This is a genomic window from Peribacillus sp. TH14, from assembly GCF_016651145.1.
Taxonomy (GTDB): Bacteria; Bacillota; Bacilli; order Bacillales; family DSM-1321; genus Peribacillus; species Peribacillus butanolivorans.
The window spans coordinates 5495287-5552957 of the sequence record NZ_JAEKEK010000001.1 but is presented as its reverse complement, the minus strand read 5'-3'; the positions used below and the strand labels follow the sequence as shown (position 1 = coordinate 5552957).

Sequence of the window (57671 nt, the reverse complement as noted above, 5' to 3'; positions counted from 1 at the left end):
AATGTTAAAAAGAACTATATAATTAAGTGAAGAAAAAATGTCTAAAAGTCTGTTAGAAAGAGAGTTAATTTCTATGATAAGATATTTTTCTATAATTATGTCCTTGTTATTGATTGGAGGTTGTTCGCACCTAGAAAAAGAAACAAATGAATTGTACCTTATTCCTAGTGGTTTCGAGGGTTCTATTATAGTTTTTTATGATGTTCCGAAAAAACCAATGTTAGAAAAAGAAGATGAGTATTCAGTTATTCGAGTGAAATTAGAATATTTAAAGGCGTTGGAAGGTACCAAAATCCATCCATATGGTGTTTATTTTACTTCAACAAAAGATATGAACTACGGTACTGTGAACAATAAATATTATTACATAAACGAAAACGGGGATAGAACTTCTATTAACGAACAATGTACACATGTTGTAGGAAATGGCAGTTTTACAGGAGAAAGTGGTACAGAAATTAAATACAGCACTATTCAAATAACAAAAAAACAGTGCGGCGAGGCATTCTACCTTGATGGCAAGGATGATTATTATACACAAAAAAAAGAAGTGATAAGCTACTGGATGAATTATTTTGATTAATGAGCCTAAACAATGATAAATTGGACAAACAAAAGGGACCTTCATAAACTGAGGTCCCTTTTTCATAATGTATTACGGTAATAAATTTTTATATTGTTCCATTAAATCACCTGCATATAAGCTTGTTATCATTAAGAAAATGGCAAGCCCAATATATAATGAGAACCAGATGACTTTTGTTTTGAGACTCGATGAGTAATAGGATTTCTCTTTATCCCTAATTTCAGTTTGTTCTTGCACTTCTTTAAAGAACGTTGCTACTATTCGTTCATACGTGCCTATATTTTCAAAATCGGTCGGTCCGTACTGGTATTCATTCGAATTAGCAGCATCAACTAATGAGTTATATATATTTTCTTTTAACTCGTTCAGTTGTCTTTCTTTTAGCTTATTATCTTCTAGGAGTGGGATATGCCAAGTCTTCGTTTTGTTTAGCTTCTGACTTAGTTGATTTAATTCCACATTCCAAATATTAAACAGGCGAATTTTTTCTTCTTCTGTCGCACCTGCATATTCCTCTAGCTGCTCTAAACCAAATTGATTGAATTCAATAACACTATCTCTTTGATTTCTAGTTATCTCACTTCGGAATTCTTTCCACCACTTAGAAATACCCAATAATAAGAAAAGAATTAAAAATGGATTTGGATGGAAAAACAAATATACAACCATCCCGATAATCCCTAATACCCAAAGCTTTGTGGAGATGACTCCCACTATACGTCCTCCATCAAGAGGATGTACAGGCATTAGATTAAATAGGTTAATCATGGCTCCAAGTGTAATAACTAAAAGCCAAAATGGATTTTCCGTCATCATAAATAGGGGGATGGCTGGTAGAAATGCTAATGTACCTAATAAAGGACCTCCGAAGGCAAGATAAGCTTCTTGGTTAGCATTCTTGGGTTCTTCTTTAAGGGCAATTAACGCTCCGACAAAAGGGATGAAAATGGCATTGGATGTTTTGATGCCTTTTCTCTTAGCAGCAAGTAAATGCCCCATTTCATGGATGTAAATTAGATAGACTAGGGCTACGGCAAATTTCCAACCGTAAACCAAGGCATAAGCTCCTAAAGAAACGAAAATAGAAATCAGAGAACCTACTTTTGCTATTTTCAATAGCGCAAACAACCATTTCATTTTTCCCAGGAAAAATAACCCGATTGCCCCCAAACTTAACCATCCTTTATTCGATTTAGATTCTTTCAAAATGTACCTCCTAGAGTAAATGGGAAAACAGATGACCCCAGTGACACTATGTCTATCTGAGCTCCTTCTTGATTTATCATCTTGCTAATATCCTTATTATATCGTATTCGATAATCCTTTTCTTTTCCTTTTAGGAATATTTTTCTAGAATATTAACTTTCAAGTAATACATTTTTTAATAATTAAGATAGAGTGCACCTATCACAGAAATACTAGATGGAGGTTATTATTTAGTGGAGTTATAGATTCTACTGCTGGAGAAGACTTTCCATCATACAAAGGCTATGCTGTGAAACCTGCTAGAATGTAAAAGACAGCATATACCAAGATTGGAAAGGATATTGAACTTATTTTTAATAACTCATATAAATTTAATTGGGATATGTACGAACCGCCAAAACGATTATATTTTCTTTCGGTAGTTATATAAGATACTTCTATGAAAAAGGATTTAATGAAAATACTTTAAAATGATAAACATGGATAAAACAATCCATCTTAACTATTTTAATCCCAATTATAGATGTGGCGAAGCGCTCCTCAGTATGTTTGAAAGGCAAATATGCTGTTGTAATATGATGAAAAAGCTTTTCGTTGGGTAACCCGTCTGCCCTGGCTACGATTTACTCTCGTAGTGTCTCCCGTTAAAAGGGAATACACTTCCCCAGAAGTTGACCGTCCTCATAGCGAAAGCTAGGCAGAATAAGGTGTACTCGTAGTAGAGTGCTTGGTAAAGTGAGACCTGGGCAAGTCAAGAGTATGAGAATCCTGCTCTTGGCACCTTAAATAATCCATAATCGATTGAAGCGCCAAAAGTTTGGTTGTTACAATTTTTTTCATATTACAATGGAATTCTTTCCATAATATTAAGGGCATTTCTTGTCCGCCTCTCCTTCACACCAAAGCCATCAATTCAGATACTTTATTAAAAGGTTATTTAAAAAATAGTTTTAATGCATAAATAAAAGACGTTTCATAGCTAATATTTAAGTAACACTTCTTTTCAATCAGCATTAATAAAAAAATTAATTTATATATCAATAGGTTCTTTCTGCTTTGAAAATCTAATTTGTGCATCGTTGTATTGATTAAGCATCCTTACTAGGTCATCCCTATCAAGTAAAGTAACCCCATTCCTTTTACCAGGTATCTTTGCAGCAACGGTATAATAACGATTGGTAATTACAATCTTTTTAGTTGCATTGTAGTATCCGGCAGCTCCTACCACTTCGTTTATCGCATCTATACCAACCTTCTTGTTTTCCCCATATCGCTTGGCTTGTACCACAGATTTCTCTTTTCTTTTTTTAAATATTAAATCTCCACCAAAATCACCAGAGGGGCTAGTTACTTCTACATAGTAGCCTTGACTTTTAAAAGGGGTCGTGGGTTCAAGTTCCTCACAGGTCATCTTCAAAACAGAGTTCAAATCCTTTTCAAGGGTTGGGGCTTTTTCTTTTTTTTTGACCTCTCCATTTTATCCCTAAATTTTAATACACCATACTTTACCTACTTTTCTGACTTAAAAACCTCCATGTAAGGGTGTGTTAAATAGTATGGGTCTGCAAAACTGTTTTCTTACTAGATGTATATTTAAATTAACTCAACAAATCTGTTTAGGAGTATGATAATATTTAAAAAAAAGAAAGAGGTTATCATATGAATTCAACATACTTACCGACAGAAATAACTAAAACAAGAGCCTTAGTCATCAATGCACTTTTCATCGCACTTACCCTTGTAGCCACAATGTTTATCAGCATAAAGCTACCAATAATGGGTAACGGAGGCCTAATCCATCTGGGTAACGTTCCTCTTTTTATAGCAGCATTCGTTTACGGCAAAAAAACAGGAGCCATAGCAGGCGCCATCGGAATGTGCTTCTCCGATCTTATCTCTCCTTGGGCAGCATGGGCACCGTTTACATTCATCATCGTAGGTGCAATGGGCTTTTTAGCCGGACTCATCTCCGAAAAGGTACCCGGCAAAAGAGAACTTGTATACACACTGGCAGTTGCCGTTGCACTGATTATAAAAATCGTGGGCTACTATTTTGCCGAAGTTATCCTTTACGGTAACTGGATACAGCCAATCGGCTCCATCCCCGGAAACGTTATGCAGGTCGTAATAGCCGGTATAATTGTAGTACCACTTGTAGGACGTTTAAAGAAAAGAGCTGGACAGATATAGGAGTGAAACATATTTTGGTTTCTTCTTTTGGTCTTTCAGCAGTGGATTAAACTGATTCATTTTTTCCTGATTATTATTTATTTTTCTCTATTTTCTATACCTGTTGTTCTGCTATATGATAGTACCCTTTAGATGATGAACTACGCCCTAAATTTCGGACAGTTTAATAAAAGACAACCTGCTAATTAAGCGACGATTAAATGACTTCAGTATTGTAAAAAGTACCCTATAGAGTATACACTTTGAAAAAAGGACTACTTTATAGGGTACTTTTTTGTATTAAGAGTTAAAAATCGAATTGGGGAATTTCAAATGAAAAACACTTTACTGAAAAAGAAATAAATATTTTATCGAATAATCCTTATGTTAAATCTGTTAGTTCAAAGTCAATTACATATACAGATGAGTTTATAAGAATATTTATCGCTGAAAGTGAAAAAGGAAAGCTACCACATCTTATTTTTGAGGAGTATGGATTTGATATTGAAATTATTGATGTTGACAGGGTTAAAAAAGCGACCTATAGAAGGCGTACTGCTTATAAAAAATCGGGTGTTTTGGGATTGAGTGATTCACGAATAAACCATTCAGAAAGGTCTCGTAAAAAAGAAGAAACATTGGAAGAGAAAAATGCTAGATTAGAAGCTGAAGTACAACTATTTTAGCGTTATATGTTTTTCAATTTCTTGTAGGCGTTCATCAAGTTCTCCTGCTTCTATAGCTTTTATGAATAACAAACAAAAAATAGTTTTTTAATGCACATTCTGTTGATAGACAAAGTGGGCCACTCACTTTGATTATTTATTCGGCTCGTGAGGCATCTTAAAATCTTTTGAATGTCTCGTTCGTTGCATGACGTCAGCCTCTTTGGTACACTATGCAGAAGTACTTTTCACTTTGAGTGCTAGGATTTATTATGGAATGGCATAGATTATATGTTCGATCTTCATAAATCATTTATTAAAGTCCTTGTAATGTGCTCCCAAAAGAAACCTGGAAATGTGGAGCATTTTATCCTGTTATTACATTCACTCTAGACTAGTGAAAGTAGTAACGAAGGTCAGTTCAACCCGATTTATAGGGAATTAAAGGGATACAGCTTTATAAAAAGAAACACTCCATGTATCACCACATACACTTCGCACATGTGGAGTGTGTGACAAAGTTAGTTTTAAAAGTATAACCCAATAATAACCGTTTCCGATTCTAACTCTAATTTCGTGAAAATAGACATTTCCGATTTTGGGATTTTTTTTATGTCAATCCCTTGCCATTCCTATCTTTTCTTTCTCTCCTCTCTCAAAAAAAGTCTTTTGAAATAAAAAAGGAGCAAAATAGGGGTTCGTCGGAAATCTTTATTTTAATTTGAACCGTGGGAATCGGGGAACTTCGGAGAAATATTTTTTGGTTGTACAAAAACACATTACAATATAATACAAAGACCAATAACATCTTAACAATTTGTTGTGTTTTTAAGAAAAACTGATATGTTCCCTCATACAGCAGGAGTTGTATGGGGGCTTGTATTTTATCAAGAATTTTCTGTTTAGAAGACTATAAAGTAATAAAATAAGGAGGAAGAAATGAACAATTATAAATTGACAATTCAATATGATGGCGGGCGCTATAAGGGCTGGCAACGACTCGGTAATAGCGATGATACGATTCAAGGGAAAATAGAAAATGTATTAACGGAAATGGTAGGGGAAAAAATTGAAATCATCGGATGCGACAGAACAGATGCCGGTGTACATGCTCTTGCTCAAATCGCCAATTTTAAGATTGGTGAAAATCTGACTGAATTTGAAATTATGAATTATTTGAATAGATATTTACCCCAAGATATCAGCATTGTAGAGGTTATGCTAGTACCTGAACGTTTTCATGCCCGTTATAATGCTAAGGATAAAACCTATTTATATAAGATCTGGAATGAGCAATATACAAATCCTTTCATGCGAAAGTACAGTATGCATGTTGAGAAAAAGCTAAATATCACAAGAATGAAAAGAGCATGTCAATATTTTATAGGTGAACATGATTTCACTGCTTTTTCAAATGCAAAGTCTAAGAAAAAATCCATGGTTCGTGAAATATATTCTATTGATATAGAAGAAAATGCCGGCTTCATCCAAATTACAGTGCTAGGGGATGGATTTCTTTATAATATGGTTAGAAAGATTGTCGGAACGTTGATAGAAGTTGGGTTGGGTGAAATAGATGCTGAAAATATACCAAGTATTTTAGAGTCAAAAGAAAGAATCCAAACGGGTCGTATGGCGGAGGCAGCTGGGTTGTACTTGGTAAAGGTTGATTTTTAGACCAAATATAAATGTACCGCCTATGCAAAATGCGCCTGGATTGATGTTGTAAACCATAACCGATATTCCGTGTGTTGTAACATACCCTCTGGATATGTGGAGTGTTTCGCAAAAAAAACATACCCTCATCTCAATTATTATTCAATGATAAAAAATTGCACAGAATTTCTAGAAACAATGGAATTAAGAGAATCTATTTGCATAAAAAACATTGTGTACTTGAATTATTGGAATTAATGTATTCTATTCTTGCAAAAATACTGTTTAAAAGATAGTTCGGAAAATTGATAGGGGTGAGGTTTGGGGTTTAAATCCCTCACAGGTCATTAACTATCAAAGGCTTAAATCCTTACAAGGATTTGAGTCTTTTTTCATGTTGCATGCTTCGGGCGATTGCAGTTGATTAATGATCTGCTCACATTGTTATTATTAATTGAAAAGCTATTCGCGAATAAAATTTTTATATTAACTTATTGAAAGCTGAGCAGAGTCTATGAGAATATGTGGGGTTTTTTAGTAGATATGTTCGCAGTAGGCAGATTAGCATCACGTCTAGATTCCGGGCGTTTTTTCGTTAATTGGCCTATGGACCAGTTGACAGACTAATGTGTATTTTTTTCATGTTCTTCCTTTTTGCAAAACCTTAAGTATAATGAATTTAGTTCAATTAATTAAACGAAAAATATATTTTGAAAATATTGAAAATTATGAATATAAATGATTTAATTTAAATATGTTCTTTTTGCTGGTTCGGACGACGTGATGTTGATGGACGGTAAAGATGCTAGTAAGAATGAATGCGCATGTATGGTAGTCTAAAACTTCTCAATTCATTTAAGAAAGGATGTGTTTTATCATTTCCCGCCAGAAGACTCCCTCTTCAAGCGTGTGAAGGGCGAGAACCCAACGGTAAGGGGGAGATGAATGGCGGTTGGGATAAGCCAAAGTAATCTTTTGACAAACATACGTTCTGTGGTTGATAATAACTATAAGGGGGTGAAACCAATGGTCGTAAACAAAGCTTATAAATTTCGAATCTATCCAACTAAAGAACAACTAGTTCTAATCAATAAAACGATCGGCTGCTCCCGTTTTGTCTATAACTTCTTTTTAGGCAAACAAAAGGAGAAAGGTGCCTACTGGTATATTTGTGAAGAAATGAAGCAGAACGGCCAATTACCCTCTAATGAATGGAAAGGTTCTTTTCTGAATAAATACGCAACAATCAAAGAACTTCCAGCTTTAAAGAAAAAGTATTCTTTCCTGAAAGAAGTAGACAGTATTGCCTTACAGAAATCGGTGGAAAATTTAGCAGATTCCTATAGTCGATATTATAAAAAGCAAAACAAGTCACCACGCTTCAAATCGAAAAAGAATCCTATCCAGTCCTATACGACTAAACATACGAATGGGAATATTGGAATTGTTGGAAACAAAATCAAATTGCCAAAACTCGGTCTAGTTCGTTTTGCTAAAAGCCGCGAAGTCGAAGGGCGAATCATCAATGCCACAATCAGGCGGAACCCTACGGGTAAATATTTCATTTCCGTTTTAGCCGAAACCAATGTACAAGTACTTCCTAAAACGAATCGTTCGTGCGGTGTAGATGTTGGTTTGAAGAACTTTGCTATTCTTTCAGATGGTACGGTCTATCAAAATCCAAAATTCTTCCGGACGGTCGAAAAGAAATTGACCAAAGCACAACGGATTCTTTCAAGGCGACAAGAAATAGCCTTGAATCAAAATAAACCATTGGCTGAAGCTAAAAACTATCAAAAACAAAAACGAAAAGTGGCTATCCTACACGAAAAAATTTCAAATGCCCGAATGGATTACTTACATAAAGTTTCTACCAAAATCATCAAAAACCACGATGTTATTGGAATGGAAGACTTGCAAGTGTCGAATATGATGAAAAATCACAAACTAGCTAAAGCTATTAGTGAAGTATCTTGGTACCAATTCAAAAAAATGTTGGAATACAAAGCAAAATGGTATGGTAAACAAATCGTGACCGTATCTAAAACGTTCGCTTCTAGCCAATTGTGTTCTAGCTGCGGTTACCAAAATAAAGACGTTAAACATCTGAATCTTCGTGAATGGGATTGTCCTTTTTGTACTACTCACCACGATCGAGATATTAACGCAGGACTCAATCTATTGAATGAAGCCATAAGGCTTCTAACCGTAGGAACTACGGGAGTAGCCTAATTAAAAATTGGCCGATAGGCTGATGTTCTTAGGAATCCCCCACTTCAATCAGACCGTATGGTCGATAAGTGGTGGGTAGTTCAAGGCCACTATTTTCCCTTGAAAAAAAATTCTCCCCGCCAGAGTAACTGATTATGTTACTGCAGACCATAGTGTCATTGCAATAGAATCTTAACGGAATGATGAAATATTTAAAGAATAGAGGGATTTTTTATGATTAAAATCGATCTTTTATTTAAAAATGCCAATGTACTGACTTTAGATAATAGGAATCGTCGTGCTGGGTCTGTGGCTGTAGTAAATGGCAAAATTGTTGGTATTTGGAGGGAGTGCGAGCCTCCTAAAAGTGCCGTCGAAGTGACAGCAAGTACAAATGTTGTTGATTTAAAGGGATCTACTTTAATTCCAGGATTTATTGATACACATAATCACATTTTGGCGTATGGCCAAATAATGAGACAGGTGAATTGCGGCACACCGCCTAATCAATCCATAAAAGATATATTGGAGGTAATTGGAGCAAAAGCAAAAGAAACTCCCAATAGGGAATGGGTCAAGGGATATGGATATGATGATACCCTTCTGTATGAAAAGCGCCATATAACACGGGAAGACTTAGATAAGGTTTCGCCAAATAAACCTGTTATCATCACACACACCTCAGGACACATATCCGCAGTTAATTCACTTGCTTTACAATTATCTGGTTTAACAGATGATGTTTCTGACCCTCAAGGCGGCCATTATGGGCGGGATGAGAAAGGGAGACTGAATGGCGTAATCTATGAACCAGCAGCTATGATACCGATTAATAAACAGATTCCTCAAATGACAGTAAAACAACAGATTGACATGCTAGGGAAGGCTTCAAAAGATTATTTAGCTCAAGGGATTACAACGAATACAGATGCAGCTGTAGGCTTCACTAGTGATTTGCAAGATTTAGAGATTCATCTTAAAGCGGCTGAGCAAGGGATTAATCCGATGCGTACGCAATTAATGATTATGCACCAGCAGCTTCGTGAAGGAGAAGCTTTCGGAGGATATTCTCCTGCTCAACTGGACAAAGAGTTCCAAGAAAGATCTGGAGGCCGGGCTAAATTAGATAGCGCCAAAATGTTCCAGGATGGCTCCATTCAAGGCTTAACAGGAGCATTGCGGGAACCGTATTATCAAAATCCAGATGTTTATGGAGAACTCATCCATCCGCAAGAAGCATTTAACGAAGAAGTTTTAGACCTGCACAGTCGAGGATTTAGAATCACAACCCATGGAAACGGGGATCGTGCCATCGGATCGATATTAGAAGCATACCAATATGCTTTATCCAAGAGCCCACGTGCAGATCACCGCCATCGAATCGAACATGTCCAAAGCGCCACCGCTGAAGATGTGGTGAAGATGAAAGAACTTGATGTAGCAGGATCCTTTTTCATCAATCATGTATATTTTTGGGGAGACAGGCATAAACAAATTTTCTTGGGGCCAGAGCGGGGAAGGCGTATTAGCCCTTTAGCTGAGGCTGTAGCTCATAATTTACTGTTTACCCTGCATTCTGATTGTCCAATTACTCCAATCTCACCGCTGTTTTCTGTGTGGGCAGCAGTAAACCGAATAACGAGAGAGGGCCATGTTTTAGGCCTAGAGCAGCGTATTGATGTCGAAACTGCATTAAAGTCCATGACTATTTATGGAGCAAAACTAAATTTTGATGAAGCGTGTTCAGGAAGCATCGAAATTGGAAAACATGCAGACTTTGCCATTCTCGAGGCTGATCCTACAGCCATTCATCCGGAAGAAATTAAGGACATTTCAGTTCTGGCTACTTTTATTGATGGAAAACCAGTATATGGTCAAGAAACGGTAAGGACTTCTTAACTTTTTATTGCATCTTTAAAAGGCGTTAACAATTGAGCTTAATGTTATAAATACCAACATCTATAATTATTTGAAGAGTGCATCAATCTAATTTTCCTTCCATTATCAATCCATTATACCTATATTTTCAGCGGCATTATCTACTATTATTTTTAGCTTGCCACTAAAACGCTTACCAGAAGCAATAGGGGGTTCTGCGGTAGGGGGGTCAATCGGTCAATCTAGGGATGCAGGTAGCTGGCTTTATTGCTCCTTTAGCTCTAGGTTTTGTTATAGACGCTTTTGGCGGATCATTTAAAGGAGCTGTTTGGTTTTTTGGTTTCATTCGGGGTTGTTTGCTTTATCGCTTTTATGACATTAATTCGGGTAAGGAAATTATACTACTGAAAATCCTCAAATAGTTCCTGCTTGCAAAATAGAATGATATGAATGCTTGATTTTAAAGTGGAGAATTCACATAAAATGTAAATTCTTCATATTTTTTTTGTTTTTTTAAAAGGCAAGATTATTCAGGAGGCATTTTTCACTACAGGCAATCTGAAGCGCCCTTATTCAAGTTCTTCCACTTTTCGGCACTGTTGCAGGCATCCAGACCTAACAATAGTAAGGCGGTAATACATTCTTCAAATTCTTCCTCCTAAAAAAACAGGTAAAATAACTTCTTTCAAACATTTACAAGACAAACAGTTTTTTATCGGGTTTTATAAACAACTTTGATATCATTTAGGTGTCTCGGTTAATCATTCACAGTTCATGTCTGAGTGAATTAAATTTCTGATTAAACAACTTCAAGGGATGACGATATGCGGAATCGTTGCAATTAAACCAATCTGAATATTCGTTATAAGCTTCTTTTTACTTCTTTAGTTCGGCAATTAATTAATTCTCTTTGCATCCCCTGAATGGCCTTTCAAATAGAAGAATGTAATAAACCCTAAACAATGGCCGGGAATCTTCCAACTACGAGCAATAATACCATCTGGCCGTACCTATCCAGTTAATACGATTCAAAAAGTCCTTAGTGCAAATAGATGCAGATATCGTTTTTCGTCTTTCAGTTATTTTTGCTACACATATCCGATTATGATTTAACATTGTAGAACCAGACCTCTTTTTATAAAAGAGCATAAGAGATTACTTTGTCCTAACGTATTCCTGAAGCAAAAATGTGAAACGGTTTATTATGAACACTATAATTTTTTATTGGCAATAGCAGAAGAACGAGAATTGGCCATTTCACACCCATTTATATAAGAGTTCGAAAGCACAATATAGTACCTTCTTTTGATAAACTCATTTTATAAAAAGAAGGTATTCCTTTTAACAAGAAGAATTATATATAACGAAAAATATTAAGGATCTATGCCTTACTATATAGGGGGAGGAAGATGGGGAAATCGATCCTTTTTGAAGTGCAAGAAGAAGTGAATTTGGTAGCAGAAGCAATTAAGTCTGTATTGGATTTGGAAGTTATTGTTTATGATCAGAATAAAGTGGTGGTTGCTGCTACAGGAGGTGGTCATCATGCTGTTGTGGGTGAGCCGGTTCGAGGACATATTATAAAAGAAGTGATAAAAACAGGAAAGCATGTTTATAACTTTGAACCAGGTTTTCATGATGTTTGTCAAAGTTGCATTCTCCATGGAAACTGCCCTGAAAAAGCAGATGTGTCCTTTCCTCTGAAACATGAAGGGAAAAACGTAGGGGTGATTAGCTTAACCGCATTTTCTGAAGAACAGAAGGCAGAATTTAAAGAAAGGCACCTTGTTTTATCGAATTACCTTGGGAAAATGGCTGACTTAATAAGCAGTAAAATAAATGCAAAATCGTTGTTGGGAAAATATTTACACATGTTTCAAATGCTTCAAGTGGCTATACAATCGATGTATGAAGGAATTATCGCAGTAGATCAAAACGGGTATATCTTAGAGCTAAATCGTTCTGCAGAAAAGACACTGCAGATGAAAAGAAATGAAATCCTAACTCTTAATGTATCCGATATCATTCCTGATTTACCTATTTCGAAAGTTTTATCAACAGCGAAAGGATATTCAGACATTGAATTTTCACTTCAAATACATAATAAAAAGATTCAGGTGATCGGTAGTATTATTCCACTTGTTCATGATGATCGTATTATAGGAGTTGCTATTTCATTTAAGGACTTAAAGGATGTACAAAAATTAGCATATTCGATTACGTCAGAGGTAGATGATTCAACCTTTGACATTATCGTAGGGAAAAGTAAAGCCATTCTACAAGTGAAAGATATAGCTAAACAAATAGCAACCTCTGACTCCACCATGATATTTTTGGGGGAAAGTGGGACGGGTAAAGAACTTTTCGCAAGGGCCGTGCATCAAGAAAGTCAAAGGGTAAACAAACCCTTTAGGGCGATTAATTGTGCTGCAATTCCAGAACATCTACTAGAGAGTGAATTATTTGGATATAACGAAGGAGCATTTACTGGGGCGAGGAAAAAAGGGAAGCCTGGAAAGTTTGAGATGGCCAATGGCGGAACTATTTTTCTGGATGAAATCGGTGATATGCCTCTTCACCTACAAGTTAAAATTTTACGGGTTTTAGAAGAAAGAAGGATTGAAAGGATAGGTTCTAATTCTTCTCTAGATATTGATGTGAGGGTGCTGGCAGCAACCAATAAAAACTTAGAGCAAATGGTAAAGGATAGAGAGTTTAGAGAGGATTTATTTTATCGATTAAATGTTATTCCTCTTCACATTCCTCCATTAAGAGAACGAGTGGGAGATGTAGCCGTCCTTCTTCACCATTTTGTTAATCACTATGTGAATATTACAGGAAAGCAAGTAAGGGGCTTTACTCCAGAAGCTGAAGCATGTCTATGTTCTTATAATTGGCCAGGAAATATTAGAGAGCTACAAAATACAGTGGAATACGCTATCAATATGGCAAAATCTTTTTGGATTACATTAGAAAATTTACCCACTAGAGTTAGGGTCAAAACTAATCAAAGTGTTTTAGACCAAGGGTTAACCTTAGCAGATATGGAAGAAAAAATGATTATCGAATCTTTAAAAAAACATGGTGATACATTGAATGGAAAGAAGAAGGCTGCGAAGGATTTAGGAATAAACGTTGCGACTCTATATCGGAAAATCAATAAGTTTGAAATTAATCGCAAAATGCAAATGTAGTTTGCATTTTGCGATTAATGAAGAAATCGGTAGTAGGTTAGTCCTTTTTAAGATTTATTAGGGCTAACCTCCTTTTTTAATTTGCATTTTGCGAAAAGAAAAGGGTCCTGCTACTGACTATTCTCTGAAAAGTAAAGCTAAATTCGTCTAGAATAAGGGTTTGTTTAATTTTTTTGATATTCCTAACAACTTGGTACAGTAATTGCATTAGTAATAGTTGAAAGAGAAAATGAAAGGTGAGGGTGATTTATGAAAAAACTAATGTATTTTCGATTTCCATAACAGAAATAATCTTTCGGAAATTGTAAGCGTTTTCTACGAAAATTCCATTTGGGAGTGATGTTATGAGGATCAAGCAGAGGATTGAAAAAGTACCGGGGGGGCTTATGGTGATTCCACTCATGTTGGGGGCACTCTTTAATACGATTGATCAGCTTCATATTCCACTTGTTATGGAGTTTCTTAAATCATTAGGAGTAACACCTGTCGAAGAAGGCATTTATGAGTTTATGAGAATTGGAGGGTTTTCGGAAGCTCTCTTTAAAAACGGGACATTGACACTTATCGGCTTATTCTTGTTCTGTGCAGGTAGTCAGATGAATTTACGAGTGGGTGGAAAAGCCTTAAAAAAAGGAATTCTTTTAACTTCTAGTAAGTGTTTGACTGGAATAACAATTGGACTTCTATTCGGTTACTTTTTTGATCCTATGAACGGGTTGCTTGGCTTATCCACTCTTGCCATTATTGCTGCAATGACAAATGGAAATGAAGGAATGTATGCCGTTCTCACCGGACAATATGGTAACCGTTCAGATGTAGGAGCAATTTCTGTTTTGACCTTAAATGATGGTCCATTCTTTACCATGATGGCATTGGGAATAGTAGGAATTAACTTCCCTGCTATCGCATTCATCGCGGTATTGTTGCCAATTGCTTTAGGGATGTTATTAGGAAACTTGGATGAGGACATTAGGGAATTTCTAAAGCCAGGTGAAACGTTACTTGTTCCCTTTTTTGCTTTTTGTCTAGGAGCAGGAATGAATTTCATGAGTTTCTTTAATGCTGAAGCTGTTTGGGGCGGTCTTGTCTTGGGTTTTGTAACCGTCATTTTTACTGCTCTAACAGGAGTCCTCGTTTATCGTATATTTGGTGAGAAAAGTACAATTGGTCCCGTTGCCGAGGCATCAACCGCAGGGAATGCAGTGGGAACACCAGCAGCCATAGCAGCTGCTGCTTCTGTTGCTGCAGGAGCAGGACTTATGTCATTAGACGAGGCACAAAGATTTCAACAAATAGCTAATCTAGCTACAATTCAAATTTCTATTTCTACTATTACTACTTCCATTCTTTGTCCAATTGCTGTGATTTTTTGGGATAAATTCCAGAGAAGCAAAGGGATTGACGGTCGATTAGAAGATTCCTCTAACCGAAGTGAGGTGCCGGTAGAAGTGGATCAGCAAATTTAGAAAGGTGAGGGGACGAATGAAGTGGATAAAGCCCAATATTGAAAACCAGATTTGCACCATAACGATAAATAACCCACCAATGAATATTTTGACGAAGGAATTTCGTGAAGAATTTGTGCCGTATATGGAAAATCTAAAGTCCCGTACTGATGTTCGAGTCATTATTTTGACAGGAGACGGTGACCGGGCATTCTGTGCAGGAGCTGATTTAAATGAAGAAGGTGAATTGACCCCTGAGACTGTACGCTACTTTCTCGAAGAAGATTGCCGCATTTATGATGTTGTTAATGAAATGCCACAACCAGTGATTGCTGCTGTTAATGGATATGCTTTTGGTGGGGGATTTGAACTGATCCTAGCATGTGATATTCGAATTATGTCCGATCGAGCAAAGCTGTGTGCAGCAGGAGTTAAAGTAGGATTAGTTGTCGGACCTACCCGACTTGTAAGGTTGATGGGAGAAGCTTATGCAAAGGAAGTCATATTAACTGGGAGAACCGTATTAGCTAATGAAGCATTTCAACGTGGTTTGGCTAGCAAAGTTGTTCCTCATAATACATTAATGAATGAAGCTTTAGATTGGGCAAAAATGATTGCCTCACGTGCACCAATTGCAGTCAGGAATGCTAAAGAAACAATTCAAAAAACAATGGATGTAAATTGGCAAGAAGCCATGGCATTTGAGTTAGATGCTTTTATTACTTGCCAGGATACGCAAGATCATAAACATGCCATTGAATCTTTTTTTAATAAACAAATACCAATTTTCCAAGGAAGATGATAAAGAGATTTATAGACCAAGAGGAGGATTCACAAGTTATGAATGAAGTTATGATGTATCCAGGAGCCTATGCGTTGATAAAAGTTTTGGCAGGAGTTGTAGAAGGCGAGAAAGTGTTGATCTTAACTGATTTTCAAACAGAAAGTATTGCTAAAACATTGGCAGATGTAACCTGCTCTTTAGGTGCTGAACCGATTACGATGTCCATGCCACCAAGAAAGGGGCATGGTGATGCTCTACCCGATCCAGTTGCCGCAGCTATGAAAGAAGTAGATGTTGTGATTGCTCCAACTACTTATAACATCGCACACACGAATGCTCGTCATGAGGCACAAGCGGCTGGTGCTAGAGTTTTAGTCTTGCCAGAATCCCATGAAAACATTTTGTTGAGTAAAGGCTTACAAGCTGATTTTATTTCACTTAGACCCCAAGTGGAACAAGTAGCAAATTTATTAACCAAGGGTGATGTAGTTAGGGTAACGACTACTCAAGGAACGGATTTACGACTATCCATTAAAGGAAGGGAAGGGCGAGCATTAACAGGTTTTGCAAATACCAAGGATATATCTGCTGTGCACTGCATTGAATCCAGTATAGCACCTGTTGAAGGATCTGCAGAAGGGGTCCTAGTAGTAGATGGAAGTATACCAGGAGTTGGTCTTATAGATACTCCTGTGGTTGTTGAGTTTAAGGCTGGGAAGGCTGTTTCCATTACAGGGGGAAAGGAGGCAGATTTGTTTAGAAAAATATTAATTGAACGAAATGATGAAGATGGGAACATCTATTATGCAGGTGAATTTGGAATTGGTATGAACCCGGAATGTGAGTTAGAAAATAGTATGTTAAGTGACGAAGGGGTGTTTGGCACCATTCACGTTGCTTTAGGTACAAATGCTTATATTGGTGGGGTAATTAAGGCAAAAGGTCATTACGATATGGTTGTTAAAGACGCTATGGTGGAAATAGACGGTGTAACTATTCTTCGTAACAATGAACTTTATTTATGAGTTTGATGGAGGATACTGTGTTGATAGATTAATAAATATTTAGTAAATGATAGAAGGGATTGATTTGATGAGTGCTTTGAATGGTATCCGTATCGTAGATCTCAGTCAGGTAATGGCAGGTCCTTATTGCAGTATGTTACTAGCCGATATGGGAGCTGATGTAATAAAAATTGAACCACCCACTGGTGAGAATACTAGAAGGTGGCCACCTCACATCGATGGAGAAAGTGCTGCTTTTATGGCAATTAATCGAAATAAGCGCAGCATGACGCTGAATTTGAAAGATGATGAAGACAAGAAAATATTTTATAAATTGATTGAAACAGCAGATGTACTAGTTGAGAATTATCGTCCCGGTGTAGTTAAGCGATTGGGTGTTGACTATGACACCCTAAACAAGATTAATCCTCGTTTAGTTTATTGCTCTATTTCCGGTTTTGGTCAATATGGACCTTATTCATCTCGCGGGGGCTATGACTTAATTGCGCAGGGAATGACGGGAATCATGAGTGTGACCGGAGAAAGAGGCGGAAACCCAGTAAAGTGTGGGTTGCCTATCACAGATTTGGGTGTTGCACTGTTCGCTGCCTATGGAATATTATCTGCTTTGTATGCACGTGTTCAATCAAATGAAGGTCAATTTATAGATGCTTCTTTATTTGATACCGGCCTTGCTTTATCTGTTTGGGAAAGCACGCAATATTGGGTTAATGGTGAAACACCAGAGCCTACTGGGAGCGGACACCGATTGTCGGCACCTTATCAAGCCTTTCAAGCGAGTGATGGCTATTTCACTGTAGGAGCAGATACGCCACATCATTGGCCTGTATTTTGTCATATCATAGGAAGACCCGAATTTCTAAATGACGAAAGATTTGTCGATGATCCTTCACGGATCAAGCATTTAAAGGTTTTCATACAATTAATTGAAGAAAAAACAAGTAAACGCCCAAGAAGTTATTGGCTGGAGAAGTTTGAAGAGGTAGGGATACCTGCCGGCCCAATTAATTCTTATCCAGAATCATTAACTGATTCACATACCATTTCCAGGCGAATGGTTGAAGAGTTAGAACACCCTATTGCTGGAAAAATTAAGGCGTTAGGTATTCCTATCAAATTATCAAAAAATCCTGGTCAAATAAGAAATGCAGCTCCTTTGCTAGGGCAGCATACAGAGGAAATTTTAAAAGAATTAGGATTAGAAAAATCTGATCAATCTTATAAAGAGTTAAATATATAACACCTAATATTAATTACGAGAGTGATAGGGGGATGGTGTTGGTGATTCATCGTTTAAGAGGAAGAGTTCCATCCATTAATTCTGAAACCTTTATACATGAGTCAGCGCAAATTATTGGAGATGTTAGGATTGCAAAAGATGTGAGCGTCTGGCCACAAGCCGTGTTAAGGGGAGATGATAAAAATTTCATTGAAATAGGGGAAGGAAGCAATATACAAGATGGTTGTATCTGTCATGTTACACCCGATTTCCCTTTACATATAGGGAAAATGGTAACTGTTGGACACGGAGCTATCCTACATGCCTGTAAAATTGAGGATGGGGCTTTGATCGGCATTGGAGCGAAAGTTCTAGATGGGGCTACCGTTAGAAAGGGAGCACAAGTAGGAGCTGGAGCAGTTGTACCCCCAGGCAGGATTATTCCAGAAGGAGCACTAGCTATAGGAATTCCTGTTAAAGTGGTTAGGGAGCTAACGGAAGAAGATAAGAATGAAAATGTTCATAATGCGATGGAATATATTGAACTTTGGAAACGTGATTATTACAAGGAAAGGGATGAAATTTGAGTTACGAAAGCTTAAGACTCAATAGTAGAGGACAAAAATGGGAAGAATTATTTGGATTTTGCAAGTGAGTAGGCGTCAATAATGTTTTACAAACCTGCGTCTGTAGGAATCTATTCTATGTTCATCATGAAGTTGCCGCCGAATTACCAACAAATTTGTAGAAATAGTAAAACGATTAAAAGTTAGGAAAAAAGAATATTTAGAAGAGAAAATTGTATCTACAAATATTGGTTAATCGATGGAGTCAGTTAAAATGGACTTAAAATTGAATGAAGTAAAGGAAATCATTCCTTCTAACCAAATTTTTACGAGTATATCTGATAGACATAGTTATAGTTACAATGCTTCTTTTGGTAAGTTCCTCCCTGATATGGTGATTCAGGTGAAGAATAAAATAGATCAGCAGGAATTTACAATTTAGTTAATTACGAAGTATCCATGGATATTTTAGATTTGAAGATGGAAAAAGCAAAGGATACTAAAGCCTCTATTATCGTAACGACAAATCCCGGTTGCTTGTTACAAATGAAATTGGGTATAAAAAGGGAAGGTCTAGAGGAAAGTATAAGGGCTCTACATCTTGTAGAATTACTAGTTGAAGCAGGAGCAGTAACAAAATAGGAAATTTAATCTGCACTTTAATTGGTCGATTATTCACTGTTATGGAAGAATTTAATCAAGTATATGATCAATGGAAGTCAGCAGAGAATGAATTCCATTGCATCCTATCCAGTTTGAAAACTCTTTGTTCAAACTGGATTTTTTTATGCGATATTCCTATTAAAATTTTTACATTCTATTATTAATAGAAAATTAACAAATCGCCTCAAGTACATTTTTTAATTGTAAAATATTGTTCTGCTTACTTTCGTTCTTCTTATAAATGAAAACGGTATTAAGGACATTGTCAAAATTTAAAGTGTAATAGTGAATGTTTGTATAGTTGTATAAGTCAATAAGCTTAGTATTTAATACAGCAATGGTATTACTGATTTGTAAAAAATCTTGAATACTACTAATAGATTTTATTTCCTTTAATTTATATTGTAGTTGATTATCCATAAGCCAATCAACTACAGCTCTTGTATACATACAACCTTTACTCAAAACGAGCAATGTAATTGGTGTTTTCTGATCGAAATTGATTATATGATCATTACTTGAAATAATCTCAAATGTTTCAGTGGCAACAATATCGTATGCTAAATCGGGGTATTTTTTAATAGGTTCGCTAATTAGTGCACAATCCAATTCGGAATTGTGTACTTTTTGATTTATGGCATTACTAGAATCTACTGCGAAGTCTACATCCAATTGAATGTCTTTCGTATTCAACATATTGGCGAGGGGGGCTCCGTAGATTTTTAAGGTTGTATGTGATGTGCCAAAGTTCACTTTAGAGTTAAGCTGATAGGCACCAATGGATTGTAAAAATTCTTCATATTCTTGAGTAATAAGTTGAAGATAGTTTTGATACTGAGTACCTACGCTAGTAATCTTCAATCCTTGGGGTGTTCGTTTAAAAACGGGTTTTCCAATTTCTGACTCCATTTTTTTCACTTTAGCAGTAAGTGCGGATTGAGTATAGTTTGTGATTTCTGCGGATTTACTTAAATTTTGTCGATTTAATATTTCAATTTTTAATGTAATTTCTTCGATGTTCATTTTGTTTGTCACACACCCTATAAAAAAAATTTATGGATCCTATCATTTTCCTCCATTTTACGCTTCTCAGTAAGGAGAGTAAACTCTAGTTAGCTTAATAAATAAGGAGTCGAGATGATGCTACAAGCTAATAATAGATTACGAGACTATTCACTCTATAATAAATATCCATAGCCGAATTTTACTGATTGAATACATATGTAATAGCAAGATATTGGAGGGGCATTAATGAATACATATTATAAATGGTTAATCGTATTAGTGGCTACACTATCACAAACTGCGAAGCAACATTTGTGACATATGGCATGGGACCTATCGCTACATTCTATCAAATTGAATGGAACTTAACACCATTGCAAACAGGCTTTATTGTTTCAGCTGTAAATATTGGTCCGATGTTTTCAATGTTAGTGTTTGGTTACTTAATGGATAAAAAAGGGGAAAAACAAATTATTGGATGGGGGACAATTTTATTAGGGCTCTCAGCATTAACACTCGTTTTTGTTAATAATTATATTGTATTGCTGCTTTTATTATTATTGGTTGGGATATGGTACGGCAGTGCTCAAACTGGTGGTAGTACTGCTATCGTAAAATGGTTTCCCAACAAACATAGAGGTCTAGCTTTAGGAATAAGACAGACCGGTATACCAATAGGAGGGGCTTTAGCCTCTGTAATGTTAACCTATACATTTTATCATTTCAATTTGTCAGTCGCGCATGTTGTACAAGGAGTTGTAGCAATTATAGGAGGTCTACTCTTTTTATTATTTTATCATGAGCCAGAAAATACTAGTCCTCCAGAATCGAAATCGGTGTCCTTTAAGGAGAAAATGAATCTTATCAAAAATAATAAAGAATTATATCCGATGTACATTGTAGGTGTTGTAATGATGTCATTACAAATGATTATCATTGCACATTTTATGAGTTATGTTCATCAAGAAGGTAGCTATTCCCTAACAGAGGCAGGGAAATATTTAAGCCTTGTTTTAATAGGTGGAATGATTGGGCGGGTAGTCATCGCATGGATGAGTGATCAATTCTTTGAGCATAATAGAGAAAGATTATTGCTTATTGTGATGGTTTTTACAGTAATTCTTACATTGATGTTGCCACTAATCATTCATGTAGAAATAAAAATATTGATGCTGCTATTCTGTTTACTATTAGGGTTTTTAGCAATTGGTTGGTATTCAATTTTTATTGCTTGTGTCACAGAGCAATCGGATCCCCGTTATATAGGCTTAACGGTGAGTTCAGCTTTGACATTAAATCAATTATTTATTGTTATAGCACCTTCGTTATTCGGTTTAGTCGTAAATATATTGAATAGTTATCAGCTAGCATTATATCTTGTTGGAATCGCTGTAGCTTTAGGAGCGATTAATTTATACAGAGCAAAAATAAAAATAGAATGGTCAAAGGGTCATCGCAAAAGTGCGATTTTTGAGCGACACAGGTAGAAAATATTTAAACTTTTTATAAAAGAATCATTTAATTGAACATGCTCTTTCTATTTGCCCAAAAATCAAGCGGTTTATTTCTAATAATGTGACTTGTTCTTCTTCAATCTGTTGCTCTTTTTTCTTTAAAGTTAACGCCAGGAAAAGAGAATTTCAAGCAAATACTAGTGCTACATAGTACACAGTTTGTACACCTTTAAAATAAATTTGAATTTTGGAAATGTCTCGTAATGTGGTGTATATAAAGAGTTGAGAGGAGTAATTGGGGTTAAATAATATTAAATTCTGAAAAAAGGGCTTGACCATCGGATGTTATCATACTATAATTTCGTTTATTATTCAAAATATTTAATGAGCGAAGAAAAGAACATTATTAAGCCGGTCTCCCTGTTAATAGAGAATCAGTGGTTGGTGCAAACTGATACAAAGACTTAGGTGAATTTCATTCTTGGAGCTTTTTTATACTACAACATTGAGAAAGTAGTATAAAACGGATTAAACCGTTATTTTAACAAGTGGGAAACATGTATTGTTTCCAATTAGGGTGGTACCGCGTGAACAGCCACGTCCCTATCGTTAACGATAGAGACGTGGCTTTTTTTGTTCTTTACTTTGTTTTGTAGAGGACGTAATAAAAATAGATTGGATTGATTAGCATTCAAACATCAGAGCAATGGTCATCGAAGATTGGTTTTATTTTATCAGCAGCAGGATCAGCTATAGGAGTAGGCGCAATATGGAAGCTTCCTTATGTAACTGGAATAAGCGGAGGAGGCGCATTCTTCCTTCTGTTTATTTTATTTTCTTTGTTTATAGGTTTTCCATTGTTATTAGCAGAGTTTGTTATTGGTAGAAGTACACAAAAGGAAGCAGTTAGTGCTTATCGCAGTTTAGCTCCTAATAGTAATTGGCATTGGATTGGTAGGTTAGGGGTATTTACCTGTTTTCTTTTATTGTCTTTTTATAGTGTAATTGGTGGTTGGATTGTTATTTATTTTGCAAAAGGTTTATTTGGTGGAATAATTAGTGAGGGCGCAGATTATGGATCTGTCTTTAACGAGACGATTGGAAATCCTATCTTGGTGATTGTAGCTCAATTTGCATTTTTGGCGATTACCGTTTTAGTTGTAGCAAAGGGGATTCAAAATGGCATTGAAAAAGTAAATAAAATTTTGATGCCCGCTTTATTTTTACTATTTTTTGTTCTAATCATTCGCTCACTAACACTCGATAACGCTATGGAAGGTGTGAAGTTCTTTCTAGCACCTGATTTCTCGAGTATTACATCTCAAAGTATTCTGTATGCGATGGGTCAAGCGTTTTTCTCCTTAAGTGTCGGCGTATCAGTAATGGTTACTTATAGTTCATATCTTTCAAAAAAAGAAAGCTTAATTCAACCAGCCATTTCAATCGTTACAATGAATTTATTCATTGCTTTATTAGCAGGATTAGCAATCTTCCCAGCTGTATTTTCACTAGGTTTAGAACCAGCTGAAGGACCTGGTTTGTTGTTTGTTGTACTGCCTGCTGTGTTTAATCAAATTGTTTTTGGAGAAGTTTTCTTATTAGGTTTTTTAGCATTATTTTTATTTGCCACATTAACTTCGGCTTTTTCTATGTTAGAAATAATTGTCGCATCACTAATTAAAGGAAAAGTGGAGAAGCGAACAAAATATGCATTTATTATTGGTGTTTTAATTTTTGCAGTAGGAATTCCCTCTGCATTATCCTATAGCGTTTTTGCTGATATGTTAATCTTCTCGAAAAATTTATTTGATTCAGCTGATTATTTAGTTAGTAATATATTAATGCCACTAGGAGTGTTTTTAATCTCTATTTTCGTACCACTTAAGATTAAGAAAAGCACTTTGAGAGAGGAACTATTACAGCATTCTCGTTTAGGGGCTTCTGCATTTAATATATGGTTTTTTATAATGAGGTTCATTATTCCTTTAGTAATTATCATAGTATTTCTTGATAGTACTGGAATACTTGATAAAATAGTTGCGATTTTTTAGTATGAAATCACTCACTTTTTGAGAGCTTATTAAGAGTGAATCAAAAGCGCTGAAAGCTAGCAGAGATTCTGCCTAACTTCATCACTTTTTTCATAAAAAAACGGATAATTATGTGGTATGGCGAAGCCAAAGTGATATGGGCAGAATGTCGTTGGAGACCCAAGTGGTAATAAAAGAGGATACTAAGTAGTAAAACAATCTCTTTATTTAGGTTCGAAAATGGTTTTCTTTTTTTGACTTTATACTGATAAGTTTACGCATTAAAATAAGTTAGAGAATAGATACAACATTAAATAGTAGTTATTAAAGCCAAGGTCAGCGATTTGTATAGTCGCTGACCTTGGCTTTTTTCATGTAAGTCTGACATGGTGGTTAGCTTTTATCAAAGTGTGCCATGGTGACGGAAAACTGAAGGCAAACGGACAGGCTGAGTATCGTAATTAGCTTGGTTAACAAAGTAAAGATCTTATTTACAATGGCAAGTTAGGAGAACTTTTCACTTTATAGAGAAAGTAAACAATATCAATGAAATTACTCGGGGACTTTATACCTTTACCTCTATGGAATAGGATACAAACCGACGTTATTAGCAAAAAGTATACTTTTAATACCCGTTATCTCTCCATTCCTCCGGATGGTACTTTGGTTAAGCCTTTCTTCTTTATTCCATTAAGTTACTTTTTGTTTTTAGTGGTATTATCGAATTATTGTTTGTGGCTTTAGATTTAGATCAATAAGTCTTTAAGCCCCTCCATCAAAAAAGCCAATCTCCTGTACGTTAATAAAATTGGCTTTTTTATTTTATTTATTAATTAGTTTGTTTTATGAACACGGAAATGGTCGGTTCTTTTTCGTAACTAAACAACCTTTTTTATCGTTTGGTAAAAACACCACACTTCTCCATATAAACTCCTCTATATCTCCATATAGACTCTAGATTAGTCCTGTACATTAGAGATATCAAGGAGGTAATAAAAATGAATTTTATCAAACGCGCACTTTTAAGTGTACGAGCAAGAAAGGGAAAATCCCTTATCTTATTTGCTGTTTTTTTAGTTGTTACTAATTTAGTATTAGCAGGATTCGCCATGCAAAATGTCACAGACACAGCGAGTGATCTCGCTAGAAAAAAATTGGGAGTTGACGTAACGCTAGGATTAAATCAAGAAAAGCTTCCAAAATATATTGAAAAACAGAGAGAAGAAAATCCTAATGAGCCAGTACAATTTCCAGAAATTTCTTCAGAGGAAGCAGATAAGTTAGCTAAATCACCCTATGTGAAAAATTTCAACTATCTAAAAGAAACTCAGGGTTTAGCAGATGGTTATATTCCCATTAATATTGAAGGAAATGAAGACGTGATGAGTGGTTCCATAGCTGGTGGAGGCAACCCTGATAGAGAAATGCCAAATCTATCAATTACCGGCGTGAGAAGCTCTGATTTATTGAAAGAATTTACAGAAGGAACGGAGGAAATCATTAAGGGTCGTGAAATAACAGCAGAAGACAAAGATAAGAAAGTAGCCTTGGTTGAAAAACAGTTAGCTGAACATAACAAACTTAAAGTTGGTGATAAGGTAAAAATCAAAAAAGACGATGGGAAATCGACAATAAAGTTAGAAATAATAGGGATTTATGAGACATCCAACATAACTAGCCAAATGGAAACAGCACCACCGTTGTTTCATCCATCTAACAAAATATATGTTTCGTACGAATCGTTAAAAGAATTTTCAGGAAACAAGGATATGAATGGCACGCCAATTGATAAAGCAATTTATTACTTAACTGACCCGAATCATATCGATGCTTTTAAAGCAAAGGGAAAGAAAACAGACATTGATTTTGACCTTTTTAAACTAGATGCTCATGATGCCTTATATAAAAAAATGATAGGCCCTATTGAGAACATGGCATCCACTTCAAAATGGATTATCTACCTGGTTTCAATTACAGGATCCATTATCTTAGGTCTTATCATTATGTTGACCATAAAAGAACGACGGAAGGAGCTAGGAATCTTACTGTCGATTGGCGAGAAAAAAGGGAAATTAATTGGCCAACTCTTAGTAGAAGTATTATGTATAGCAGTTCTAGCATTTAGCCTCTCTATATTTACAGGTGGGACAGTGTCTCAAAAAATGGGAGACAGTTTATTGCAGAAAGAAATTACCGCTGAAGAGCAAGAAAATAATCCTAGGGAACAAACAATTATGTTTGGGATGAATGATGACCAAGGTCAAGAAGTGGATCCTATTGATAATATTGATGTAAGTGTAACATCCCAAGATGTGCTGAAAGTAGGTGGATTAGGTCTATTAATCGCAATCGTATCAACCATTATTCCAGCATTATCGATTCTTCGATTGAAACCAAAAGAAATTTTATTAAAAGATTAATAGGAGGGATATACACATGGACACTATTTTACAGTTTAAAGATCTGAATTACCATTATCAAAGCAATAATAAAAAAATCACTATATTAGATAATGTAAACTTTGCGTTTCAAGCCGGACACTTTTATACCATTTTAGGACCATCGGGATCAGGAAAAACAACGACCCTTAGTTTAGCAAGTGGATTAGATATCCCAAGTAGAGGGAATGTAGTATATAAAGGAACAGATATAAGGAAGATAGGTTTGGATTCCTATCGAAACCAACATGTCTCGATTATCTTTCAATCATATAATCTCATTACGTATATGACTGCTCTTCAAAATGTAGTCACTGCGATGGAGATTACAGGAGTCGATGTGAAAGACAAAAAAGCAAAAGCACTTGAGTTATTAGAAAAGGTAGGGCTGACAGAAGGAGAAGCAAAAAGAAAGGTATTACAGCTTAGCGGTGGTCAGCAACAGCGTGTAGCGATTGCTCGTGCATTATCTTGTAATGTAGATTTATTAATTGCTGATGAACCAACTGGGAATTTAGATCAAGAAACTTCCATGGAAATTATCGAGTTATTTAAAGAACTTGCTCATAAAGAAAATAAATGTATCATTGTCGTCACTCATTCACAAGAGGTGGCTAAACAATCTGATAAAGCGGTGTATCTCGAAAAAAGAAATTTAGTAATCAAAGAGTTGTAAGGCAAATAAATAGTAGAAGTTACAACTCGTTTCGGTAACACTGTTAGATAAAAAAAGAAATATAACTAAGTAATATAAATTTAATTAGAGAACATGTTCAACTACATGAAAAAGGAATGAGAAGATGTGGATGAAAGTATGGATTAAAATTGCAACATCCATTGGTTTAATAACAATAGGTCTTTTAATTGGTTCGTTTACAAACTTGATGAATTTAGGGGATAATCCAGAATTGAATGAAAAAGAAAAAGATAGTTATCAAGATTTATTTCAGGATAATCCAGAGGTGTTTTTCCCTTCCAATCAAGATGAAATGGGACCAAATCAGGGAGACATGTCCCCAAATCAGGGAGACGTGTCCCCTCCTAATCAAGGAGGGTCTGAGGAAGGCTCTACAAAGGGGGAAGCAAAGCCCTATTAAGGTTCAGAAGATAGGCAAAAATGAAAGAAGAGCATTAGGAAATATTCAGAAGGTAAAAATAATGCAGTCTCCAATGAATGAGTATGAGTAAAAAAATACATGCTTAAAGATTCTATATTTTAAAATATAGAATCTTTTTTGCTATGTACTTCGGTTATTTAATCATTTACTTTGTTTCTTTTCGAGTATATGAACAATTTGGAAATTTAATTCAACTAGACATAACATCACTCATATTTAGTTATAAGTGTTTATGATTATGTAAATTCATAGAAATTAAATAAAAGTCTGAATCTCATTTCATCCTATAGAAATGGGATTCAGACTCTTTTTGTTTACTTTATGGATAATGGAATGGTAACTAAAAATTGTACACCCTGTTCAGTATTATTCATAGAATACGTGATAAAAAGGGCTTCAAAAATTTGCTTTACAATATATAACCCTAAGCCACTCCCCCCAGTATTTCGATTTCTTGATTTTTCAATTCGATAAAATGGTTTGAAAATATGTTGTATATCCTCTTCTTTAATTTTTACACCCGTATTGATGACTTGAAATTGGATGTGGTGTTGTTTTGAATCCTGAGTTAGCTTTATATATACTTTCTCGCCATGCGGTGAATACATAATCCCATTATGAATAATGTTTTTACAGGCTTTTTCTAAAAGAGCACGATCTGTAAAAACAGAAAGGTGAGAACCAATCTGTTTTATTATTTGAATGTCTTTTTGAGAAGCAAAAAAACCGAGATTTTTTGTGATTATATTAATTAATTCCGCGAGATTTACTTCTTCTAATTTTAGTTTAAAGGTATGTTGTTCCAATTTGGATATACCTAGAATCTCACGAACAAGTTGTTCCATATCCTGAACGGTTTGAAAGTTTTTTTGTAAATATGTGTCCCGGTCTTTATAGGGACCGATATTATACATCATTCCTTCTAAGTGTCCTTTCATAACAGTGAGAGGAGTCTTTAATTCATGAGCTACAATTGAAAAAAATTCCCTGCGTTTTTTTTCTATTTCTCTTTCTTTTTCAATGTCGCTTTGTAATTGCTGATTCGCTTTCTGTAAATCAAGCATAGTTTGTTGTAAATTAAGTGACATATCATTTAAACTATTGGATAATTCCTCTAATTCATCATTGGAACGAACCTCAATTTTTTCGGAAAAATCCAAGTTCGCCATCTTTTGTGCCCCTCTATTAATATAAATGAGTGGTCTTGTAATAAACCTCGAATATAAATAAGCACTTCCGACACCAATAACAACTACAATGATACTGATATAAGGAAGGAAACGTACCAAGACCTGTGAAGCTTCATTAATAGGTTGAAATGTTGCGGATACTACGAGCGTTAAGTTACCATCTTGGAATTGGATTGGCATGGCAACATCAAATGAATTGGAAAGGTTATTTGAATTTCTTAAAGGCTTTGTATTATCGAATTTTACACCTGGTAATGCTTGAGCACTACCTTGAATAAAAGATAAAAAAGGAGAATAAATTATTGCTCCTTCATTATTTTGAAGGTAGATGATTGCATTATTTTTTTGAGCGTATTCATCAAAAAGTGGTATCGCATTTTGAAAAGAAAGATCCTTAGATTTATCAATTATTTCTTCTATTCCTGTTTGAAGCTGGTCTGTTTTATACTGCTCATAAAATGTAGGGAGAAAGAAGTATAAAGTTAAATAGATCAGAACTGCAAAGGCTAACAAAATAAGGGATGTAATCAAAAAGAGTTTATAGGTAATCCTCTTCATCTTCATGATATTTAATATCTTATTCATCGATTTTGTAACCAATTCCCTTTACTGTTTTAATGTAGGGTATTTCTAATTTTTTTCGTATGTTTTTAATATGTGTATCGATAATTCGTGTTTCTCCGTAGTACTCGTATCCCCAAACTTTTTCTACGATGCTTTCTCTTGTGAGTACTTTTTTCTCATTTTGAAGGAGTAGTTGCAAGCATCTCAAATTCTTTTGTTGTTAAAGGTATTTCAACTTTATTTACATATACTTTATATGCATCACAATCAACATGCATTTCTTTAAAAACTAAATGATTAGCTGTACTTTGATCATAGCTTCTCCTCAGTACTGCTTCGACTCGTCTTATCAAAACATGAAAAGAAAAAGGTTTAGTTATATAATCATCGATTCCAAGATCAAAACCTCTCATTTGATCTTGTTCTTCTTCTAAAGCGGTTAGCATAATAATTGGTACATTTGACTGGTTTCGAATCATTTTGGCAACTTCAAATCCGTTAAGGTTTGGCATCATCACATCCAAAAGAATTAAATCAAAGGATTGCTTATTATATTGTTTCATTCCCTCTAATCCATCTGATGCAACCTCAACAGTATAGTGTTGTGTCATTAAAAATTGTTTAATTAATTCCTGAATCTCATGATCATCCTCTACTACAAGAATATGATAGTTCCTCATGGTATCACCTCTTGTATCATTATAACCGTGTTATATGGAGTTAATGTGGAGAAGCATTCGATATTATACATAGAATAAATAAGGAGACTTAATAGGAAAACTATATTTATTTTTTACCAGCTAAATTCTTTCTTTATTAAATGCAAAGCTGCTGTTGATGGCTCATCATTCAGATGAGAGTCGAATAAAAGTAGAAAAAATCAGCACCGTATTTAACTAAAGCACTCAATTGTTAATAGGAGAATGCAAAACAAGTTAGTAAATATTAATGAAGAAACTGGTTCTTAACTCCATCACCACCATAGAAAGGATAGGTTTCTTTTCTGTTATTCATCAGTATTATAAGGATGGATGAAGCCAGTACAGAAATCCCCTCTCTTTTTAAACAAACGGGTGCAAGAGTTTAATAAGTCGTCGCTGATGATCCCTTTCTTATCGAGCTAAAGGGGCAGAAAATTAATTTCATCAAATAACCATTGATTTTAATTGCTGGCTAATATAAAATAATTCAAAATAATCTAATTTTTAAAATTCTATGAAGAGAAAGAGTACGTTATAGTTTCTGTTCCAAAGAGAGCTGGTGTTTTGCTGGAAGCCAGTGTCCAGATAATAACCGAAAATCATCTCTGAGAAGTAAAGCCGAATGTATTAGTAAGCTTTATCGGTTTCCTCCGTTACAAGGAACAACGTATGATTGTACGTTTGTAAGGGTAATAAAGTGCTTTCGAAGCATTTTATTAAACAAGAGTGGTACCGCGAGTTAAAATCTCGTCTCTTAATGAGACGGGATTTTTTGTTTTTTAATCCTTTTTAAATCAATGAAAATAATTGTAAAGAGGTGAAGGTGTAATGAAGACACTATTATTCGTAACAGATTTATACTATGAAGCAAAAGGAAGAAATTATTATGAGGAGGATTTGCTCCTTACTTCGAAGCTTAGAGAAGATTTTCAGGTGGTCATTTGTCATCCTGAAGATACCGAAACGTTTGAAAAAGATTTTGACTTAATTGTATTTCGAAATGCTGGTCCAGTAGCGAATTTTAAGGATAAGTATCAAGCATTCCGAAATAGAGTAGTTTCTGGTTATTTGAAAACATACAATTCATTTAACGGAATGGCTGATATGAACGGGAAGGAATATTTAATTGAATTAACGAATGCTAAATTTCCTGTTATTCCAACTATCGATACTCTTGATTCTTTAGATAAACTCCCTAATGTAAAAACGTATATTGTAAAGCCGAAAGATGGTGCAGATTCTATCGGTATGGAATTTGTCACGAAAGATGAATTGAGAGATAAAGTTGATTCAGAATCAAAAAACACATTGGTACAACCATTTATCAACTTTGAGTATGAGGTTTCATTTTATTTTATCGATAAAGAATTTCAGTATGCTCTTTATGCACCAGATAAAGAGCAAAGATGGGAATTAAAAGATTATGTGCCTACTGAAGAAGATTTAACTTTTGCTAACCGATTTATTGAATGGAATAATCTTGATTGGGGGATTCAACGAGTTGATGCTTGTCGGAATGAACAAGGTGAACTTTTATTAGTTGAATTAGAGGATTTAAATCCCTATCTTTCCTTGTTAGAATTATCTGTTGAAACACGTCAGAACTTTGTAGAAGCAATGAAAAAATCATTACAGAAAGCTCTTCAAGCTTAAATCAAGATGTTTTACCAAGGGACCTTATTAATATGGTCCTTTTTTCTTTGTGAAAAATCAACAGTATGTTATAACAGGTCTTTAAATAAAAAAAATTCTTCTCTTACTCCACTACTGAGTGTTTTCGTATAAAAGCACTTTATGGGTGGTGTTCAAATATGTGGCAAGAGTATAAGATTGTTTTTGCGGATTATCAAATCAGAGCAAATGACACTGTTTTATGTTATGAAGGCCAGATTTTTCCCCTGATGTCCCTGATAAAATTACATAACTCTGAAAAGTATCCGTGAAACACGTTTTGCTTAGGGGAGGGGTCTCGGAGTCATTTATTAATAAGTTCAGTCGAGTATATAATTTAATTCATACTTGACATATGTGTTTAATATAATTTAGTATAAACTTAAATATTCAAACTAATAAAATGTGCTGACTAGATTACTAGAGGCTCTCTATTCAAGATGAAGTGTATCTTGGACAGAGGGCCTCTTTTGGCTATAGAAATCAACGGTATGGAAGGAGGTGGAACAGGAAGAAAACGCGTTTTACAACTAAAATTAACAATATAATTCTTTGCTACATACCACTATTCAACGAAATGATTTGATTATAAAAGGAGGCTACATCTTGGGAAAATTATTACGTAATGCTCTAAATAATAAAAAGGTTTTCCTGATAAACAAGTTAATTGAAGAAGGGGTTTATAAGAAAAATAACACTCATTTATTTGAAATGACTTTATCTGATTTACAGGAAGAATATAATAAAATTAGTGATAAAAAAAGATGAGCGTTTGAAGCATTAAACGTATTCCGATAATAACCCAGGGTAAGATCATCTAATTTTAGTTAGTTTTAAAGATTATGGGATATCTACCTTTTGAATTTCAATTAATTTAGTGGAGTATTTTTTCTTAGGAGTTGTTTGTTTACATGAATTTACTTTGTAAAACTTATTCAGAGAGGTGAAGGAAAAGGGCCTTTGAAACTTCTAGCAAAGATTTTTTTAGAATTCCGTGCTACCACAATCTAGTTTAATGCGGACCTCTCATTCTTGAAGAAGGTTTTTTAAATCCTTTACAATTCTACAAACGATGAAAAGGAGAAGGTCATATGGGGTATAAAATTTGCGAAGATATGGAAGAAATAAGGCGAAAATTAATTAATAAACTGATTGTCTTTAATGTATATAAGAATAAGGAACAACTGTTGAACTTATCTTTAAAAGAGTTAGAAAATGAATACAAAAGAATTCAATTAGATAGTCATCCTCATTGTGATACGGGTTCGATACATTGGACTAATAAAAAATATTAAATGAAGCTGTCGGGTAACAAAGGCAAAAAAAATAAAGAACTGTATCAAAAGATAAAGAGAACAATCCAAATGAATGAGATTTTATTAGTCCTTTCGATGGAAAGTCGGATTTTCTTTGATGGTAGTACTGTACCAATGATTTAGCTTGTTCGCTAATTTTACTATTAGAATATATGATTGGATGTTCATTAGGACTTGTACTTGTTGTTGTTCTATTTGATATGTATCCTTTACATGTTGCTCAATGGTTGTCCGGAGTTATGTCTATAGTTGTTAATTTTATATTGTTGGATTTTAGGGGAAATTACCTTTTATATGTGCAGCAAAAAGTTGAAGAAAAGTGCATAAGGTGTATTGACAACGTGAAGTATGCCCGCTAATATAAAACATAGTAATAACATAGGAATAGTTAATATATGGTTTGCCGGTCAACCGGAGACAATTTCTGATTTTGTAGAAGATGTCTCTGGTTTTTTGTTTTTTTAAACCTTTTACTATCAAATATTTATTGTATTATCAGTTTTCAAAAAGTAAGAAAAAAGGAGACAAAAAAATGAACAAAAAAAGAATCTTATTAAATGCATTTGATATGAATTGTGTTGGCCATCAATCACCAGGTTTGTGGGTACATCCTGAAGACCAATCACATCGCTATAATGAGATTGAATATTGGGTGGAGTTAGCGCAAACATTGGAGAAAGGACGGTTCGATGGTTTGTTTATTGCGGATGTAATAGGGATTTATGATGTGTATGGTAGAGATAAAAAAACTACAGTTCGTGAAGCAACACAAGTTCCGGTAAATGATCCAATTCTGCTCGTTTCAGCAATGGCTAATGAAACTAAACATTTAGGATTTGGAATCACATGCTCGACAACGTTTGAACACCCATATACGTTTGCAAGAAGAATGTCTACATTGGATCATCTAACTAACGGGCGAATTGCTTGGAATATTGTTACTTCCTATTTAGAAAGTGGAACGAAAAATATCGACATCGGTAATAAATTTCAACATGCGGAAAGATACAATATAGCCGATGAATATTTAGAAGTTTGCTATAAATTGTGGGAGGGTAGCTGGGAAGACGATGCAGTTGTGAAAGATAAAGAGAAGCGAATCTATACCAATCCAACAAAAGTTCACGAAATCAACCATCATGGTAAATATTTCGATGTGCCAGGCATTCATTTGTGTGAGCCTTCACCACAAAGAACTCCTGTTTTGTATCAAGCTGGTGGATCTGCAAGAGGCCGACAATTTGCAGGCAAACATGCAGAATGTACATTTATTTCTGGTCCTGGAAAAGAAGCGATTTCTTTATATGTTAAAGATGTTAGAGCACAAGCTAATTTGCAAGGAAGAGATCCAAAAAGTGTGAAAGTTTTCGCATTACTTACACCAATTGTGGGACGAACAGAAGAAGAGGCATGGGCAAAATATGAAGAGTTATCGAAATATATAAGTTATGAAGGAGCCCTTTCCTTACTAAGTGGGTGGTCAGGAGTTGATTTCTCTGAATATGATCCTGAGCAAGAAATTGAATATATTGAAACAAATGCAATTAAATCAATGCTCGAAAGTTTGACAAAAGCAAGTACTAATAAAAAATGGACAGTACGTGAGTTGGCGAATTTTGCTGGTATAGGTGGAATGGGTCCCGTGGCAATCGGAACACCAAAGCAAATTGCTGATACGCTAGAAGAATGGATTGAGGATACGGATATCGATGGATTTAATCTTGCATATGCGATAACACCAGGAACTTTTAAAGATTTTGTTGAACTTGTCATACCAGAACTTCAACGAAGAGGATTAGTGAAAATGGAATATGAAGAAGGGACTTTCAGAGAAAAGCTATTTGGAAAAAAAGCTCGTTTACCAGAAAACCACGTAGGGAACCAATATAGAAAAGTTGGTCTTCAAGAGAGCTCAAAATGATTTACTACATAAAAAGTATTTGATTAAACAAAATGATAAACGTCATCCTACTGCATGTTATTGATGCTTTTGTCATGAAAGGAACTACACAGTAATATGAGCAAGCTTAATACTATTTAATTATTTTTTTATAAATAAATACGACTAATATGATGTGAATAATTGTATTTAAAATATAATTAAAGGAGTTATTTAAAAAATGTCTAATCAAAAACAATTAAATTTAGGTGTTAACAAAGATCGTTTAACTTCACTAACTTTTACTGAACCAGTAAAAGTTGGCTCTGCTGAATTAGATCAATTGATTACAGATATTGCAATAGATGCTGAGAACCGTCGGAGTTCTGGTAGCGAAGCACGCCCTTATTATGCAATCGATTTAATCCGACGAACCCGACTTGGTGCTCTTCGTTTACCGGTTGAACTAGGGGGTGGCGGTGCTAGTATTCGTGAACTTTTCCATGTCATCATTCGATTAGCTGAAGCCGATCCAGATATCGCGCATAGCCTTCGTTCTCATTTTTCCAATGTGGATGAATTACTTCGAAATCCTGCAAGTGAACAACGTGATACGTGGTTACAAAGAATAGCAGATGGAGTAATCATTGGCAATGCTTTTACTGAGCTTTCATCGAAAAATGTGGGGCATTTGGCCTTTGAAACAACTTTGTCCCCTGAAGGTGAGGGTTACCGATTGAACGGCACGAAGTACTTTAGTACAGGTACCATGTATGCTGACTGGGTATTTGTTACGGCATCTACCTTAGATGGAATACCTGTATCCGTGATCATCCCAACTGATCGTGAAGGTGTCATAATAAAAGACGATTGGGATGGAATCGGACAAAGATTGACTGGGAGTGGCACGACACATTTAAACAATGTTTTCGTCAATAAAGGTGAAGTGACTGTAATCCGTGATGACAGGACGCCATTCAATTCATATTTACAGCTTTATCTCCATGCGGTTATTTCAGGCATATTGCGTAATGTAGTGGCAGACGCATCAGCTTTGGTTCATAAACGAACTCGAACATTTAGTTTTGCTGCTGCAGACACTGCATCTGCAGACCCGCAACTACAACAGGTTGTTGGACAGCTCTCAAGTAGTGCGTTCGCGTCCGAAGCGATTGTTCTCGCTGCTGTAGATGCACTGGACATTGCTGTGAATTCAGCGGTCGACGGCGTGATTGACTATGATTTAAGTCATGATGCTTCACTTCGGGCGGCTCAGGCTAAGGTTATTGTGGACGATCTTGCATTGCAAGCTTCTACGTTACTTTTTGAAGTGGGAGGAGCATCTGCAACGAGAAAGTCAGCGAATCTCGATCGTCACTGGCGTAATATCCGTACCATAGCTTCTCATAATCCAACTGTCTACAAAGCACGTGCTATAGGTAATTACGTTGTGAACGGTACTAAGCTTCCGCTGAAGCAAATTTACTTTTAAGTAGATGGGTTGCTATGGACATTAAGCGATCTACTAAAAGTTTTCTCCTTGTATTCATTATCATATAGAGTTTGATATAGATAAGTCTATAATTGTGAGTTTTCTATCTATAAACAAAAAGTTGGAGGATATAAAAATGAGCAATGCAGCATTAGAAAAAAATATAAATTCAAGAGCGTACATCCAGGAAATTAGAGAAAAGATTAGACCGATTGTTGAAAAAGTAATTAAACCAAATGCAGATATGATTGATAGAGAAGGCATGTTTCCACGAGGGAATTTACAGGCCCTAGCAAAAGAAGGCTGGACTTCGGTAACGATTCCTGAGAGATGGGGGGGCTTAAACCTAGGTTATGTAGGTTTGTCCGTTGTGGCAGAAGAAATTGGCAGGGTAGATGCGTCTACAGGTCTTGTATATGCGATGCATGTTGGTGCAGCTCAAGTAATTAATATTTTTGGTAATGATAATCAAAAAGATCGGTGGTTATTGCCTATTCGTGAAGGTGCTATCGGTACTTTTTCAGTAAGTGAAAAAGCTACTGGGGGGCATGTTTGGTATAACTTAAGTCAGGCAGAACGAGACGGTGAAGATTTTATTCTAAATGCTGAGAAGTCATTTACTACAAGTGGAGGACAAGCGGACTTTTATGTCGTTCAAACCCGTACCGCAAATAGTGACGACCCGAGTGATCATAGTTTTTTTATTGTGAATGGTCATGATGAAGGGATAAGAGCAAAACCTTGGAAAGCATTAGGTGTACGCGGAAATCATAGTGGACCACTTACGTTTAAAAATGTGAAAGTAAGCCATCGTGATTTATTGAACGCTGCTAGCGGAGATATATTGAATGGCACCGGTACTGTCCTCGGTTTAAGCGCAGTATGGCTTGGTGTGGCGCAAGGTGCTCTAGATGCCGCGGTAGCACATGTCACAAAAACGATTCATAAAGGTTTCAACAAAAGCCTAGCAGAATATCAAGTAATTCGTCAAAAATTGGCTGAGATTAAAATTCAAATTACAGGACTAAGAGCTTGGCAACTTGATTTAGCTAGACATTATGATGAGTTACTTGAGACCAACCAACCTTTAACTCAACTTAATACTGAGGTAACAGAACTTAAAGTTCAATCCACAGAATTAGCAGATTCTGCAGCTCGGGTTGCAATGGACGTAGCAGGTGGTTTTGGTTACATCGAGGGGGTTTTTGAACGAATTTACCGCGATGCTAGAGGCGGAATCCCGATGGCTCCTTCAAATAATTTGGCCCGCGAACAAATAGGTAGGGAGTTAGTTAATTTACCACTTGAGCTGTGGGGGGATGGAAAATAAATTAAAAAATTAGGTAGAAAGAATATGTATTCTAATAGTAGAAAAATCTGCTATATGGATAGATTTATTTCTTGATGTTTTTAACAACTACTAAATTTGGAATTTAATATTTTGTTTACTGGATAACCAGAGACAGTTTCTAAATACGGAATTCGTCTCTGGTTTTTGTTTATTTTCTTCCCCAAATATGCAAATAGTTTGGCGGATGAATGCTTTATACCAACATAAAACCATTTATTAATGGCCAGATGAACAACATTTGATTTGTAATAATTATCTAAAGAATTGGAGGAGCGATAATGGCAAAAGTCCTTGATCGAGTTTATACAGTGAAAGAAGAAATAGTCAATGTACGAAATAAAATTGAAGCTAAGTCAATTGCTTTTGATTATGACGGTGTAGAAATTCTAAAAAATATAGATCTAACGATTAAAGAAGGGGAATTTGTCGTATTTATGGGTCCTAGTGGTTCTGGAAAAAGTACTCTTCTTCGCTTATTAACAGGGTTAGCTCAACCAAAGAAGGGTGAAATACTTGTCAACGGACATTCAATAGCAAAATCCTTACCAGATAGTGCAGTTGTATTTCAGGATTATTCTTTGTTCCCTTGGCTAACGGCAGAAGAAAATATAATTCTTGCTTTAAAGCAGAAATTAAAAAAATCAAAAACAAAACAGGAATTGGAGCACTTAGCCCAAAGTTATCTTCTATTAGTCCAGTTAGGTCATGCGTTTAAAAAATATCCAGGAGAAATGTCAGGTGGGATGAGGCAGCGTGCAGCAATTGCGAGGGCGCTATCTTTAGGATCAGATTTAATGTTCATGGATGAGCCTTTTGGTGCCTTAGATCCAGTAACAAGAATTCAGCTACAAGATCTGATTCTCCAAGTAAATTATGAACAGCAGCGTACTATCGCATTTGTTACACATGATGCTGAAGAGGCTATTATTTTAGCGGATCGAATTGTGATATTTTCACCTGGACCACCTGGAAGTCTTGTTGAGACTATTAATGTACCTTTTCCTAAGCCGAGAAATCGTAAAAAGTTAATAGAGAGTTTAGAGTTTATTGAATTAAGAAATTATATTTTAGACATTATGAACAAAGGAATCTTTGAAAAATTAGAACAAGGTCATGAAATCCGTTCAGCAGGAGAAGGAATATAAATAATATTAAAAATGATTAGGAGGATGGTTGCGTGAGAAAGCGAAAGTGGTTATTCGGTATTGTGATGTTCTTTGCTTTAACGTTAGTAGCTTGCAATGGTGATGAAGAAAAAGCATCTACGCAAGAGAAAACATATAAATTAAAGGTTGGATATGGTCAATTATATGGAGCTCCTCTAGCAGATATTGCTAGAGCTGAAGGGTTTTTTGAGGATGAAAATTTAGAGGTAGAAATGGTTTCCTTTACTAGTGGGGGATTGGACGCTTTACAAGCTGACAAAATAGATATTGCATTAACATTTGGTACAGCAACACCTTTAAACTATATTGCCCAAGGTGCAGATTTTAAATTTGTTGGAGGTCATATGGAAGGTGGACAGCCGGTTGTCACAAAAAAAGAAAATGCAAGTAAATATAAAACATTAGAAGATTTCAAGGGAAAGAAAATTGCGACTATTCGTTTAGGAACACTTGATGTTGTCTTTAAGTCAGCGCTAGATGATGCTGGAATTGATATTCATAAAGATGTTGAATTTGTAGAAGTAAAAAGTGTGGCAGATGTACTTGAAGCTGTTAATTCTGGAAAAGTAGATGTTGGACTTTCCAATACAGGGCATATGACAAAAACGGAGGCATTAGGATTAACCCCTATTTTTTGGAGTAATGATCTAAGTCCAAATGATCTTTGCTGCCGAGTTACCGTAAGAGGCAATATAACTGGTGATAAGGCAGTTGCTTATAAGAAATTCATGAAAGGGCTAATAAAGGCAGAACGTGTAAAATTAGAAAATCCAAAGAAAAATTTAGAAGCCTCGAAACCTACTTTTAAACAATTACCTGAAGAAAGAGTGAACGAAATAGTTAATGAGAAACATTTAATCAATTCTGCAGACCCAAACAAAAGGGAAGTTATTAACACATGGAAAAAAATGCAAGATATTGGGTATATTTCAGACGTAGAAACTATTAATCTAGAAAATCACTTCGATCTTTCTATGTATGAAGAAGCATTAGATGAGCTGATTAAAGGGAATCCAAATGATGAATATTATAAACAAGTATTACAAAGATATAATGAGCAAAACTTAGACTTCAAATGATAAGGAGAATATGATGAAAAAGTTTTTTTCTATCTATATATATACAACGATAATTACAATTGCTTTACTCGCCTTATGGTTTTATATAACAAATTTCACGGGATGGTTAAGCCCAATTATCTTCCCATCTCCAGAAATAGTTGTTATGGCATTCTTTAAAGCATTAATTGAACTATTTCAAGGATTTGTAAGTTCTATGAAATTATTAGTCCCAAGTTTTGTGCTAGCTCTAATACTAGGAATTGGAGGGGGACTGTTCTTTGGACTTCATCCAAAATCAAGGAAAATCTTAACACCATTTTTTAATGCTTTTAGCCCACTGCCTTTAACATTATTTATTCCATATGCTATTGCGTTGTTACCAACATTTGAATTAGCGTCTATTTTCATTCTGTTCCTTGCAGCTTTTTGGCCTATTTTTCTAGGCACGATTCAAGGTGTGTTATTGGTTGATAATCATTTTTGGGATAATGCAAAAACAATCGGGTTACAGCAGAAAGATTTGATTTTAAAAGTAATCATTCCAGCAAGTTCGCCATTTATATTAAGTGGTACAGGAACAGCACTTAATTTATCTTTTCTAATATTAATGACCGCAGAAATGTTTGGAGCTAAATCGGGGATGGGCTACTTTATCCAGTTCTACACTGATTTTACTCAATATGATTATGTTTTAGCTGGATTAATTTTTAATAGTATCGTTATCTTATTGGTTATGTTTACTTTTGAAAAAATCAAAAAACGTATTCTTTTTTGGACAAACTTGAAAAATGAGGCCAATTAAGAGAAAAGAAAAAATTCTAAGAGGAAACGAAGAAGACTAAGAAGTGTAGTTAAAAGAATGATGATGAGGTTCTCTCTGCAATTTTAAATTTAGAAGATTATAGAAGAGAATTTACTTTTGATAAAGGAGCTATTTTGTGAAATCGATAATATTTATACTATCAATTTTTTTGTTAATAGGATGTTCCGATTCAGGTAATAAACAACAATTAGAGCAACCGAAATCATTGAAGGTATTATTGGAAAGTAATCCTAAAAAAATTAAGATCAATGAAGCTGTCGCTTTTACTGCAGAAGTGAAATATGGGACCGAAAATGTTAGCAAAGAGGCTGAGGTTCAATTTGAAATTATTGAAAATGGAATATCAATTGGATCGGTCTTTCCTAAAAATAAGGGAGATGGAAGGTATTTGTTAGAAACAAAGTTTTTTGATCAAGGACAGAAAAAAGTGATTGCACATGTTAGCTATAAAACTTTGCATGAAATGCCGGAACTATCTTTCCAGGTAAGTAATTGAGAGGGGCCAGGTCATTCTAATGAGTATAGAAAAAAAGCCAGTGAACTTCTTTATAAAAAGTTTAGTGACTGCGATTTTAGTGTTAGGACTTGGTTATACAATTTACACGAATTTAATTATTAAAAAAGAAGCAGTAACTATAGATCAAAGTAATCTTGCTCCTGATTTTACTTTGCAAGATTTAAAGGGTAATGAAGTAAAACTTTCGGATTATCGTGGAAAAGGTGTGATACTTAATTTTTGGGCGACCTATTGTCCACCGTGTGAAAAGGAGATGCCTTATTTGAATAACGTCTATCAAGAATATGAAGATAAGGGAATTGAAATTCTAGCTGTAAATGCGCAAGAACCTAGAATCATAGTCAGTCCATTTGTCTTAGAAAAAAAATTGAGTTTTTCCATTTTACTTGATCGGACTGGGGAAGCTATTGAGCAATATAAGGTTAATAATCTCCCCGTTACATATTTAATTAATGAAGATGGTGAGATTACTCAAACCATTTCTGGAGAACTGACAGAAAAGAAGGTTCGTAGTTATGTAGAAAGCATTATTCCGAATTAATGACTAGAGAGATTGTATTGATGCAAACCAAACACGTGTTTTTATGGCTTGTGAAAAATGAAATTGTAAAAAACGAATAAATAATTTGAATAATTAGATAGTAGTGGGTAACAAAAGAGAAAAAGTCCCAGAATTATAGATTTCAAATATAAAAGGGCGTTTTGAAAATAAAAAAATGAATTTATTTCATAGAATGGAGACGAAATAACATGACTAAACCCCTATCATTTTCTGCTTTTGTTATGAATACAGCATCTCACATCACTCACGGAATGTGGCGTGATGAAGAAGGTCATCAGTTGAACTTTAACGATGTAGATCTTTGGGTATCTTTGGCTAAGAGGCTTGAGGAGGGTGGTTTTGATGCCATTTTTTTCGCAGACGTAATCGGTTTGTACGGTGACCACCGTGGCGGTTGGGATTTTCATGTTGAAACCGGTTTGCAAATACCCAGTAATGACCCAATAGTATTAATGTCCGCTCTTGCAGTGAATACAAAACATCTAGGATTAGCTTTTACTGCAGCTCCACTGCAGGAACCTCCCTTTAATTTTGCTCGCCGAGTTTCAACGCTCGATCATATCTCTAAGGGGCGTATTGCTTGGAATATGGTTACTAGTTCGTTGGAAAATGCTTTTCGAAACTTTGGTTACGATGAACTTGTCCCACATGATGAGCGATACAAGTGGGCAGATGAATATGTAGATGTATTGTATAAACTTTGGGAAGGTTCATGGGATGAGGGAGCGCTATTACAAGATCGAGAGAGTGGAATTCATGCAGCTCCAGCAAAGGTTCATAAAATAAACCATGTTGGTGAGCGCTATAAAGTCGAAGGTCCGCATCTTGTTTCACCATCACCACAGCGAACGCCAGTGTTGTTTCAAGCAGGATCATCGCCTGCCGGCCGAGACTTTGCTGCTCGAAATGCTGAGGCTGTCTTTATTGTAGCCCCTGATCCTGAAAATGCTCGTAAGCTAATCAATGATACTCGACGTCTAGCTATTCAAAATGGTCGGGATGGTAATGATATTCACTTTTATCAAGGGTTGTCTTTCGTCGTTGGGGAGACCGAAGAAGATGCTCGGCGTAAAGAATTTGAACTAGATAATAAGGTTGATTTCGATATGATGATCGCTCATATGGCAGGGGGTATGGGGGTTGACCTAGGAAACGTTGGGCTTGATACACCGCTTGAAAATATCGAAACTGAGGGAATAAGAAGCACATTCGAATGGTTAAAGCAAAGCACACCAGGACGTACGCCTAATGTTAAAGACATTGCCCAAATGCGTAGTAGAACGACACGTATCGTAGGAACTCCTGAAACAATTGCTGACCAGCTTGAGCTGTGGAGCAATGCAGGCGTCGATGGAATCAATGTAATAAATGCAACCATTCCAGGGTCTTATGAAGAGTTTATCGATCAAGTAATGCCTGTTCTTCGCCAGCGTGGTTTAGCTCGTGCTGAGAACGGTGAACCAGCTACACTTCGTCATAAGCTTTTTGGAGTAAATCGTCTCAGCGAGCGTCACCCTGCTGCACGATATAGAGGTGCTTTTGCCTCTAAAGAAGGTATTCAACAGTAATTAAGGAATTTTCAGATGACAATATTGCTCAACCGGATGACGCATAAATAAATAGATAATATTAATTTATTGTCTGAAAAAGGTATGAGGGCAATCACCTCATACCTTTTTTGATTTTATAGCAATTGTTATTATGCTGTTTTTTTTGGAATCCTATTTATTCATGTTAACAACATTATTGTGAACATTGACATGAGTTTAAAAAGGTGGCACAAAAAAACCTTGAGTAAGTAGGCGATGAAACCTTACATTGATACGCCATTTATTACTCCCAAATCAGAGCAGATATATAAATATTGAACCTGCTGTTAATCAAATTTGCTTATTTTACTAGTAATAAAAAGATAAACAGCAATGCCTCCAAAACTAATAAGTGTACCTACTATTAATTGGGAGTCACCATGAAGTGCAAATTGACTTAGCAAATAATCCGGTAATGTTAAAAGTGCTAAAATAATAATGACGACCCATGATCTAGCCCACCACGAGATTGCAATAAGAAAAACAAAAGTAATAATTGCTGTAATATTCGTCCACGTAGTCCCAAATTGAATCACAGGTGTTTCAATATTTCTATTAAAGAAAATCAAGCCAATATACAGACCAAGCGGAAGCATCCCAAGTACATAATAAATTGCAAATTCTTTTCCTCTGGAAATATTATTTGCAGAAACATACTTAAACGCACTAAAAATGCCCAATATGAAAATCGCAGCAATACATACATGACCGATTAATTCCAGTAGTGAATAGGAAAGGTTTCCTTTGAATAAATCATTAATAATTGTGAAAGAAAAAGCACCAAAAATGATAATGACGATATATTTAAACCAAGATCGGTAATCAGTAGTCATCTCGTTTGATATCTGATCCATGTATTCTTTAGGTGATTGGCCAATAATGTTGTCGATTGACTTCCCTTTTTTCTCTGCTTCCATAAGATGAACCTCTAATTCTTCCACAATACTTTCAATTCCATCTGAATTCTTTCCACTGGAAAATAAATAAACTCGAAGATCCTCTAAGAAAGATTTGCTTTTAGAAGATAGATTTACAGCTGTACTTTTCAACTCTTCATCCCCTTTTTGGATTATTTAAACTAATCATTTTTTGCTTCATGGTTTAAAACCCGATTGACATTGCCCTTCAAATATTCCCATCGTTCCATAAAGTTTATTAATTCCTGTTCTCCTTTTCGGGTCAGGGAATAATATTTTCTTTTAGGCCCAGCAGTTGATTTTTTTAATGTAGATGTTACCAGTTCTTCTTTTTGCATACGCATCAATAAAGGGTAAATGGTTCCCTCACTAAATGAATTAAATCCATATCCCTCTAATTTTTCAGCTAACTCATATCCATATACTTCTTTATCTTTGATGATTGCCAATAAACACCCGTCCAATATCCCTTTCATCATCTGTGTAGTGGTCAAATGAATGTCACCTCTCTCCATGTCTTGCAATACAAGGTATATAATTATTATGAAGATGAATACCTTGTAATGCAAGATAATATTTAATTATTTTTATGTGAATTGCGGTGAGTTACAAAATTACTTACACGCTAAGGGTTATTTTATAAGTGGTTTATAAGGTAGTATCGAAACGACCATTAAGGGATACTCAACAATGATATTGTCGTCTGATATAACCAAAATTTTTTTTGAAAAATAATTAATTATCCGCATTGTACTCATTAAGAAACAGGATTACCTGAAAGTGATTCACTAGGTACGTAAATATTAGATGTGAGGGGATCTTTTGCATTGAAGTTAATTGAAATTTCTTAATCCCCGAATTCGAAAGAAATGAATAGTACTAAGAAATCTTTTTACACTAGTACCGTGTTTTCTTAATATTCCATATAAGTGTATCAACACCTTTAGAGAAATGAAAAATTGGTTTGACTTCAGTAAGGTCAAAATTAAAGGGAGTAAAAAGTGTATTCCTACATATCTCTGCCTCTACTGTTTGTAACGGCCAAGGACGATGGTGTATTTCTCCGCAATAGATATTGACTCCATTATCCGTACTATACAAGCAATATCGCTCAGTGAGCCAATGTTCTAAAGTTCCTTTTTTAGGAAAAAAAACTTCTGGTAAAGGAGTGTATTTTACATTAAATCTAATTGGAGTATTTGTTTTTCCTTTACGAATACTTTGACAATGAAAGGTTTGTCCTTTTTTTTCAAAAGAAATTTGTGCAGAATAATAGGGCAAACGAAACCATTTCTTGGCTATTGTATAGGAGGCCCAGTCCTCGACGTCAAGAGACATGAAAAAGATACCGGGTTTACCATCACATTGAACATACGTTCTTACATTGATTTCTGAAAATTTAGGGGTTAGTGATACAGATGACAATCCACGAGGATAAATTCCCTCCATAACGAAAAGAATAACTCCCAACCAGGCATATCCATCAAAGGTGTCAATTTCTAAATGTGGAGGAATATGTGGTCTCAGTGTTTCAGCTGGAATAGGCCAATGGGAAAACAAGAGATTTCTCCAAGGTTGTCGCATAATCCATTTTTTTGAAGGTATTGGCCACGGACGGTGAGCGTTATCATCTAGTAAGTTCATGAAAAGTATCTCCTTTATCTTTATATTAACTTAGCTTAGGGGACAAAAAATTCAGAAAATCATTTGGTGTAGCTTTTAAAACTACAGGTATTTTTCAATTGCTCGTGACTTACCCCCTACAAAGCGGTGAGTGATATCATTATAAAAAACACAATTTACCTTTTTTCGGAAATAACAACAATATTGAACCGTTTAATTAAATTGAATGTGGAGAAGTGAATATGTCGAACATTCTATCCTATTTATCTTTTGTTATGATTGCAATAATATTTGTCCTATTTTTATTTATGCTAGTTGGTTGGCGTTGGATTATGAAACGTATAGTTAAGAAGATGGGAAAAATCATTTTAACCGACAGCTATCAAGAAAATATTATGGAGTTGATGCCAGGCCTAAGGCATATGGGCGTTCAAAATATGCTTGAAAATAGCTTGCGTGCAGAAACAGGCGACTTACTGCATCGCCCGCTTGGCTCTTCAAAAAAATGGCCACATTTGGATCCAATTACCTTTATCCCTGCACAAACGACACCGTTTCCTATTGATGGTGAAGAAGACGTTGATGTCAAGGTAACCATTGGACCAAAAGCAAAAAAACCAATGAAAATAAAAATTCCTCTTATGATTACAGGGATGGCCTATGGTATCGCACTTAGTGAACAAACGAGGCTTTCTTTGGCGGAAGCAGCAAAAAATGTAGGAACCGCGATTAATTCCGGAGAAGGCGGAGTAATACCTGAAGAATTAGATAAAGCAGGAAAATATATTTTACAATTTTCAAAAACAGAATGGTCAAAGGAAGAAGATCTTATTAAGCGTGCCGACATGATTGAAATTAAGTTCGGACAAGGAGCATTATTTGGGATGGGTGGGAAAATTTCACCCAAAAATTTAACAGGTCGGGCTCGTGAAGTGATGGGGCTAAAAGAAAATGAGGATGGAGTCATTTTTGAACATTTTTTTGAAAATCAAACATTGAAAGATATTAAAAAACTCGTTAACGAACTTCGGAGTATAACTGGTGGTGTTCCCATTGGTGTAAAAATGGGGGCAGGGGGAAAATTGAAGAAGATATAGATCATTTAATTGAACTTGGTGTTGATTTCATAACGATTGACGGCGGCCAAGCGACCACACATGGTGCACCACCGATTTTATCCGATGACATGGGAATACCAACATTGCATGCAGTTGTCCGGGCTGTTAATCATTTAGAAAAGAGAAAAATGAAGGGACAAATTAGTTTAATTGTCTCAGGAGGGCTATTAGTACCTGGGCACTTTTTAAAAGTACTTGCCCTCGGTGCTGATGCTGTTTATGTAGGATCTGCTATATTATTTGCTGTCTCCCATAATCAAGCATTGAAGTCTCTTCCCTTTGAACCACCTACACAAGTTGTTTGGAATCAAGGTAAATTCAAGGATCAATTTAAGATAGAAGATGGAGTAAAAGCAGCAGAGAAATTCTTTACAGCAAGTATAGAAGAAATGAAAATCGCATTAAGAGCGATGGGGAAACGCTCTTTAAAAGAGTTGTCAAAAAAAGATTTAGTTTCCTATGATGAATTGACTGCTAAAATGGTTGGAATTCCATTTTCATTTGAACCTTGGGAAGACAAACAAGAGAAATAAGTGAATACGTGCCTACGTACCTATTAGCAAATTTACGAAAAATAGCAACAGAATTATTTATACCAACTTGTTTCATAAGCTTTTTGGGCAGAGGGATCCAGAGATGCTAAGTTTATTATTCCTTTGGCAAATCCAAATACCTTTGTAAATCATAAGGCTTTAAAAAGCATAGTTCTTAAAAAAGAGTTTGTTTAGTCATCAATTATTCCACCTTTACCTTGTCCATATTTTTATATGCATGATAAAGGTAAATCTATGTTGGTTATTATAATGGAACACCAAAAGCTGCCGAGGAGGCAGCTTTTTTTTCTTTCCGATAAGGTCGTTCATGTAATTACTATTTTTACTAAGGTTCTGACTGATTATAGATTTTATTTCTTTTTTTCAACTATCTTATTAAGTAATTGTAAGCGGTGATATATCTACCTCATCTCACTAATAGGTTTTTGATTAAGTAAACTAAAATATCAAATTAGACTAAGGTTTATAGCAAAAGCTTGTCTCCATTCATAGGATAAAGAAAGGCTGAAATCAATGTTATTGGATTCAGCTTTCCCAAACGGGTTTTAAGTGTGGTTTCCCTTATTTGTCATGACAAAAAAAGGCGATGCTTCCGCCCGTTTTAGGGTTAATATGAAGGGAGAGGCTAGAATTGCCAAATGTTCAGTTAGTACCCTTCCAAGTAGAAGGAATAACAGAAATCACTTCGGAAGTTCCAAGAGGTATTAAAATGATTCGTGCACGCTCTATTTGGAGAGAAGGGTTTAAGGGTGAGAACATAGTAGTAGCCGTAATCGATTCAGGATGCCAACCAGATCACCCTGATTTAATTGGTCAAATTATTGGAGGATATAATTTCACGGAAGATTATTATGGTGATCCTTTCAACTTTGCCGATAATAACGGACATGGGACTCATGTCAGCGGAACCATTGCAGCAGCAGAAAATGGTTTTGGAGTTGTAGGTGCAGCACCTAAAGCGAAGTTGCTGGTACTTAAGGTTTTAAATGGATCAGGAGAAGGAACAACAGAAAGCATTACTTCAGCTATTAATTACGCTATCAATTGGACAGGCCCTAAAGGTGAAAAAGTACGGGTTATCTCTATGTCATTAGGGGGACCGGATGATGACCCGGCCTTACATTCGTCGATTATAAACGCCGTTCAATCTAATATAATGGTCGTGTGTGCCGCGGGTAATGAAGGCGATGGAAATGCCGAAACAAACGAGTACAGTTATCCAGCTGCATACCAGGAAGTTGTGGCAGTAGGCTCAGTTAACCTGCGTGAACGTATATCTAGATTTAGTAATTCTAATGGTGAAGTGGATTTAGTGGCCCCAGGGGAGAAAATTGTATCAACCTTTCCTGGTAACCAATTTGCCGTCTTATCAGGTACATCCATGGCTGTACCACATGTGTCAGGGGCTGTTGCGCTTTTGATAAATAAATTTGAAACAAAACTTGGCCGTAAATTAACAGAGGTAGAAGAATTTAATGAACTCTTAAATAATACAGTTTCGCTGGGCAAATCAAAGACTCAAGAAGGGCATGGAATGCTGAAACTAAATCACCAGAAATTAGAAAATATAAAAAAGGCTTTAAGGGAGTTTAGGTAACCTTACAGATAGAGAAAAGGTAAGTATATGATCCTAATTTCATGTATATTGGGTTAGAAACTCAAATAAAAAGAGATACAAACCAACCCTCTGAGAGTAACTAAGGGTTTTTTTTTATGTAAATTTTTTGCTTATTGAACTACCATGAATATAAAACTCTAGGTGTTACAAGTGGTTTAGAACTATTATTAAACCTAAAAAGCTACTTCAAAGATTGAACTCTGAAGTAGCTCCTACTTTATAACTTTCTATACTTCTCTGGTACTCTGGAATCGAATATAGGGACTTCTTTTCTTATTTGCGGTACTTTCTCTAAATCTAAAGTGGCCTTTAATTCACCCACTTTCTGATCTAATTTCTGAACAATGTCTCCCCATGGATCTACAATTTGTGAGCAACCTGCGAATTCCACTCCTAACTTTGTTCCCGCCACATTTGATGCAACAACATACATTTGGTTCTCAATTGCGCGCGCACGAAGTAATATATTCCAATGTGTTTCCCTTGCGAGTGGCCATTCTGCTACGATATGTAACACTTGAATACCTTGTAATGCTAAGTCACGAATAATTTCAGGAAATCGTAAATCGTAACAAATAATAATCCCCATCTTCACACCTTCAAGTTCGAATACTTTAACTTGATTATGACCTCCCGTTAAAAACTTTGGCTCATCTAACATCGGAACAAGGTGCATCTTGTCATATGTGTGAACAATCTCACCCATTCGATTTACAATAACCGCACGATTAAAGATACCTTTACCGTCTAATACGGCAATCGAGCCACCTACCAAGTTTACATTAAACCTCTTACCCAGTGATTGTAAAAATTCAATTGATTGATTACCATCCTCTTTGCAGATTTCTTTCAATTCTTCTAACGCATAACCCGTAGACCACATTTCAGGAAGTACTACAACATCCAAATCATCACTGTAGTTAGCTTCTAACCAGCGTTCAATGATTTTCCTATTCTCTTCTGGATTCCCAACTTCTAAATCCATTTGAAATACTAAATAATTCATATAATTCACTCCTCAATAGTATTTAATAATGAAGTATCTGGTTTCACAAACAACCATAAAATAGTTGCAAAAACACAGGGATTACAGTTACTCCTAATGTGATATGCCAACTAAAATTTTCTGTTAGCCATCCACATAATAACGGTGATACAAATGCTCCTAGATTTCCCCACAAGTTCATCCAACCTGATATGGAACACTCTAACTTTAGCGGTTTCGACAAGTTCTCTGTCTTCAAGTATATATTCTTTTTCTTGTTCATTCACTAACTATTAGTACAAACATGAAAATTCAGTCAATTTAAAGTAATAAGATTGTTATACATATCCTTCTTTACATTTATTAAGCAGTTAAAATATATCTTGATCAATTTATGATGCAGTTTCTCTCTTTTGTAGGCTAAGGGGTGGTTCGTATTATAATGTTAGAACGTTTTACTTAATGAGCTTTTTAAACCGGTATCCATATCAAATATAGAGGAAATATACATTTTTGATCATCACTTTGAAGACCATACCTTTAAGATTTTATTAAGTCACTTATATTAAAAGATGAAGAAAAGAATGTAAAAATATATGTTGCGTAAAAGGGAAATAAAGGGAGATGGAGGGATATGGCGTTTACATGCACTGAATGAAGACCAATCGTTTAGAAGCCCGATTATCAGTAAATATAGGTCCAGAGCAGCTTTGCATGTTTTCTCATTCAATGATAGGATGTGTACGATATTAAATATAGAAAGGATTGATTCTTCATTAATTTTCTCGATTTAACGTACACGTTGGCAATGGAAAAAGCTATGTTTCGGGCTCATGGGATCGGTTATGCACAATATGCTCAAAAACTGGAGCAACGTATAAAGGTTGAACAAGAACGGGAACAAGATTATTTACAAAGCAGACGTATATTAGAGGTAATGAGAGCCAATCTTTTTATGAAATGAATAGGTTTATATACAAACTCAGTTTGCAAATAGAATATAAAAACTCATAAACAAAAGAGAGAGTAATCTTAAGATTGCTCTTTTTTGTCTTGTACTAAATAGATTTTGGATAACTTTTCCTAAAGCATAGACCATTGTTGATAAGTACAACTTCGTTCAAAAAGTGACTAAAGCATTGGATAAGAACGAAAGAAATCTCCGGGATTAAAGAAAGCTCATTTTATCCTCTTTAAAGGCTATTTAAATCTAAAGGGAAAACACAGGGATAGAGATATTAAATTACAAAGCGAAGATTGGAGTAATCTGTTGTATCTTTATAGGTTTTCACCACAAAGAAAGGTAAGGATATCGTATCCTTACCTTTTAATGGCTAAGCTCCTAATATTGTCTATATACATATGGATCCTTAGGTTCAACGGTTTTATTATATGATGATACTTTGAGTATCGGAATGGTCTTCTTAAATGGCTGATAATAAATGGTTTCTAATTCTCCTGTCACGGAATACCACTCATCATTTTTAGGATTCATCCCTTCCGGAAATTCGATTAACATACCGAATGCCCCAGAATCTGCGACACAGTGAATGATACCGAAACGAAACAGAAATACTTGGTTTTTGGCTACATCCTCTGAATTGTAGGAAAATCCGGTTAACGTAATTTGTTTACCGGTGAACTTTCCAGGAGAGTAATAGATGGCTTCTAAATCGGTAAGGTAGTTTTCGTCGGTTAAATGAAGACTATTATGTTCGACTAAGTTTTGGAGCGACTGGTCCATTAAAGTTAAATAGTCATCCTTACCATAATAAAGACTCGTATCAGGCTGCAGAAATTGATGCTGACTATATTCATCTGTGTCATCGTATACTGGGAAATGAAATCCTTTTTTTTCTACGATATTTGAATCCATTGTGGCAACAGGCAGAAAAAGGCCGGTGAAAATGGGAATCAAAAATAGCGAGTAAGTAAGGATTTTTTTCCATACCTTGTTTTCATGAGAGTGATCATGTCCTCGATGACACTCTTCACACTCTTCTTGATCTCCTTCTTTTAAATAAAGGTAAGAGCCCATTAACGTAAAAATAGCAAGTATATAGATAGCAATCTGTGAAACATAAGAGTACTCCATATTAATATATTTCGATATATTCCCTGAGGCGTGTAAATGCATAAATAAAAAAGTAAGTCCAAGTAATATAAATAAACGAACCATATATAACACCCTCTTTAAGAAATAAACAATAAAGTTAAGCCAAGTACGGAAATAAAAATATAGGCCATCAAGCATAAAACAAATTTTGTTTTAAACGTACCTAAAAGCATTATCGTATTTTTGATATCGAACATGGCCCCAAATACAAGAAAAGCAACTAGAGAAGAGGTCGAAAAGGTACTTCTAAAAGAACTTGCAACAAAGGCGTCTGCTTGAGAACACAAGGACATGACATAAGACAAAGCCATCATTACTACATTCCCAGATAGATTTCCTTGACCAATTTCAAGCAATAGGGATGTTTTCAAAAAGGTTTGAATGGCAGCTGCCAGAAGTGCGCCAATAATTAAATATTTTCCTACAGAAAAGAACTCTTCAATCGAGTGTCTAAACATTCCTTTTACTTTGTCTTTAAATGTATGAGAATGGTGATGTGTATGTCCTATATGATCATGTTTCAGTTGATTAGTTTTAAATTGAAAGGATAGGATGAATGCAATAATAATGACGACCAAAAATGCAATTCCGCCACGATAGAAAACCATACTCCAACTATTCCCAAACGCAATATAAGTGGAAAACAGAACAATTGGATTAAGAATAGGTGCAGAAAGCATAAAGGCAATGGCCGCTGAAAGAGGAACACCTTTAGCAATTAAGCGGCGGGTAATCGGGACAATTCCACACTCGCATGCAAGAAATAAGACTCCTGCACCTATTGCGTATAAGACAGACAAGACTGGGTTTTTCGGTATAATCTTTGCAATCATCTCTTCAGACACAAACATTTGGATTATTCCAGATATAAGGACTCCCAATAGGATGAAGGGAAGGGATTCAATTAGGATGCTAATAAAAATGGTATTCATTTGCAAAAGTGCCTGATAGTTCATCATAAACCACCTTCCATAAAGCTGACTTATCCATATTAGTTTTGTTATACAGGGAAGTCAATTTTTTATTTCTGGAATAACAGTCCAGAAGTTGATTGAGTAAGAGAATATAGATAAAGTAGGAATATTTACGGAGTGTATCCAGGTTTAAAAGGAAGGTTAACAGGTATACGAGAGAAGCAACTTTTTACCGCTGGAATGGTCAAAGTGGTATTTTTTATACCAAAGCATGATTTTGCAAAGTTCTGTAAACATTAGGATCAGTCACGCAGAGCCATTTCAACAATCTATGAATCGGGAGGATTATAACGTTGGTGAATGTTGAGAATGTATAGAAAAGATATAATAAAGACGGTAGCTTTTTATGAAGTCTAGACTTACTTTAATGAACTCTATTTATTCAATTCCATTACAGGACTACTTATTGGAAAGGCTAAAATCCTTGATGTATCAAGGGTTTTAGCCTTTTATTTGTAATATTTACTTTCAGCTGATTGTTGCTGACTTTGCTCCTTATAAGTAATTAACAACTAATATTATTGAGTAGAATAAGTAATAGACATTAATGTAAAGGAGATGAATTGATGGTGGAACAATAAATTTCCTTCGTTAATTATCTGAAAAAATATATTAATATAATAATTCGGATTATTAGAAAGTGTATTGTATTTACAAATAAATTAATTTACAATGTTACTCATTCCTATAAAACGCGTTAAATTAATATCCTTGTATAATATCAGTGTAAATGGTCTGATAGTTTCTACCTGGTCGCCTTAAAAATGCCGGACTACAGGGAAGTATGAAATAAAAGAGGCCTAACAGGTATTTAGTCACTCGTTCCCTAAGTAAGTTTGATATTGCTACTTATAAAAGGTTCTTATTTGACTCAAGATACTTTGTTTTTAAAAGCTCTTATTTTTCATTCTTTCTGTCCTGTGGCTGAAAGTGTGAAAAATAAGGGCTTTTTATATTAAATAATGCTTTTTATATTAAAAAAATTGGAAAAGATAAATCAAAGGGGATGATAGCATGTATTTTTTGTTGAATATACTAGGTGTTTTAGTTGTGATGGGCATCGTTTACCTTTGTTCACCTAATAAAAGAAATGTTAATTGGAAAGCCATTCTTAGCTTGTTAGTGTTAGAGTTACTTATTACTTGGTTTATGTTATCGACTAAAATAGGGGCATGGGTCATTAATCAAATTGCATCTTTCTTTACTTGGTTGATTTCATGTGCAAATGAAGGGATTTCTTTTGTCTTTCCTTCTGTTATGGCAAATGAGCAAGTTGATTTCTTTTTCAGTGCCTTAATGCCAATTATTTTTATTATAACGTTTTTTGATATTTTATCGTATTTCGGTATACTCACATGGATTATCGATAAAGTAGGATGGCTCATTTCAAAAGTGTCTAGATTGCCAAAACTTGAAAGTTTCTTTTCCATCCAGATGATGTTTCTTGGAAATACAGAGGCACTTGCCGTTCTCCGGATTCAACTCGCTGCGATTAAAGATCAGCGTTTATTGACATTTGGAATCATGAGTATGAGTAGTATCAGTGGTTCCATTATTGGAGCATATTTATCCATGGTACCTGCAACATATGTATTTGTCGCCATTCCTTTAAACTGTTTAAATGCCTTGCTGATTGCAAACATGCTCAACCCAGTCAGTGTCAGTAAAGAAGAAGATGTCGTTTATGTTCCTACTAAAGAGGAACGTAAAGATTTCTTTTCCACCATTTCTAACAGCATGCTAGTGGGAGCCAAGATGGTTTTCGTCATCATGGCAATGGTTATCGGTTATGTGGCGTTAACAGCAAGCTTGAATGGGATATTTGGTTTCTTTGTGGATGGCCTGACCATTCAAAAAATCTTCTCTGTGATTTTTAGTCCATTTGCATTCCTGCTTGGATTAACTGGACATGATGCCATGTATGTCGCTCAATTGATGGGAATCAAGCTTGCCACGAATGAGTTCGTTGCCTTGCTCGATTTAAAGGATAAAATCAGTACACTACCCCCGCATACAGTAGCTGTTGCTGTCACTTATCTGACGTCATTTGCCAACTTCAGTACAGTAGGCATGATTTATGGAACATTCAATTCCATCCTTAATGATGAGAAATCGAACATAATCGGTCGGAATGTTTGGAAGCTGTTGCTTAGCGGGATGGCTGTTTCCTTGTTAAGTGCTATGATTGTAGGATTATTTGTTTGGTAATCATTAAAAAACATATGACTTTTTCGTGTAATCAACTAAAAGGTACGTAGTAAGACCACTCTTTATTTGAAAACAAATATATCTATTAATTTCGGTGTGTTAACTACAATTTTAGAACAGACAACGAACTTGCAGGTGAAAAATAGAAACCCGTTGAACTTAATCAGGATTATTCCAGCCTAGTGTGGTAGGACCTAAAAACACTCATTTCTCCGGAGATGAGTGTTTTTATTTGCATCGCTAGAAGACTCAGTTAGTTCAACCCTTTGTTTAGCTTCACATGGGGTATTTTGTGTGTGGTTTTGTTAAACAGATTTCTAAGGAATAGATATCCTTCAAAAGCAAAGAATAAAGAAATATTGACACATAAGCTTCTCTCTTTACATAGGATAGGGGGGTATGGTATTATGATTTTAAGGAGGGGTGAGAGATGGATAAAAAAATAAATGAGCAAGGTTCGTTCATTGAAGATGAAAATGGCGAATGCTGTATTACCTCTTCCCACGGCCGAAAAAGTCATCACTCTGAAGTAGTGAAAAAGAATTTAACGACCCGCTTAAATCGTATCGAAGGTCAAATTCGAGGTATTAAGGGTCTTATCGAAAAAGATACTTATTGTGATGATGTTATTACCCAGATAGCTGCGACACAAAGTGCCATGAATAGTGTGGCAAAGATTTTATTAGAAGGTCATTTAAGAAATTGTGTAGTAGACCGACTGAATGATGGGGATACCGAGGTCATTGACGAAGTGCTAGTAACGATACAAAAATTAATGAAAAAATAAAGGAGAAGTGATTAGGGTGGAAAACGTAACATTGAAGGTAACTGGAATGTCATGTGGTCATTGTGTGAATGCAGTTGAAGGGAATGTAGGAAAGCTTTCGGGTGTAGAAAGTGTAAAAGTACATTTAGACGCAGGAAAAGTAGATGTTGCGTTTGATAATGAAAAAGTATCACTTGAAAAAATAAAAGAAACCATTGATGATCAAGGCTACGATGTTGAATAAGGAATAAGGGTGCTTTTAAAGCACTTCTTTTTTACAATATATTATACCCCATGGTGGTATAAAGGGGCGGGGATAAAGTGAGCAAACATATAAAAGAAACAAGTATGCAAATTTCAGGAATGACCTGCGCGGCCTGTGCAACACGAATTGAAAAAGGGTTAAATAGAATGGAAGGTGTTGAAGAGGCCACTGTTAATTTGGCCCTTGAAAAATCAGTCATTACTTATGATACAGAAAAGTTAAGTACCCAGGACTTTGAAAAGAAAATTCAAGATCTTGGCTATGATGTGGTAAAAGAGAAAAAAGAGTTTACCATTACGGGAATGACCTGCGCGGCCTGTGCAACACGAATTGAAAAAGGGCTAAATAAGATGGATGGAGTATCCAAGGCCAATGTAAACCTGGCACTTGAAAACGCGACCGTTGAATATGATCCTTCTGAAGCTTCCCCAATTGATATTATTCAACGAGTTGAAAAGTTGGGCTACGGGGCGATCATCAAGGATGATAACAAGGAATCGGTGGATTTTCGCCAGAAAGAAATTCAAAAACAAAAGAGAAAATTTATTTTTGCCGTAATTTTGTCATTCCCGTTGTTATGGGCGATGGTAAGTCATTTTAGTTTTACTTCGTTTATTTATATGCCGGATTTCCTCATGAACCCATGGGTGCAAATGGCGTTCGCAACGCCTGTGCAATTCATCATTGGTAAGCAATTCTATGTAGGGGCATATAAGGCTTTGAAAAACAAAAGTGCGAATATGGATGTTTTAGTTGCAATGGGAACGTCCGCTGCCTATTTTTATAGTGTCTATCAATCGATCATCGCCATTGGAGTCCACCACCATACTGCACAACTATATTTTGAAACTAGTGCCATCCTTATCACCCTCATTCTTTTAGGGAAGCTCTTTGAAGCAAAAGCAAAAGGACGTTCATCAGAAGCCATTAAAAAATTGATGGGACTTCAGGCCAAAACAGCGTTGGTGCTGAGGAATGGTGAAGAGCGCGAAATACCTCTAGAAGAAGTCATTGTTGGAGATACAGTTTTGGTGAAGCCAGGTGAAAAAATCCCGGTGGATGGAGAGGTCATCGAAGGGAACTCTGCCGTCGATGAATCCATGTTAACAGGAGAAAGCATTCCAGTAGATAAAAGCATGGGAGATACCGCGATTGGTTCAACCCTGAATAAAAATGGTTTTCTCAAAATGAAGGCCACAAAAATCGGAAGAGATACCGCTCTTTCGCAAATCATCAAGGTGGTAGAAGACGCTCAAGGGTCTAAAGCTCCAATTCAAAGGCTCGCTGACCAAATTTCTGGTGTTTTCGTACCCATTGTTGTCGGAATCGCCCT

45 protein-coding genes, 5 pseudogenes, 1 riboswitch and 2 other annotated features (1 of these 53 running past the window's edge) are annotated in these 57671 nt (G+C 35.5%); of the genes and pseudogenes, 39 read left to right on the top strand and 11 right to left on the bottom strand.

Translation table 11 applies throughout. The features are described from left to right. Window positions 1-97: 97 nt before the first annotated feature. Entirely contained in the window at window positions 98-583 is a 486-nt protein-coding gene (locus tag JFU50_RS26635) for a DUF6843 domain-containing protein (protein WP_201224851.1), read from the top strand. 72 nt (window positions 584-655) lie between these two features. On the opposite strand, the gene JFU50_RS26630 is transcribed toward JFU50_RS26635, so the two are convergent. After that, a complete protein-coding gene (locus tag JFU50_RS26630; RefSeq protein ID WP_201224850.1) occupies window positions 656-1792 on the bottom strand; it encodes a site-2 protease family protein in 1137 nt (378 codons plus the stop codon). A 1030-nt stretch (window positions 1793-2822) separates the two neighbouring features. Continuing rightward, window positions 2823-3203 carry a restriction endonuclease gene (locus JFU50_RS26625; RefSeq protein WP_201224849.1) on the bottom strand — a complete coding sequence of 127 codons (381 nt, stop codon included), beginning with the start codon at window positions 3201-3203 and terminating at the stop codon, window positions 2823-2825. 248 nt (window positions 3204-3451) lie between these two features. Between JFU50_RS26625 and JFU50_RS26620 the strand changes: the two genes are divergently transcribed. The 13 genes and pseudogenes from JFU50_RS26620 to JFU50_RS26565 form a co-directional block, all read left to right on the top strand. After that, a complete protein-coding gene (locus tag JFU50_RS26620; RefSeq protein ID WP_201224848.1) occupies window positions 3452-3982 on the top strand; it encodes an ECF transporter S component in 531 nt (176 codons plus the stop codon). A 305-nt stretch (window positions 3983-4287) separates the two neighbouring features. Next, a pseudogene (locus tag JFU50_RS31155) lies at window positions 4288-4641 on the top strand (HTH domain-containing protein); the annotation flags it as partial. A 924-nt stretch (window positions 4642-5565) separates the two neighbouring features. Then, on the top strand, window positions 5566-6303 hold the full coding sequence (gene truA, locus JFU50_RS26615; protein ID WP_201224847.1) for a tRNA pseudouridine(38-40) synthase TruA: 738 nt from the start codon (window positions 5566-5568) through the stop codon (window positions 6301-6303). A gap of 1005 nt (window positions 6304-7308) precedes the next feature. Next, on the top strand, window positions 7309-8514 hold the full coding sequence (gene tnpB / locus JFU50_RS26610; RefSeq protein ID WP_201224846.1) for an IS200/IS605 family element RNA-guided endonuclease TnpB: 1206 nt from the start codon (window positions 7309-7311) through the stop codon (window positions 8512-8514). Between the two features lie 213 nt (window positions 8515-8727). Beyond that, complete coding sequence (locus JFU50_RS26605; protein ID WP_201224845.1) at window positions 8728-10392, top strand: amidohydrolase; 1665 nt, start codon at window positions 8728-8730, stop codon at window positions 10390-10392. 1388 nt (window positions 10393-11780) lie between these two features. Beyond that, complete coding sequence (locus JFU50_RS26600; protein ID WP_201180966.1) at window positions 11781-13565, top strand: sigma-54 interaction domain-containing protein; 1785 nt, start codon at window positions 11781-11783, stop codon at window positions 13563-13565. Between the two features lie 344 nt (window positions 13566-13909). Beyond that, window positions 13910-15031 carry a 2-keto-3-deoxygluconate permease gene (locus tag JFU50_RS26595; protein ID WP_201180964.1) on the top strand — a complete coding sequence of 374 codons (1122 nt, stop codon included), beginning with the start codon at window positions 13910-13912 and terminating at the stop codon, window positions 15029-15031. Between the two features lie 16 nt (window positions 15032-15047). Beyond that, the gene (locus JFU50_RS26590; RefSeq protein ID WP_201224844.1) at window positions 15048-15812 is read left to right on the top strand and encodes an enoyl-CoA hydratase/isomerase family protein; all 765 of its coding nucleotides are present in this window, start codon (window positions 15048-15050) and stop codon (window positions 15810-15812) included. 38 nt (window positions 15813-15850) lie between these two features. Continuing rightward, window positions 15851-16819, top strand: coding sequence for an aminopeptidase (locus tag JFU50_RS26585; protein ID WP_201180960.1), 969 nt, complete (start codon window positions 15851-15853; stop codon window positions 16817-16819). Between the two features lie 67 nt (window positions 16820-16886). Beyond that, window positions 16887-18059 carry a CaiB/BaiF CoA transferase family protein gene (locus JFU50_RS26580; protein ID WP_242489107.1) on the top strand — a complete coding sequence of 391 codons (1173 nt, stop codon included), beginning with the start codon at window positions 16887-16889 and terminating at the stop codon, window positions 18057-18059. A gap of 41 nt (window positions 18060-18100) precedes the next feature. Further along, entirely contained in the window at window positions 18101-18625 is a 525-nt protein-coding gene (locus tag JFU50_RS26575) for a gamma carbonic anhydrase family protein (protein ID WP_201224843.1), read from the top strand. Between the two features lie 253 nt (window positions 18626-18878). Then, entirely contained in the window at window positions 18879-19046 is a 168-nt protein-coding gene (locus JFU50_RS26570) for a hypothetical protein (protein WP_207198838.1), read from the top strand. Then, window positions 19025-19246: pseudogene (locus JFU50_RS26565) on the top strand (heterodisulfide reductase-related iron-sulfur binding cluster); the annotation flags it as partial. The gene JFU50_RS26570 and the pseudogene JFU50_RS26565, both read left to right, overlap by 22 nt. 192 nt (window positions 19247-19438) lie before the next feature. Here the strand turns inward: JFU50_RS26565 and JFU50_RS26560 are convergent. After that, window positions 19439-20290 carry a LysR family transcriptional regulator gene (locus JFU50_RS26560; protein WP_201224842.1) on the bottom strand — a complete coding sequence of 284 codons (852 nt, stop codon included), beginning with the start codon at window positions 20288-20290 and terminating at the stop codon, window positions 19439-19441. Window positions 20291-20518: 228 nt separating this feature from the next. Here JFU50_RS26560 and JFU50_RS26555 point away from each other — a divergent pair. The 6 genes and pseudogenes from JFU50_RS26555 to JFU50_RS26530 all read left to right on the top strand — a co-directional run bounded on the left by JFU50_RS26555 (window position 20519) and on the right by JFU50_RS26530 (window position 27291). Further along, window positions 20519-21759 (top strand): annotated as a pseudogene (locus tag JFU50_RS26555) (MFS transporter). Window positions 21760-22108: 349 nt separating this feature from the next. Then, window positions 22109-22334: a binding site (T-box leader), on the top strand. An 81-nt stretch (window positions 22335-22415) separates the two neighbouring features. After that, window positions 22416-23777, top strand: coding sequence for a sodium-dependent transporter (locus tag JFU50_RS26550; protein WP_098175146.1), 1362 nt, complete (start codon window positions 22416-22418; stop codon window positions 23775-23777). A 525-nt stretch (window positions 23778-24302) separates the two neighbouring features. Next, window positions 24303-24500, top strand: a complete 198-nt coding sequence (locus tag JFU50_RS32065) for a DUF3955 domain-containing protein (RefSeq protein WP_377374170.1) — start codon at window positions 24303-24305, stop codon at window positions 24498-24500. 254 nt (window positions 24501-24754) lie between these two features. After that, entirely contained in the window at window positions 24755-26176 is a 1422-nt protein-coding gene (locus JFU50_RS26540) for an ABC transporter permease (protein ID WP_201224841.1), read from the top strand. A 16-nt stretch (window positions 26177-26192) separates the two neighbouring features. Then, window positions 26193-26870, top strand: a complete 678-nt coding sequence (locus JFU50_RS26535) for an ABC transporter ATP-binding protein (RefSeq protein WP_053345656.1) — start codon at window positions 26193-26195, stop codon at window positions 26868-26870. 130 nt (window positions 26871-27000) lie between these two features. Next, entirely contained in the window at window positions 27001-27291 is a 291-nt protein-coding gene (locus JFU50_RS26530) for a hypothetical protein (RefSeq protein WP_157443867.1), read from the top strand. Window positions 27292-27626: 335 nt separating this feature from the next. Here JFU50_RS26530 and JFU50_RS26525 read toward each other — a convergent pair whose 3' ends face one another. Further along, window positions 27627-29066, bottom strand: coding sequence for a sensor histidine kinase (locus tag JFU50_RS26525; RefSeq protein ID WP_201225198.1), 1440 nt, complete (start codon window positions 29064-29066; stop codon window positions 27627-27629). Between the two features lie 13 nt (window positions 29067-29079). After that, window positions 29080-29746: pseudogene (locus JFU50_RS26520) on the bottom strand (response regulator transcription factor). A 526-nt stretch (window positions 29747-30272) separates the two neighbouring features. Further along, window positions 30273-30525, top strand: a binding site (T-box leader). A 70-nt stretch (window positions 30526-30595) separates the two neighbouring features. Here JFU50_RS26520 and JFU50_RS26515 point away from each other — a divergent pair. The 12 genes from JFU50_RS26515 (at window position 30596) to JFU50_RS26460 (ending at window position 43173) form a co-directional block, all read left to right on the top strand. Further along, window positions 30596-31420 carry a hypothetical protein gene (locus JFU50_RS26515; RefSeq protein WP_201224840.1) on the top strand — a complete coding sequence of 275 codons (825 nt, stop codon included), beginning with the start codon at window positions 30596-30598 and terminating at the stop codon, window positions 31418-31420. A 624-nt stretch (window positions 31421-32044) separates the two neighbouring features. Then, a complete protein-coding gene (locus JFU50_RS26510) occupies window positions 32045-32206 on the top strand; it encodes a Fur-regulated basic protein FbpA (RefSeq protein ID WP_201180948.1) in 162 nt (53 codons plus the stop codon). A 323-nt stretch (window positions 32207-32529) separates the two neighbouring features. Then, window positions 32530-32733, top strand: a complete 204-nt coding sequence (locus JFU50_RS26505; protein ID WP_053345662.1) for a Fur-regulated basic protein FbpA — start codon at window positions 32530-32532, stop codon at window positions 32731-32733. Window positions 32734-33286: 553 nt separating this feature from the next. Continuing rightward, entirely contained in the window at window positions 33287-34675 is a 1389-nt protein-coding gene (locus JFU50_RS26500; protein ID WP_201180946.1) for an LLM class flavin-dependent oxidoreductase, read from the top strand. Between the two features lie 199 nt (window positions 34676-34874). Then, the gene (locus tag JFU50_RS26495; RefSeq protein ID WP_201224839.1) at window positions 34875-36125 is read left to right on the top strand and encodes an acyl-CoA dehydrogenase family protein; all 1251 of its coding nucleotides are present in this window, start codon (window positions 34875-34877) and stop codon (window positions 36123-36125) included. A 136-nt stretch (window positions 36126-36261) separates the two neighbouring features. Further along, window positions 36262-37455: an acyl-CoA dehydrogenase family protein gene (locus JFU50_RS26490; protein ID WP_201224838.1), complete on the top strand. Its 1194-nt coding sequence runs from the start codon at window positions 36262-36264 to the stop codon at window positions 37453-37455. A 299-nt stretch (window positions 37456-37754) separates the two neighbouring features. Then, the gene (locus JFU50_RS26485; RefSeq protein WP_201180941.1) at window positions 37755-38621 is read left to right on the top strand and encodes an ABC transporter ATP-binding protein; all 867 of its coding nucleotides are present in this window, start codon (window positions 37755-37757) and stop codon (window positions 38619-38621) included. A 32-nt stretch (window positions 38622-38653) separates the two neighbouring features. Next, window positions 38654-39721, top strand: a complete 1068-nt coding sequence (locus JFU50_RS26480) for an ABC transporter substrate-binding protein (RefSeq protein WP_201224837.1) — start codon at window positions 38654-38656, stop codon at window positions 39719-39721. A gap of 13 nt (window positions 39722-39734) precedes the next feature. Continuing rightward, entirely contained in the window at window positions 39735-40505 is a 771-nt protein-coding gene (locus JFU50_RS26475; protein WP_053345668.1) for an ABC transporter permease, read from the top strand. A 136-nt stretch (window positions 40506-40641) separates the two neighbouring features. Beyond that, on the top strand, window positions 40642-41022 hold the full coding sequence (locus tag JFU50_RS26470) for a hypothetical protein (RefSeq protein WP_201224836.1): 381 nt from the start codon (window positions 40642-40644) through the stop codon (window positions 41020-41022). A 19-nt stretch (window positions 41023-41041) separates the two neighbouring features. Then, window positions 41042-41584 (top strand): thiol-disulfide oxidoreductase ResA, encoded by a 543-nt coding sequence (resA, locus tag JFU50_RS26465; RefSeq protein WP_201224835.1) that lies wholly within the window; start codon window positions 41042-41044, stop codon window positions 41582-41584. Between the two features lie 209 nt (window positions 41585-41793). Beyond that, window positions 41794-43173 carry an LLM class flavin-dependent oxidoreductase gene (locus JFU50_RS26460; protein WP_201224834.1) on the top strand — a complete coding sequence of 460 codons (1380 nt, stop codon included), beginning with the start codon at window positions 41794-41796 and terminating at the stop codon, window positions 43171-43173. Window positions 43174-43481: 308 nt separating this feature from the next. Here JFU50_RS26460 and JFU50_RS26455 read toward each other — a convergent pair whose 3' ends face one another. The 3 genes from JFU50_RS26455 to JFU50_RS26445 all read right to left on the bottom strand — a co-directional run bounded on the left by JFU50_RS26455 (window position 43482) and on the right by JFU50_RS26445 (window position 45755). After that, on the bottom strand, window positions 43482-44243 hold the full coding sequence (locus JFU50_RS26455; RefSeq protein ID WP_201224833.1) for an HAAS domain-containing protein: 762 nt from the start codon (window positions 44241-44243) through the stop codon (window positions 43482-43484). A 29-nt stretch (window positions 44244-44272) separates the two neighbouring features. Next, the gene (locus JFU50_RS26450; RefSeq protein WP_053348043.1) at window positions 44273-44626 is read right to left on the bottom strand and encodes a PadR family transcriptional regulator; all 354 of its coding nucleotides are present in this window, start codon (window positions 44624-44626) and stop codon (window positions 44273-44275) included. A gap of 382 nt (window positions 44627-45008) precedes the next feature. Next, entirely contained in the window at window positions 45009-45755 is a 747-nt protein-coding gene (locus tag JFU50_RS26445; RefSeq protein WP_201224832.1) for a YqjF family protein, read from the bottom strand. Window positions 45756-45976: 221 nt separating this feature from the next. On the opposite strand from JFU50_RS26445, the pseudogene JFU50_RS26440 reads away from it, so the two are divergent. Further along, window positions 45977-47385 (top strand): annotated as a pseudogene (locus tag JFU50_RS26440) (FMN-binding glutamate synthase family protein). A gap of 652 nt (window positions 47386-48037) precedes the next feature. Continuing rightward, window positions 48038-49003 carry a S8 family peptidase gene (locus tag JFU50_RS26435; protein ID WP_242485277.1) on the top strand — a complete coding sequence of 322 codons (966 nt, stop codon included), beginning with the start codon at window positions 48038-48040 and terminating at the stop codon, window positions 49001-49003. 238 nt (window positions 49004-49241) lie between these two features. On the opposite strand, the gene JFU50_RS26430 is transcribed toward JFU50_RS26435, so the two are convergent. Further along, entirely contained in the window at window positions 49242-50030 is a 789-nt protein-coding gene (locus tag JFU50_RS26430; RefSeq protein WP_201224831.1) for a carbon-nitrogen family hydrolase, read from the bottom strand. A 781-nt stretch (window positions 50031-50811) separates the two neighbouring features. Here JFU50_RS26430 and JFU50_RS26425 point away from each other — a divergent pair. After that, window positions 50812-50973 (top strand): hypothetical protein, encoded by a 162-nt coding sequence (locus JFU50_RS26425; RefSeq protein WP_157444477.1) that lies wholly within the window; start codon window positions 50812-50814, stop codon window positions 50971-50973. A gap of 378 nt (window positions 50974-51351) precedes the next feature. Here JFU50_RS26425 and JFU50_RS26420 read toward each other — a convergent pair whose 3' ends face one another. Then, the gene (locus tag JFU50_RS26420) at window positions 51352-52188 is read right to left on the bottom strand and encodes a TIGR03943 family putative permease subunit (RefSeq protein ID WP_201224830.1); all 837 of its coding nucleotides are present in this window, start codon (window positions 52186-52188) and stop codon (window positions 51352-51354) included. Window positions 52189-52202: 14 nt separating this feature from the next. Then, complete coding sequence (locus tag JFU50_RS26415; RefSeq protein ID WP_446728150.1) at window positions 52203-53084, bottom strand: permease; 882 nt, start codon at window positions 53082-53084, stop codon at window positions 52203-52205. A gap of 706 nt (window positions 53085-53790) precedes the next feature. After that, window positions 53791-53894: riboswitch (purine riboswitch) on the top strand. 219 nt (window positions 53895-54113) lie between these two features. Here JFU50_RS26415 and JFU50_RS26410 point away from each other — a divergent pair. The 4 genes from JFU50_RS26410 to JFU50_RS26395 all read left to right on the top strand — a co-directional run. Continuing rightward, window positions 54114-55307: a nucleoside transporter C-terminal domain-containing protein gene (locus JFU50_RS26410; RefSeq protein WP_053345682.1), complete on the top strand. Its 1194-nt coding sequence runs from the start codon at window positions 54114-54116 to the stop codon at window positions 55305-55307. A 430-nt stretch (window positions 55308-55737) separates the two neighbouring features. Next, window positions 55738-56094: a metal-sensitive transcriptional regulator gene (locus JFU50_RS26405; RefSeq protein ID WP_201224829.1), complete on the top strand. Its 357-nt coding sequence runs from the start codon at window positions 55738-55740 to the stop codon at window positions 56092-56094. Window positions 56095-56110: 16 nt separating this feature from the next. Next, window positions 56111-56317 carry a copper chaperone CopZ gene (gene copZ / locus JFU50_RS26400; protein WP_053345683.1) on the top strand — a complete coding sequence of 69 codons (207 nt, stop codon included), beginning with the start codon at window positions 56111-56113 and terminating at the stop codon, window positions 56315-56317. A 104-nt stretch (window positions 56318-56421) separates the two neighbouring features. Continuing rightward, window positions 56422-57671, top strand: partial view of a heavy metal translocating P-type ATPase gene (locus tag JFU50_RS26395; RefSeq protein WP_201225196.1) — the 5' portion only. The gene runs 1144 nt beyond the window's last position; 1250 of the gene's 2394 nt are visible here — the first part of the coding sequence; it begins with the start codon at window positions 56422-56424; its stop codon lies off the right edge, out of view.

Bases quoted from the DNA above. Each gene is read 5' to 3' on its own strand.
- JFU50_RS26635 (WP_201224851.1), top strand. From the start codon at position 98: ATGTCCTTGTTATTGATTGGAGGTTGTTCGCACCTAGAAAAAGAAACA.
- JFU50_RS26625 (WP_201224849.1), bottom strand. From the start codon at position 3,203: ATGACCTGTGAGGAACTTGAACCCACGACCCCTTTTAAAAGTCAAGGC.
- JFU50_RS26620 (WP_201224848.1), top strand. From the start codon at position 3,452: ATGAATTCAACATACTTACCGACAGAAATAACTAAAACAAGAGCCTTA.
- truA (WP_201224847.1), top strand. From the start codon at position 5,566: ATGAACAATTATAAATTGACAATTCAATATGATGGCGGGCGCTATAAG.
- tnpB (WP_201224846.1), top strand. From the start codon at position 7,309: ATGGTCGTAAACAAAGCTTATAAATTTCGAATCTATCCAACTAAAGAA.
- JFU50_RS26605 (WP_201224845.1), top strand. From the start codon at position 8,728: ATGATTAAAATCGATCTTTTATTTAAAAATGCCAATGTACTGACTTTA.
- JFU50_RS26600 (WP_201180966.1), top strand. From the start codon at position 11,781: ATGGGGAAATCGATCCTTTTTGAAGTGCAAGAAGAAGTGAATTTGGTA.
- JFU50_RS26595 (WP_201180964.1), top strand. From the start codon at position 13,910: ATGAGGATCAAGCAGAGGATTGAAAAAGTACCGGGGGGGCTTATGGTG.
- JFU50_RS26590 (WP_201224844.1), top strand. From the start codon at position 15,048: ATGAAGTGGATAAAGCCCAATATTGAAAACCAGATTTGCACCATAACG.
- JFU50_RS26585 (WP_201180960.1), top strand. From the start codon at position 15,851: ATGAATGAAGTTATGATGTATCCAGGAGCCTATGCGTTGATAAAAGTT.
- JFU50_RS26580 (WP_242489107.1), top strand. From the start codon at position 16,887: ATGAGTGCTTTGAATGGTATCCGTATCGTAGATCTCAGTCAGGTAATG.
- JFU50_RS26570 (WP_207198838.1), top strand. From the start codon at position 18,879: ATGGACTTAAAATTGAATGAAGTAAAGGAAATCATTCCTTCTAACCAA.
- JFU50_RS26560 (WP_201224842.1), bottom strand. From the start codon at position 20,290: ATGAACATCGAAGAAATTACATTAAAAATTGAAATATTAAATCGACAA.
- JFU50_RS32065 (WP_377374170.1), top strand. From the start codon at position 24,303: ATGAAATTACTCGGGGACTTTATACCTTTACCTCTATGGAATAGGATA.
- JFU50_RS26540 (WP_201224841.1), top strand. From the start codon at position 24,755: ATGAATTTTATCAAACGCGCACTTTTAAGTGTACGAGCAAGAAAGGGA.
- JFU50_RS26535 (WP_053345656.1), top strand. From the start codon at position 26,193: ATGGACACTATTTTACAGTTTAAAGATCTGAATTACCATTATCAAAGC.
- JFU50_RS26530 (WP_157443867.1), top strand. From the start codon at position 27,001: ATGAAAGTATGGATTAAAATTGCAACATCCATTGGTTTAATAACAATA.
- JFU50_RS26525 (WP_201225198.1), bottom strand. From the start codon at position 29,066: ATGAAGATGAAGAGGATTACCTATAAACTCTTTTTGATTACATCCCTT.
- JFU50_RS26515 (WP_201224840.1), top strand. From the start codon at position 30,596: ATGAAGACACTATTATTCGTAACAGATTTATACTATGAAGCAAAAGGA.
- JFU50_RS26505 (WP_053345662.1), top strand. From the start codon at position 32,530: ATGGGGTATAAAATTTGCGAAGATATGGAAGAAATAAGGCGAAAATTA.
- JFU50_RS26500 (WP_201180946.1), top strand. From the start codon at position 33,287: ATGAACAAAAAAAGAATCTTATTAAATGCATTTGATATGAATTGTGTT.
- JFU50_RS26495 (WP_201224839.1), top strand. From the start codon at position 34,875: ATGTCTAATCAAAAACAATTAAATTTAGGTGTTAACAAAGATCGTTTA.
- JFU50_RS26490 (WP_201224838.1), top strand. From the start codon at position 36,262: ATGAGCAATGCAGCATTAGAAAAAAATATAAATTCAAGAGCGTACATC.
- JFU50_RS26485 (WP_201180941.1), top strand. From the start codon at position 37,755: ATGGCAAAAGTCCTTGATCGAGTTTATACAGTGAAAGAAGAAATAGTC.
- JFU50_RS26475 (WP_053345668.1), top strand. From the start codon at position 39,735: ATGAAAAAGTTTTTTTCTATCTATATATATACAACGATAATTACAATT.
- resA (WP_201224835.1), top strand. From the start codon at position 41,042: ATGAGTATAGAAAAAAAGCCAGTGAACTTCTTTATAAAAAGTTTAGTG.
- JFU50_RS26460 (WP_201224834.1), top strand. From the start codon at position 41,794: ATGACTAAACCCCTATCATTTTCTGCTTTTGTTATGAATACAGCATCT.
- JFU50_RS26450 (WP_053348043.1), bottom strand. From the start codon at position 44,626: ATGGAGAGAGGTGACATTCATTTGACCACTACACAGATGATGAAAGGG.
- JFU50_RS26445 (WP_201224832.1), bottom strand. From the start codon at position 45,755: ATGAACTTACTAGATGATAACGCTCACCGTCCGTGGCCAATACCTTCA.
- JFU50_RS26430 (WP_201224831.1), bottom strand. From the start codon at position 50,030: ATGAATTATTTAGTATTTCAAATGGATTTAGAAGTTGGGAATCCAGAA.
- JFU50_RS26420 (WP_201224830.1), bottom strand. From the start codon at position 52,188: ATGGTTCGTTTATTTATATTACTTGGACTTACTTTTTTATTTATGCAT.
- JFU50_RS26415 (WP_446728150.1), bottom strand. From the start codon at position 53,084: ATGATGAACTATCAGGCACTTTTGCAAATGAATACCATTTTTATTAGC.
- JFU50_RS26410 (WP_053345682.1), top strand. From the start codon at position 54,114: ATGTATTTTTTGTTGAATATACTAGGTGTTTTAGTTGTGATGGGCATC.
- JFU50_RS26405 (WP_201224829.1), top strand. From the start codon at position 55,738: ATGGATAAAAAAATAAATGAGCAAGGTTCGTTCATTGAAGATGAAAAT.